We start from the raw sequence: 56,033 nt of genomic DNA on the forward strand, positions 1-56,033 counted from the left end.
CCAAGCTGCTGGCTGAGATCGAGGGCAACACCGACGAGCGGGTGACCGCCTTCCTGCGCCGCATCAGCCTCGACGCCAAGGAGCCGGCGGATTACGTGCTGGCCGCCAAGCTGGCCCGCGAGGTCGGGCGCCGCGATCTCGCCGTCGCTGCCGCGAAGGACGCTGCGCAGAACGACGTGTTCCTGGTGGAAGCCGGCTACCCGATGATCGAGAGCCGCCCGTCGGCTCCGGAAATCGCCCTGGTGCACGCCATCATCCGGCAGGAAAGCACCTTCAACACCCGCGTGGTGTCGTCGGCCGGTGCGCGCGGCCTGATGCAGCTCATGCCCGGAACGGCGCAGCTCGTCGCCAGCAAGCTGGGGGTCAAGCACGACACCGCCAAGCTGATCAGCGACCCGGACTACAACGTGCGGCTCGGTTCCACCTATCTGGCGGACATGATCGACCGCTTCAACGGCTCCTACATCATGGCGATCGCCGCCTACAACGCCGGCCCGACCCGCGTGCGCCAATGGATCGAGACCTATGGCGATCCGCGGGGCGAAGCCATCGACGCCGTGGACTGGCTGGAACTGATTCCGATCTACGAAACCCGCAACTACGTGCAACGGGTCATGGAGGCCATGCTGGTCTACCGGGCGCGCATCCAGGGCGCCAAGGCGGAGCTGAATCTGGACAAGGAAATCCGGCGATGAATTCCCGACGGTCCCTCGCCCATATCCGACGAGGGACCGTCGCACCGATCAAAGACGAATATTCGAAAGTCACAAAAGCCGGCTTATCTCTGTCACATACCGAAATCGAAATCGTCCAATTTTCGCCCTTTTCGTCTGAAGTGGTAACTCTTCTTCCTGTCCGGAAGATGAATTGCATTTAATGCTCTATTAACCACAACCCGACAGAATTCCCACGCACGGACGGACCGTGTTTCTCTTTATTCCGTGATTGGGAGCCTACCATGCCAGCACCGATGGTCGCCGATGAAGTCCGCCAGGCGTGCCGCATCCACGCGCGCCTTTTAGACGCCTTCATCTCCTTGACGGAACAGGAGCTGGCGCAGCTCGCCCCTGGCTTCGCCGAGGAAAGCCTCATGGAATCGCTGGAGAAGATGCGCGCCGCCCGCAAGAACTACGGCGCCCTGGGCGGTGTCGTCGCCCTGGAGGTGGTGGCCTCAAACGCCGCCTGACCAAAGGCGTTGCGTTCGGGTCGGCCTTCCGTTCGGGAACAGGGGACCGCTAGTCCTGCGGCGTGTCCCCGTTGCCCGCACCACCGGACTGCCGACGCTGCACCTCGCGCCATTTGGCGACGTTCCGATTGTGGTCCGGCAAGGTCTTCGCAAAGACATGCCCGCCGGTCCCATCGGCGACGAAATACAGGAAGTCGTGCTTTTCCGGATGCAAAGCCGCCTGGATGGACGCCCGCCCCGGGTTGGCGATCGGCCCCGGCGGAAGCCCTGCCGCGACGTAGGTGTTGTAAGGCGACTCGAACTTCCAGTCGTTGCGGGTCAAGGCCCGCCCCAACTCCCCGCTGCCGTCGGTCAGCGCGTAGATCACCGTCGGGTCCGACTGGAGCTTCATGCCAGTCTCCAGGCGGTTGACGAAGACGCCCGCCACCTTGGCGCGCTCCGCCGCGACGCCGGTCTCCTTCTCCACGATGGACGCCATGGTCAGCGCCTGCTGCGGAGTCTCGTAGGGCAGGTCCGGGCCACGGTTCTTCCAGGCGTCGTTCAGCGCCTGGGTCATGGCGTGCTGCATCCGCTCGACCAGGGCCGAGCGCGAGTCGCCGTAGGAATAGTGATAGGTTTCAGGGAGCACGGTGCCGTTCTTCGGAACCGTCTTCACCTCGCCGCTCAGCGCCGGCTCGGCGTCGAGCAGGGCAACCACCTGGGCGGAGGTCAGTCCCTCCGGCACCGTGAAGCGGCGGACCACGGTCTTGCCCTGACGCAGCATCTCCAGCACGCCGTCGACGCTGATTCCGGCCGGGAACGCGTACTCGCCGGCTTTCAGCGGCCCCTGGAGCTTGGCGGCGAACAGGAAAAGGATCGGGGACTCGACGACCCCCGCGTCTTCCAAGGTCAGCGCGATCGCTTCCAGCCCGCTCCCGCGCGGAATGACGACCGTCTCGGCGTGCTCGAGCGGTCCGGGGGCCATCACGCGGAGGGCACCCCAGAACACCAACCCGCTGCCCGCGGTGAGGACGGTCAACGCCCCCGCCGCGATTCGGAGGCCCCAACCCATCGGCGGTCTCCGCGATGCGTCGCCGCTCAGGCGAATTCCTTGAAGACCAGGGAGGCGTTGGTGCCGCCGAAGCCGAAGGAGTTCGACAGCGCGGCCCGCACGCGGCGCTCCTGCGCAACCTTCGGAACGAGGTTGACGCCGAGGCAGCTCTCCGACGGGTTCTCAAGGTTCAGCGTCGGCGGAACCAGGCTGTGGTTGATCGCCTTGATCGAGTAGATCGCCTCGACCGCGCCGGCGGCCCCCAGCAGATGGCCGATGGCCGACTTGGTGGAGGACATGGCGAGCTTGTCCATCGCCCCACCGAACAGACGCTTCACCGCGCCCAACTCGATCTCGTCGCCCAGCGGCGTCGAGGTGCCGTGCGCGTTGACGTAGTCGATGTCCGACGGCTCCATCCCGGCCCGCTTTAGCGCGTTGCGCATGGCGCGGAACCCGCCGTTGCCATCTTCCGCCGGGGCGGAGATGTGGTAGGCGTCGCCGGACATGCCGTAGCCGACCACTTCGGCGTAGATGTGGGCGCCGCGCTTCTTGGCGTGCTCCAGCTCCTCGAGGACGACGACACCGGCGCCCTCGCCGATCACGAAGCCGTCACGGTCCTTGTCGTAGGGACGCGACGCCTTTTCCGGCGTGTCGTTGAAATTCGTGGACAGGGCGCGCATGGCGGCGAAACCGCCGACGCCCAGGCGGCTGACCGCCGCTTCCGTGCCGCCGGCGACCATCACGTCCGCGTCACCCAGCATGATCAGGCGCGAGGCGTCGCCGATGGCGTGCGCGCCGGTCGAGCAGGCCGTGACCACCGCGTGGTTCGGACCCTTGAAGCCGTGCTGGATGGAGATGTGACCGGACGCCAGATTGATGAGGCAGGCCGGAATGAAGAAGGGGGAGATGCGGCGCGGGCCCTTTTCGGCCAGGGTGACCGCACCATCGGCGATGCCCGGCAGGCCGCCGATGCCCGAGCCCACCATGACGCCGGTGAGTTCGCGCTCTTCCTCGGTCTGGGGAACCCAGCCGGAATCCTTGATCGCTTCGTGGGCGGCGGCGATGGCGAAGATGATGAAATCATCCATCTTCCGCTGGTCCTTCGGCGGAACGAAGGCATCGGGGTTGAACAACCCCTCACCATCCCCGCGCGGAACCTGCCCGGCAACTTTCGAGGCCAGATCGGAGGCGTCAAAACCCGTGATGGCGCGGATGCCCGATTGGCTGGCGGTCAGACGCTCCCAGTTGAGCTTGTGGCCGACACCGAGCGGCGTGACCAGACCAAGGCCGGTAACGACGACACGTCTCATGGGGTATTCCTTGACCTTTCCTCGGAAAACTCAGCGACGGCCAGGCCACTTTGAAAAGCTGCCTGGCCTTCTTGCGCCACGCCTGATCAGGCGGCGGCGTTCGCCTTGATGAAGTCGATGGCGTCCTTCACCGTCAGAATCTTCTCGGCGGCGTCGTCCGGAATCTCGCAGCCGAACTCTTCCTCGAAAGCCATAACCAGCTCGACCGTGTCGAGGCTGTCGGCGCCGAGATCGTCGATGAAGGAGGCGTTCTCCGTCACCTTCGACTCCTCGACCCCGAGGTGGTCCACAACGATCTTCTTAACGCGCTCGGCGACATCGCTCATTTTTTTAGACCTTCCAATCCTTGAGACCGCTCGGGCGAATTCGGCCGGCTCAACACGCGGCTGCGTGCCTTCCTGCCACAAAAAGCCCCGTCCGATAACACATTTTTACAGCCTTGACCAGCGCCCGCGGGAGCCGGTCCGAACCTGTGGTTCAGGCAGCGAATCCGCCTCAGATCATGGCCATGCCGCCGTTGATGTGCAGCGTCTGGCCGGTGACATAGGCGGCCTCATCGCTCGCCAGGTACACGACTCCGGCGGCGATTTCCCCCGGCTCGCCCATGCGGCCGGAAGGAATGGCGGTGAGCAGCTTGTCCTTCTGCTCGGAATTCAGGGCGTCGGTCATCGCCGTGGTGATGAAACCCGGCGCGACGCAGTTCACGGTGATGCCGCGCGACGCGACCTCCGCCGCCAGCGACTTCGACATGCCGATCATGCCGGCCTTGGAGGCGGCGTAGTTGGCCTGCCCGGGGTTGCCGGTGACGCCGACGATCGAGGTGATGCCGATGATGCGGCCCCAGCGGCGCTTCATCATGCCGCGCAGCACGGCGCGCGACAGGCGGAAGGCAGCGGTCAGGTTGACGTCCAGCACCGACTGCCAGTCGTCGTCCTTCATGCGCATGGCGAGCTGGTCGCGGGTCAGGCCGGCGTTGTTCACCAGGATGTCGATCTGGCCGAGGGCGGCCTCCGCGTCCTTGGCGAGCTGCTCGGTTCCAGCGGCGTCGGCGAGGTTGCCGGGCACCACCAGGGCACGCTCGCCCAGTTCGGCGGCGAGCGCCTCCAGCGGGGCGACGCGGGTGCCGGACAGGGCGACGGTGGCGCCCTGCGCGTGCAGCGCGCGGGCGATCTGCGCCCCGATGCCACCCGAGGCGCCGGTGACCAGCGCCTTCTTTCCGGTCAGGTCGAACATGGAATGCCTCACAGGGTCTTCAGGAACGATTCGACGTCCGCCGGCCCCTGGACGGAGGTTCCGGCCAACTCCTTGTCGATGCGCTTGGCGAGACCCGACAGCACCTTGCCGGAGCCCAGCTCGATCAGCGTGTCGACGCCCTGCTCCTTCATATAGAGCACGCTCTCGCGCCAGCGAACCATGCCGGTCACCTGTTCCACCAGAAGGCGGCGGATCTGGTTGGGATCCGACACGGCCGACGCGGTCACGTTGGCGACCACCGGGACCGCCGGCGCGTTGATCGTCACGTTGGCCAGGGCCTCGGCCATGGCGTCGGCGGCGGGCTGCATCAGCGGGCAGTGGAAGGGCGCGCTGACCGGCAGGCGCACGGTGCGCTTGAGCCCGCGCTCCGCCGCGATCACGATGGCGCGGTCGATGGCCTCGGCGTGGCCGGAGATCACCACCTGCCCCGACGAATTGTCGTTGGCGACGGTGCAAACCTCGGTCTGGCCCGCGGGGGTCTTGGCGGCGTCGGCGGCGATGGCCTGGGCCTGCTCCAGCTCGGCGCCCAGCAGGGCGGCCATGGCGCCCTGCCCGACCGGCACGGCCTTCTGCATGGCCTGGCCACGCAGCTTCAGCAGGCGCGCGGTGTCGGCCAGCGTGAAGGCGCCGGCGGCGCACAGGGCCGAATACTCGCCAAGCGAATGGCCGGCGACGAAGGCCGCATGCTTGCCCAAATCGAGCCCGCCCTGGTCCTTCAGCACCCGCATAACCGCGACGCTGACGGCCATCAGGGCCGGCTGGGCGTTCTCGGTCAGCGTCAGGTCGGCCTCGGGGCCTTCGAACATCAGGCGGGACAGGCGCTGGTTCAGCGCGTCGTCGACCTCTTCAAAGGTGAGCCGCGCGACCTCGAACGCCTCGGCCAGCTCACGGCCCATGCCGACGGCTTGGCTGCCCTGGCCCGGAAAGACGAACGCCCTGGTCATGCTGTCTGGGAACCCTAGTAAAAAGGCGTGCCACCCGCGGCACCGCCGTTGAATTCGGCGACAGTCATACCCGGCCTTTCGGGCAAGTCAAGCGATGCTCAACGTTGATGGGCTGGAATTGGTGCCTTTCTGTTGCTTTTCCGGCATTTTTTCATTGCTGCGATGCAAAGGCGAACGGAGAAAAGGGCTATTCCAAGGCACGCCGAAGGCCCCGATGCCGGAATCGTCGGCCGGCTCGTGTTTCCGCTTGTCGGGATAGGGCTTTTGTGCATACTGCGCCGCTTCATAACTCCTTGCCGGTGGCCCGCGTGCCGTCGGCTAGGCCCGGGCGGCTGATCCTGTCCATAGGGGATGGGGCGCAGCGCCGGACCATGAACAGCCATGGGGAGTACAATGGCTCTTTACGAGTGCGTGCTGATCGCGCGCCAGGACATCTCGGCCGCCCAGGCCGAGCAGCTCGGCGAGCAGTTCGCCCAGATCATTCGCGACAACGGCGGCCAGGTCGCCAAGACCGAATACTGGGGTCTGAAGACGCTCACCTACAAGATCAAGAAGAACCGCAAGGGTCACTACACCCTGTTCAACCTTGACGCCCCCGCCGCCGCCGTCCTCGAGATGGAGCGCAACATGGGCATCAACGAGGACGTGCTGCGCTTCATGACCGTCCGCGTCGATGCGCTGGACGCCAACCCGTCGGTGATGATGCAGAGCCGCGGCGAGCGTGGTGACCGCGGCGATCGCGGCGACCGCGGCCCGCGCCGCTTCGAGGATCGTGGCCCGCGCCCGCCGCGCCGCCAGGAGCCCACCGTTGCCGAAGGGGAGAACGCCTAAATGTCCGACAAGCAGACCTCGGGCGCTCCGGCCCGCACCGGTGGCGGTCCCCGCCGTCCGTTCTTCCGCCGCCGCAAGACCTGCCCGTTCTCGGGCGCGAACGCCCCGGCGATCGACTACAAGGACGTCAAGCTCCTGTCCCGCTTCATCTCCGAGCGTGGCAAGATCGTGCCGAGCCGCATCACCGCGGTTTCCGCGAAGAAGCAGCGCGAACTCGCCCGCGCCATCAAGCGCGCCCGTTTCCTGGCCCTGCTTCCCTACGTGGTGAAGTAAGGATCAAAACGGACAACAGGCAAAGGTAATCCCATGGCCTCGCCCCTGGCCGCCCCTCTGGCGGCTGCCATCGGTGTCGGCGTGGTCAGCGCTTTCTTCTATCTCGCCGTCCTGTTCGGCGGGTTCGGGGCGCTGATCCTGGGCTATCTGGCGCCGCTGCCGCTGTTCCTCGCGGGACTGTGGCTCGGCTCCACCGCCTCCCTACTCGCCGGTGCGGCGGGGACGGTGGCGGTCCTGGCGGTGTCGTCCAGCGTCCTGGTGTCTCTCGCCTATCTGGTGACCGCGGCTGTCCCGGTCATCCTGGTGGTGCGGCAGGCGCTGCTGGCGCGGGCGGCTCCCGACGGGGGTGTGGAATGGTATCCTCCGGGCCGGCTCCTGATGGCGCTGACCGGAATGGGACTGGCGGGCCTTCTGGGCGCCGCGGTTCTGACGCTCGATCAGCCCGGCGGGCTGGAGGGCGCGGTGCGGGAAACGCTGGGCCGCATGGCGGACCAGATGTTCTCCGCGCAGGGCCATCAGGCCCCGGACCCGCAGGACATCTGGATGGCCGAGGTGTTGCCGGGCTTCGCGGTGATCTCATGGCTCGTCATGACGATCGTCAACGGAGCCCTGGCGCAGGGCGTGCTGATGCGGTTCGGCCGCAACAAGCGCCCCGCCATGCGGCTGGACGACCTGGAACTGCCCCGGTGGCTCGCCACCGCGTTCCTGCTGGCCATGGTGACGGCCTCGCTGGCGTCGGACCCGGTCGGGTTCCTCGCGGTCAACGCCGCGCTGATCCTGGCCTTGCCATTCGCCTTTGCCGGGCTTTCGGTGGTGCATGTGTTCGCCCGAAGCCGGTCGGCCAAGCTGCCGATCCTCATCGGGTTCTACATGTTCCTGTTTCTTTTCGGTTGGCCGATCGTGCTGATGGTCGGTCTTGGCATGATCGAGCAATGGATTGGGCTGCGTCGCCGTCTCCGGCCCGCCGGCCCCGATCAGGAGGACGAGTGATGGAAGTTATTCTGCTGGAGCGGGTCGAGAAGCTCGGCCAGATGGGCCAGGTCGTGAAGGTGCGTCCCGGCTTCGCCCGCAACTATCTGCTGCCGCAGAAGAAGGCCATGCGCGCCACCAAGGCGAACATGGCGTTCTTCGAGAAGCAGAAGGCCCACCTGGAGGCCGTCAACCTGGAGCGCCGCAAGGACGCCGAGCAGGTTGCCGCCAAGATGAACGACGTGACGGTCGTCGTGATCCGTCAGGCCGGCGAGACCGGCGTGCTGTACGGTTCGGTGACGCCGCGCGACGTCGCGGACGCCCTTGACGCCGCCGGCTACAAGGTCGACCGCAAGCAGGTGTCGATCGAGACCCCGATCAAGACGCTGGGCCTGTTCAAGCTGCGCGTCGTCCTGCACCCCGAGGTGAGCGTCTCCGTCACGGTGAACGTCGCCCGCTCGCAGGAAGAGGCCGAGCTGCAGCTGTCCCGTGGTGGCATGGTCACCGCGGCCGACCTGCGCGACGACGAGGACGAGATCGAGGAGGCCCCCGAGGCCGCCGAGGCCGAGGTTTCCGAGGAGGGCTGACCGCCCGCTCAACGAGACCAGTCCGCTCGTCCGGAAGCCGCCCGCCCCCGAAAGGGGCGAGGCGGCTTTTCCGCTTTTGGCGCCCCCAGTCATCCGCCCTCCCCCATCCGGATGCGCCGGACGCCCCGCCCCCTGCCTCGTCCGGCGGGTTGCCTCTCCCCGCTCCGAACTCCGACTCTCGTTCCTGGTGATTCGCTCGCGGCGAACGTCCAGACCGAGTCGTGTTCGACGGATGGGGAGATGCGCGATGCTGCTTGCCGGCCTGCTCAGCCCGGCCCTGACCGCCGGCGCCCTGGACATCGTCGGCGCCGATGGGCGGAGGCACCGGGTGGGGGTCGGCATCCCGTCCCTCACCCTGCGTCTGCACGACAAGGCGCTGCACCGCGACCTCGTGATGAATCCGCGGCTGCGATTCGGGGAGGCCTACATGGACGGCCGCCTGACCATTGAAGGCGGCTCCGTCTATGATTTCCTGGCGCTGCTGAGCGCGGGGACGGACAATGTCCAGGGCGTTCTGGGCAACCTGAGGGAAGCCCTCTCCCCCGCGCTGCGGCTCATCCAGCAGAGCAATCCCTTGCGGCGGTCGCGGCGCAACGTGGCCCATCACTACGACCTGTCACGGTCCTTCTTCGAGCTGTTCCTCGACCGCGACCTGCAATATTCCTGCGCCTACTTCCCCACCCCGGACACCGGGCTGGACGAGGCCCAGGACGCCAAGAAGCGGCACATCGCGGCGAAGCTGCTGCTTCAGCCGGGCATGCGCGTCCTGGACATCGGCTGCGGCTGGGGCGGCATGGCGCTCTATCTCGCCCGCATGACCGGCGCCCAGGTCACCGGAATCACCCTGTCCCGCGAACAGCTCGCGGTGGCGCGGGAGCGGGCGGCCCATGCCGGGCTGGCCGGTCAGGTCCGCTTCGAACTGCGCGACTACCGGCAAATGGAAGGGCGCTTCGACCGCATCGTCTCGGTCGGCATGTTCGAGCATGTCGGCGCGCCCCATTACCCGGCCTTCTTCGCCAAACTGCGCGACCTGCTGGCCGAGGACGGGGTGGCGTTGCTTCACTCCATCGGCCGGTCGGACGGGCCGGGTTCCACCAACCCTTGGTTCCGCAAGTACATCTTTCCCGGCGGCTATTCGCCCGCCCTGTCGGAGGTGATCCCGGCGGTGGAGAAGGCCGGGCTGTGGAACACCGACATCGAGATCCTGCGCCTCCATTACGCCGAGACGCTGCGCCACTGGCGGGAGCGCTTCGCGGCCCGGCGGGAGGAGGCCCGCGCAATGTACGACGAGCGCTTCTGCAGGATGTGGGAATTCTATCTGGCGGGGGCCGAAATCAGCTTCCGCTACCAGGGGCACATGGTTTTCCAGATGCAGCTGGCGCGCTCGCTGGGCGCCGTTCCGCTCGTCCGCGACTACATGCAGCGCACCGAAACGGCCTTGGCCGAGGCCGTGCCGCCGCCCTTGCGGACGGGGCGGAACGTCGGCGCGAACAACGTGTGACCAGAGGTGCCCGCGCCGCATCGACCCACAGCTTTGGCGAGTCATGAAGACATTGATACAATGCCCTGTTTCCGACTTACCCCCAGCTTTAACCGGCTGTGGGCAAAAGTTACTCACAGGAATGTGGGTAGATTTACCCCGATCGCACAGCTTTGCGCCCCGCCCTTTGCTAAAGTGCCGTCATGGATGACAAGACCACCCAGCTTTTCGAGCCGCGCCCCCTCGACGGCGGGCTGTCCCGTGCCGGTGCCGCGAAGCCGACGGCGGAATACCGCACGCCGCCGCACAACGAGGAGGCTGAACAGGCGCTCCTCGGCGCCATCCTGGTGAACAACAAGGCGTATGAGAAGGTCGGCGAGTTCCTGCGCGCCGAGCATTTCTACGACCCGGCGCACCAGCGCATCTTCTCGGCCATCGCCAAGATGGTGGAGCGCGGCCAGATCGCCAACCCGGTGACGCTGAAGGCCTATTTCGACAACGACGTCGAACTGGCCCCGGACGGTGGCGCCGGCTATCTGGCGCAGCTCGCCGCCAACGTGGTGACGGTGGTCAACGCCGGCGATTACGGCAAGACGATCCATGACCTGTTCCTGCGCCGGCAGCTGATCGAGGTCGGCACGGACATGGTGAACGAGGCGTATCAGCACGACCTCGACATCGACGCCATGGACCAGATCGAGACGGCGGAGAAGCAGCTCTTCGACCTCGCCTCGACCGGCGACGTGCGCGGCGGCTTCATCGCCTTCTCCGAGTCGCTGAAGGCAGCCATCGCCACCGCGGAGACGGCCTTCCGCCGGTCCAGCCACGTCACCGGCGTGACCACCGGCCTGCGCGACATGGACCGCAAGCTGGGCGGCCTGCACCCGTCGGACCTCATCATCCTGGCCGGGCGCCCCTCCATGGGCAAGACGGCGCTGGCCACCAACATCGCCTTCAACGCCGCCAAGGCGCACATGCGCACCAACGGCGGCGAGGGCGCGCCGGTCGGCTTCTTCTCGCTGGAAATGTCGGCGGAACAGCTCGCCACCCGTATCCTGGCCGGCGAGGCCGAGGTGTCGGGCGACAAGATCCGCCGCGGCGAGATCAAGGACAGCGACTTCCCGAAGTTCGTCGCGGCCAGCCAGGAGCTCAGCCGCGTCCCCTTCTTCGTGGACGACACGCCGGCCCTGACCATCGCCGCGGTGCGCACCCGCTGCCGCCGGCTGAAGCGCACGCACGGGCTGGGCATGGTGGTGGTCGACTATCTCCAGCTGCTGCGCGGCGGCTCGACCAAGGGCAACGAGAACCGCGTGCAGGAAATCTCGGAGATCACGCGCGGCCTGAAGGCCATCGCCAAGGAGCTGGAGGTGCCGGTGCTGGCCCTGTCCCAGCTCAGCCGCGCGGTGGAAATGCGCGAGGACAAACGGCCGCAGCTCGCCGACCTGCGCGAATCGGGCTCCATCGAGCAGGACGCCGACGTGGTGATGTTCGTTTACCGCGAACAGTACTATCTTGAGCGCGCCGAGCCGGCCCGCCGGCCGGAGGAGACGGAGGACAAGTACAACGACCGCTACGCCAACTGGCAGAAGCGCTACGCCGAGGTGCACAACACCGCGGAGGCGATCATCGCCAAACAGCGCCACGGCCCGATCGGCAGCGTCCGCATGTTCTTCGACGGACAGTTCACGAAATTCGGCGACCTCGACACGACCCATGACTTCGGCCCCACTGAGTAGTGATCCGCTGGCCCGCTCCGGCGCCGTCCTGACCATCGACCTCGGCGCCGTGGTCGCCAACTGGACGCAGCTCCGCGACCGGGTGGCCCCGGCGGAATGCGCCGCCGTGGTCAAGGCGAACGCCTATGGCCTGGGGGTGGAGCGCGTCGTTCCGGCGCTCGCCGCCGCCGGCTGCCGGACCTTCGTGGTCGCCCAGTTCGAGGAGGCGCTGGCCGTGCGCGCCGTGGCGCCGGCGGAGGCCCGCGTGCTGTCGCTGGGCGGCCTGCCCGCCGGCACCGCGCCGGACTTCACGGCCCGGCGCATCCTGCCGGTGCTGAACCATCTGGGCGACATCGCGGCGTGGCAGGCCCACGCCCGGGCGCAGGGAACGGCCCTGCCCGCCGTCGTCCACATTGACACCGGCATGAACCGACTCGGGCTCGGTCCGGACGAGCTGGACACGCTGGTCGGCGACCTCTCCCGGCTGGAGGGGGTGGACGTCCGGGTCTGGATGACCCACCTCGCCTGCGCCGACGAAGACTCGGTGATGAACAGCCAGCAGCTCGGGCGTTTCCGTTCGGCGATCGGGCGCCTGCCCGCGGCCGAGGCGAGTTTCGCCAATTCCTCCGGGATCTTCCACGGAACGGCCTTTCATTTCGACCTTGTGCGGCCCGGCTGCGCGCTCTACGGCGTCAATCCGACGCCCGCCGCGGCGAACCCGATGCGGGACACGATCCGGCTCGACGCCCGGCTGCTTCAGGTGCGCAACGTTGACAGCCCTATGACCGTTGGCTACGGTGCCACGCACCGCGTTGCGGCGAGAGGAAAAATCGCAACCATCGCAGTGGGTTATGCCGACGGATATCTGCGTTCGCTCAGCGGGCGCGGCCATGTCTTCGTCAATGGCGTGGCCGCTCCGGTGGTTGGGCGTGTTTCGATGGATCTGGTGACGGTGGATGTCAGCCACCTTCCCGACGAGGCGGTGACGCCCGGCGGGCTGGTGGAGCTGATCGGCCCGAACCGCCCGGTGGACACCGTGGCGAGCGAGGGCGGCACCATCGGTTACGAGATCCTGACCTCGCTGGGCGCGCGTTACCACAGGGTCTACCGCGACCCGCCGCCGCCTGAGGTCGCTTGATGGGTTTCCTTGCCGCCACCGGACGGGCCTTCCTGATCTTTCTGGAAGCCACCGGAAAGCTCGCCATGTTCACCGGCGCCGCCCTGTCGCACTGCGTGCGCCCGCCGTTCTACCCGCGGCAGATCCTGCGCCAGATGATCGACATCGGCTATTACTCGCTGCCGGTGGTCGGGCTGACCGCGCTGTTCACCGGCATGGTGCTGGCGCTGCAGAGCTATTCCGGCTTTTCCCGTTTCCAGGCGGAGGGCGCCATCGCCACGGTGGTCGCCCTGTCGGTGACGCGGGAACTGGGGCCGGTGCTGGGCGGCTTGATGGTCGCCGGGCGCATCGGCGCCGCCATGGCCGCCGAGATCGGCACCATGCGCGTGACCGAGCAGATCGACGCGCTGTCGACCCTGTCGACCAACCCCTTCAAGTATCTGGTGGCGCCGCGCCTGATCGCCGGGCTGGCCATGCTGCCGCTGCTGGTGCTGGTGGCGGACATCATCGGCGTGTTCGGCGGCTTCCTGGTCGGCGTCTACCGGCTGGACTTCAACCCGGCCTCCTACATCGGCCGGACCTGGGAGTTCCTGGAGCCGGTCGACGTGATCTCCGGCCTCGTCAAGGCGGCGGTGTTCGGGTTCATGGTCTCGCTGATGGGCTGCTACCACGGCTACCATTCGCGCGGCGGCGCCCAGGGTGTGGGTGCGGCGACGACCAACGCGGTGGTGTCGGCCTCCATCCTGATCCTGGTGTGGAACTACCTCATCACCGGCATCTTCTTCTCGACGAAGTGAGCGCAGAGCAATGAGCGAGTCCATGTCGCAGGTTCCCCCCGCTCATCCGCCGAAGATCGCGCTGAAGAACGTGCACAAGGCGTTCGGACCCAAGGTCGTGCTGAACGGCATCGACCTGGAGGTCGGGCGCGGCGAGTCGCTGGTGGTCATCGGCGGGTCGGGCACCGGCAAGTCGGTCATGCTGAAATGCATCCTCGGCCTGCTGTCGCCGGACAGCGGCTCCATCCGCGTCGACGGCGAGGAGACGACGAAGCTGCGCCCGCGCGAGCGCGAGAAGCTGCTGCACAAGTTCGGCATGCTGTTCCAGGGCGCCGCCCTGTTCGACAGCCTGAAGGTCTGGGAGAACGTCGCCTTCGGCCTGATCCAGGGCGAGCACATGCCGCGCGCCAAGGCCAAGGACATCGCCATCGCCAAGATGGGCGCGGTCGGCCTCGGTCCGGAGGTGGGCGAGCTGTTCCCGTCGGAGCTGTCGGGCGGCATGCAGAAGCGCGTCGGCCTCGCCCGCGCCATCGCCGACGAGCCGGAGATCATCTTCTTCGACGAGCCGACGACCGGTCTCGACCCGATCATGGCCGACGTGATCAACGAGCTGATCGTGAAGTGCGTGAAGGATCTCGGCGCCACCGCCGTGACCATCACCCACGACATGGCCTCGGCTCGCAAGATCGCCGATCGCGTGGCGATGATCTACCAGGGCCGGATCATCTGGACTGGCCACGCCAACGACATCGACCATTCCGGCAACCCCTATGTGGACCAGTTCGTCCATGGCCGGGGCGAAGGGCCGATCAAGATGCAGGTGCGGGCGCTGTAAAACGCCGCATCCCCGGTTCGTGCAAAATTAACCTGCCGCCCGGTAGGGTCGGCCACAAAGAACGCCGGCCGCCATTGGCCGGTATCCCATCGGAGAGACGAGCATGGCGGACATCACCACGAACGGACTGGCCTTCGCGAGCTTCATGCTGAGCGCCAAGATTCTGGAGACGCTCCAGGCCAAGGGGCTGCTGACCAACGAAGAAACGGTGCAGACCATCAAGAACGCCCACGAGCAGCTCCTCAAGAACGACAACCAGCTGTCGCTCGAAGCCGCCGACGCGCTCGCCCATTTCTTCGCCGGCCCGACCGACGGGAAGTGACGCTCAGGGCGCCGGACGCGCCGCCGACCGCGCGAGGCTGTCGCGCAGTTCCGGCAGCAGGACGGCGCCCAGTATGGCGATGACCGGCAGCAGGGCGTAATCGCCCTCTGCCGCCGCGGCGATCAGCTCCGCGCGGGTCAGCAATTCCAACCGCATCTCCTCCAGGTCTCCGGAGTCCGCCTCGGCCACTTTCCGGGCGTTGCGGGCGTGGAACATGTGGCAGACGCAGCCGCGCTGGTTGCCCTGCACCACGTAGGAACCGAGCGCGGTCCAGTCTTCCGCGGCGTAGCCGGTTTCCTCCAGCAACTCCCGCTTCGCCGCGGCCAGCGGTTCCTCACCGGGGTCCAGCGCCCCGGCGGGGAAGGTCTGGCTGACGCGGCGCGGGCCGTGCTTGTAGGTGCGCAGCATCAGCACGCGCCCGGCCTCGTCCTCGACGAACATCAGCACGAAATCGGTCTGCTCGACCTGATAGAAATTCTCCACCCGCCGGCCCTCCGGCGTCTCGACGGTCTCGGCGTGCACCTTCAGGAAAGGTCCGGCGTCGAGCAGGGTCCGGCGCTCCAGGACCGTCCAGGGCTTCAGGTCTCCGCTCATGCCGCGACGGCCCCGGCGACGGTTCCATAGGGCGGCTGGGTGAAGCCCGCCGGGGACAGGGTGAAGATCTCGCAGCCCGTCTCGGTGATCCCGACCTGATGCTCGAACTGGGCGGACAGGGAGCGGTCGCGGGTGACGGTGGTCCAGCCGTCCGACAGGATCTTCACGTCCGGCTTGCCGGCGTTGAGCATCGGCTCGATGGTGAAGACCATGCCCGGAACCAGCAGAACCCCGGTGCCGCGCTTGCCGAAATGGTCGACATGGGGCGCGTCGTGGAACACCCGCCCGATGCCGTGCCCGCCGAAGTCGCGCACCACGCCGTAGCGGTGGGATTCGGCCAGGGTCTGGATGGCGTGGCCGATGTCGCCCAGATGGTTGCCCGGCTTGGCCTGCGCAATGCCGGCCATCATCGCCTTGTAGGTGATGTCGACCAGCTTGCGCGCCTTCACCCCGATCTTGTCGCCGACGAAGAACATGCGGCTGGTGTCGCCGTACCAGCCGTCCAGGATCACCGTCACATCAACGTTCACGATGTCGCCGTCGACCAGCGTCTTGTCGTCGGACGGAATGCCGTGATTCACCACATGGTTCGGCGAGATGCAGCTCGCCGCCGGATAGCCGTGATAGCCGAGGGTCGCGGGGATGGCGCCGTTGTCCCGCATGAAGGTTTCGATCAGCCGGTTCAGATGGCCCGTGCTGACCCCCGGCACCACCTGGGGCGTGATGTGGTCGAGCGTCGCCGCGGCCAGCCGCCCGGCCTTGCGGATCGCCTCGAACTCCTCCGGGCCGTGCAGCGGGATCTTCCGCGCGTCCTTGTCCGCCACCGTGTCACCTCACATCCGTTGTTCATCATGAATTCCGGGACAGAACCTATCACCGGAACGGCCGAGAAAAGCCCCAGCTTTTTATCACCTCTGCCATAGGATTTAGAACGTCAGCTTGCTATATGTGGGGCGCTGCCGCTCCAACCAATCGCTAGACCTTTGGCAAAGCCAACCACCCGCTATGTCTGTCAGGCTTGCGGCGCGTCCTTCCCGAAATGGGCGGGCCGCTGCGACGCCTGCGGCGAATGGAACACCCTCGTCGAGGAAGCCGCCCCGGAAGCCGCCCCCAAGGGATTGGGCGTGGCGCGCGGGCGCCGGCTGGACTTCGTGGGACTGGCCGGGTCCAGCGAGGCGCCGCCGCGCCGCATGACCCGCATCGAGGAATTCGACCGCGTCTGCGGCGGCGGCCTCGTCCCCGGATCGGCGATCCTGATCGGCGGCGATCCCGGCATCGGCAAATCGACCCTTCTCCTCCAGGCCATGGCCCGGCTGTCGCAGGAACACCGCTGCGCCTACGTCTCCGGCGAAGAGGCGGTGGATCAGGTGCGGCTGCGCGCCGTCCGCCTGGGCTGTGCCGCCGCGCCGGTCCAGCTCGCCTCGGCGACCAGCGTGCGCGACATCGTCGCCTCGCTCGACGGCACCGACGGGCCGGAGGTGGTCGTGATCGACTCGATCCAGACCATGTATGTGGACAATCTGGACAGCGCCCCCGGCACTGTCGCCCAGGTCCGGGCGAGCGCGCAGGAGCTGATCCGCGTCGCCAAGCGGCGCGGCTGCGTCCTGCTGCTGGTCGGCCACGTCACCAAGGAAGGCACCATCGCCGGCCCCCGCGTGCTGGAGCACATGGTGGACACGGTGCTCTATTTTGAAGGCGAGCGCGGCCACCAGTTCCGCATCCTGCGCGCGGTGAAGAACCGCTTCGGCGCGACGGACGAGATCGGCGTGTTCGAGATGACCGACGGCGGGCTGGGCGAGGTCGCCAACCCCTCCGCCCTGTTCCTGGCGGAACGGCGCGGCGACGTGTCGGGCGCCGCGGTCTTCGCCGGCATGGAGGGCACCCGCCCGGTGCTGGTCGAGGTCCAGGCGCTGGTCGCCCCCTCCCCGCTCGGCACGCCGCGGCGGGCGGTGGTTGGCTGGGACTCGGCGCGGCTCGCCATGGTCCTGGCGGTGCTGGAGGCGCGCTGCGGCGTGCAGATCGGCGCAAACGACGTTTATCTGAACGTGGCCGGCGGGCTGCGCATCACCGAGCCGGCGGCGGACCTCGCGGTCGCCGCGGCGCTCGTCTCCTCCCTGACCGGGGAGCCGGTGCCCGCCGACGCCGTGGTCTTTGGCGAGATCGGCCTGTCGGGCGAGGTGCGCGCCGTGGGCCAAAGCGACGCCCGGCTGAAGGAAGCCGCGAAGCTGGGGTTTTCAACAGCGATCTTTCCGGCTAGACGGAACGGCAAGAAACCGGGGCGCGGCGACACCGGCCTGAAATCGGTCGAGCTGCAGCAGCTCAGCGAACTGCTGCCGCTGTTCCAGGCCGGATCGGGGTCCCGCCCGCCGCGCGGCCGGGATTGAAGCGTCTGATTTGACACGAGCATCTGAAGCGAAAGCGCACGAGGCGTAGCGGCGTTATGGACACCTTCCCGATCAACCCGGCGGATCTGGCCGTCATCGTGGTGCTTCTGCTGTCGGCCCTGCTGGCCTTCACCCGCGGCATGGTCGCCGAGGTGCTGTCGGTCGCCGCCTGGGTCGGTGCGGCGCTGATCACGCTGAACGCCCTGCCCCACGTCCTGCCCATCGCGCAGACCTACATCCACGTCGAGATGGCCGCCTACGCCGCGTCGGCGGTGGCGCTGTTCGTCGTCAGCCTTGTGGTTTTGACAATCCTGGGCCGCGTCGTGTCGCGCGGGGTGCAGAATTCCGGCCTTTCGGCGCTCGACCGCTCGCTGGGCTTCGTCTTCGGCCTCCTGAAGGGTGCAATCCTCGCCTCGGTGGCCTATCTCTTCTTCGCTTGGCTGGTGCCGAACCCGGCGGAGCATCCGGCCTGGCTGCAGAGCGCCAAGACCCGGCCGATGCTGGTGTCCGGCGCCTCCATGATCTACGAGGTGATGCCGGAGTCGCTGCGCAAGGACGGGCTGGGCCAGATGGACATGGCGCGGGAACGCGCGCGGCAGGCGGTGGAGGCCAAGGAGGCGCTGGACCGCCTGTCCACGCCGGTTCCCGGAGCGCCGAAGACCGGTGGTGCGTCGCAATCCGATACCGGTTATAAGGACCGGGACCGCGGCGACCTTGAGCGACTGATCCAGAACGCACGCTGAACGCCGCATGGTGCAGAGTGCCTGTGAGTAACGCCCCGCTGGCAAAGAGGCCGCCGGGGCAATGCCCTTTGGTGATGCTGTGTATGACGAGGATCTTCCGATGCTGACGACGCATCCGTTCGACGACGACAAGCTGCGCGAGGAGTGCGGCGTGTTCGGCATCCACAGCCATCCGCAGGCGGGGGCCATCACCGCGCTCGGCCTGCACGCGCTGCAGCATCGCGGCCAGGAAGCCTGCGGCATCGTCAGCCACGACGGCGACCGCTTCCATCTGGAGCACACGCTGGGCCTCGTCGGCGATCACTTCTCGTCGGAAGCGATCATCGGCAAGCTGAAGGGCCCGCAGGCCATCGGCCACGTCCGCTACGCCACCACCGGCGACACGACGATCCGCAACGTCCAGCCGCTCTACGCCGACTTCGAATTCGGCGGCTTCGCGCTGGCCCACAACGGCAACCTGACCAACGCTCACACGCTGCGCCGCCAGCTTGTCCGCCGCGGCTGCCTGTTCCAGTCCACCACCGACACCGAGACCATCGTCCATCTGATGGCCATCGCCCGCGGCGGTTCGCCGGTCGACCGGCTGATCGAGGCGGTGCGGCAGGTCGAAGGCGCCTTCTCCCTGGTGGCGCTGACCCCGAACGAGGTGATCGGCGTGCGTGACCCGCTGGGCGTCCGCCCGCTGGTTCTGGGCAAGCTGGGCGACACCTACATCGTGACCAGCGAGACCTGCGCCCTGGACATTGTCGGCGCCGACTATGTGCGCGACGTCGAGCCGGGCGAGATGGTTGTGCTGAACGACCAGGGCGTGCAGAGCCTGCGCCCCTTCCAGCCGCAGGGCCGCCGCTTCTGCATCTTCGAATACATCTACTTCGCACGGCCCGACAGCGTGATGGAGGGCTCCTCCGTCTACAACGCCCGCCAGCGGATCGGCGCCGAGCTGGCCCGCGAATCGGGGATCGAGGCCGACGTCGTGGTGCCGGTTCCGGACAGCGGCGTGCCGGCGGCCCTCGGCTACGCCACGCAGAGCGGCGTGCCCTTCGAGCTGGGCATCATCCGCAACCACTATGTCGGCCGCACCTTCATTGAGCCGACCGACCAGATCCGTCATCTGGGCGTGAAGCTGAAGCACAACGCCAACCGCGCCATGATCGAGGGCAAGCGGGTGGTGCTGGTGGACGACAGCATCGTGCGCGGCACGACCTCCAAGAAGATCGTCGAAATGGTGCGCGCCGCCGGGGCGAAGGAGGTGCACATGCGCATCTCCAGCCCGCCGACCTCGCACCCCTGCTTCTACGGCATCGACACGCCGGAGCAGAGCAAGCTGCTCGCCCACCGCATGTCGGTGGAGGAGATGCGCGACTTCATCCAGGCCGACAGCCTCGCCTTCATCTCCCTGGACGGCCTCTACCGGGCCATGGGCGCCGAGCGCCGCGACCCGCAGAAGCTGACCTTCTGTGACGCCTGTTTCACCGGCGACTACCCCATCGCGCTGACCGACGCGCTGGACCACCCGCCGGTCGAGGCGAACGTCCGCATCCGCGCCTGACCGCCTGACCACCGCCGCGACGGGCCGGCCGCAACCCAGCGGACCGGCCCGTTTGCCAATCCCGCTACCGAACATCGTCGAGTCGCCGCCATGTCCCGTCTTTCCGGCCGCACCGCCCTCATCACCGGCGCCTCGCGCGGCATCGGCGCCGCCGTCGCCAAGCGCTTCGCCGCCGAAGGCGCCCACGTCATCCTCGCTGCCCGCACCGTCGGCGGGCTGGAGGAGACCGACGACGCGATCGTCAAGGCCACCGGCCGGAACGCCACGCTGGTCCCGCTGGACCTGCGTCAGTTCGACAAGATCGACCAGCTCGGCTACTCGATCTTCGAGCGCTTCGGGAAGCTCGACATCCTGGTCAGCAACGCCGGCGTTCTGGAAGCGCTGGGGCCGGTCGCCCATTACGATCCGAAGCTGTGGCAGCGCGTGATGGACGTGAACGTCACGGCCAACTTCCGCCTGATCCGCTCCTTCGACCGCCTGCTGCGCGCGTCCGATGCGGGGCGCGCCATCTTCGTGACCTCGGGCGCCGCGAACGCGCCCTACCCCTACTGGAGCCCGTACGGAGCCAGCAAGGCGGCGCTGGAGATGATGGTGAAGACCTACGCGATGGAAATCGCCGCGTCGAACCTGCGCGTCAATCTGGTCGATCCCGGCATCGTGGCGACCAAGCTGCGCATGCAGGCCTTCCCCGGCGAGGACCAGACCAAGCTGGCCCAACCGGGCGACGTGACCGAAGCCTTCGTGGCTCTGGCCGAGGCGTCCTGCACCCGCCACGGCGAAGTGGTGTCGGCGCAAGGCTAAAAAGACAGGAGGGGGTGGTGGCACCGGGCCTCCACCTCCTCCTGTCGGATCAATCGTCCGCGTAGGGATTCTTCTGCTTGCGCAGGAGCAGCCGCACAGGCACGCCCGGCAGGTCGAACGTCTCGCGCAGATGCGCGATCAGATAGCGCTGGTAGCTTTCCGGCAGGTCCAGCGGCTTGTTGACGAACAGCGCCACGGTCGGCGGGCGCGTCTTCACCTGCGTGGCGTAGCGGATCTTCACGCGACGGCCCTCGACCAGGGGCGGCGGGTGGTGATCCAGCACGCCCTCGATCCAGCGGTTGAGCTGGGCCGTCGGGATGCGGCGGTTCCATTGCGCGTAGGTCGACAGGATCGAGTCGAGCAGCGTGTCCAGCTTCTTTCCCTGCAGCGCGGAGATGGTCACCACCTCCACGCCCTTGATCTGGGCCAGGGCGGCCTGGAGCTTGTCCTCGACCTGACGCAGGGCCATGGCGCGGTCGTCCACGGCGTCCCACTTGTTCAGGGCGATGACCAGGGCGCGGCCCTCCTCCACCACCGTGCGGGCGATGGTCAGGTCCTGCTTGTCGAGGATCTGGTTGGCATCGACCACGAGCAGGACGACCTGGGCCATGCGGACGACGCGCAGGGCGTCGGCGACGGCCAGCTTCTCCACCTTGGCGTCGACGCGGGCGCGACGGCGCATGCCGGCGGTGTCGACCAGCCGGAACTTGCGGCCCCGCCACTCCCAATCGACGCTGATGGCATCGCGCGTCATGCCGGCCTCGGGGCCGGTCAGCACGCGCTCTTCACCGATCAGGGCGTTGAGCAGGGTGGACTTGCCGACGTTCGGACGACCGACGATGGCGATCTGGATCGGGCGGGCACGCTCCTCGTCGGTTTCCGGCTGGTCGCCGACGGGCAGCTCCTCGCCATCCTCCCCCTTGATGGGGGCCGGCGCCGTCTCGACCGGCTCCGGTTCCGGCGGGGCATAGGGCAGCAGGGCCTGGACCAGGTCGGCCATGCCCTCGCCATGCTCCGCCGACAGCGCGAGCGGGTCACCCAGGCCAAGCTCGAACGCCTCGTAGAGTCCGGTCATCCCCACCTTGCCCTCGGCCTTGTTGGCAACGAGGATGACGGGGGTCTTGCTCTTGCGCAGCAGGGCCGCGAAATGGCGGTCCAGCGGCGTGATGCCGGTGCGTGCGTCCACGATGAACAGCGCCACGTCGGCGCGTTCCAGGGCGCGTTCGGTCTGGCGGCGCATGCGCGCCTCCAGGCTGTCGTCGGTGACGTCCTCCAGGCCCGCGGTGTCGACCACGGTGAAGGACAGCCCGCCCACGCGGGCGGGGGCCGAGCGCCAGTCGCGCGTCACGCCGGGCGTGTCGTCGACCAGCGCCAGCTTCTTGCCGGCCAAACGGTTGAACAGAGTCGATTTGCCGACATTCGGCCGACCGACAAGAGCGACGGTGAAGGACATCGGGCCGGGGGCCTTATAAAGAACCAGGGGTGGCGATCAGCGGTACGCCACCAGCGTACCGTTCTCGCCCAGGACATATAGGGTGTTGTTCGCCACGACCGGAGGCAAATAGGTGGAGGCCGGCAGCGAATAGCGGGTCAGCACCTGCCCGTCGGCGGGCGACAGGGCGAGCATCTGCCCGTTCGACCCGGTGACGTAGAGCTTGCCGCCCGCCAGGACAGGACCGGACCAGGTGATCGGCCCCTTCTTGTCCTCCGGATCGGTGAACTGGGCGAGTTGCGCGACCCAGCGGGCATGGCCGGCCTGACGGGTCAGGGCAACCAGCTCCGAATCGTTGGTGACGACGAACAGATAGTCGCCGGCGAGCCAGGGGGTCTGGGTGCCGCCGATCTCGGCTTCCCACAGGCGGATGCCGATGCGCTCGTCGATGGCGATCATGCGGCCGGAGTGGCCGATCCCGTAGACGACGCCGCGGTCCATCACCGGCAGGCCGCGGATGTCGGCGAGGCTGCTCAGGGCGCCGCTGCGACGGATGGCCGCCAGGCTCTCCTGCCACGCCACACGCCCGTTCTCCGGGCGCAAGCCGTACAGCTCGCCGGAGGAGTAAGGGGCGACGATCAGGGTCGGCGAGGCGGCCGGGCTGACGGCGCCCAGCAGGCCCGCCGTCTCCAGGATGCCCTGGTGCGACCATTGGACGGCACCGTCGGAAGCCGACAGGGCGGTGAGCTGGTTGTCCAGCGTCAGGACGAGGACACGCCCGCCCTCGACGGTCGGGGCGCCGCGCACCGGACCCGGAACCCGCTTGCGCCAGACGATCGAGCCGTTGGCGGGATCGAGCGCCACCACCTCGCCGAAACCGGTGGCCGCGAAGACGCGCCCGTCGGCGAAGGCGACGCCGCCGCCGCTGGCACCACCGCGCTCCTTCTCCGGCTTGGTGTCGACGCGCCAGAGCTGGCGCCCGGTGCGCTCGTCCAGGGCGGCGACGTGCGAGTCGGCGTCCATGGCGAAGATGCGGCCGTCGGCGATGACCGGCGTGGCCAGCAGCGAGCGGGAGCTGCTGGCCCCCGTGCCGACGTCGCCGCGCCACGCCTCGGCCGGCGTGGCCGACAAGGCGAGGTTGCCGCCGCTGTGCTCCGGCGTGCCGCCGGGCTGCGCCCAGGTCGGGTTGGCCACGGCGGGCGGCAGGGCGACCGGCGTGCCGACCAGCCGCTGGTCGACCTCGACCTTGCGCTCGCGGGTCAGGACGGACACCCGCTCGCCCGGCAGGGGCGGATCGGGGGTCTTGCCGAACCACCCGCTGACGGTGTCGCAGCCGCTGAGCAGCACGGCCAGCAGCGGGGCGGAGAGCAGAGCGGTGCGCAGGGAGCGGCGCTTCGCGGTGGGGTGCGCGGTCGGGGCGGCCATAGGAATGCGGGTCATCAGCTCTTGCCGTAGAGGGTGGCGAGATCGGCGGCGCGCGACCGGACGCCGGCCGGAGCCTGCGAGTCGTCGGCCAATTGCTGGAACAGGGTGCGCGCCCGCTCCTTGTCCCCGGCGCGGGCGGCCAGAACGGCGCTCATCTCGCGGGCGGAGAAGCGCCAGGGGTTGGCGTCTGCGGTCAGCGGCTGGAGCCGCGCCTGGAGCTGGGCCGAATCGCCGGAATCGAGCTGGTGCATCACCGACAGCAGGGCCGCCAGCTCGCGGTAGACCGCGGCGGCGCCGGCGGTGCCGGACAGCTTGTCGTAGACGGCCACGGCTTCCGCGGTCTTGCCCTCGCGGGCCAGCAGGGCGGCGGCGTTCAGCTGGGCCAGCGCGGCCATGCCGGGATCGGCCTTGCCGGCGAAGGCGGCCAGCGCCTCGACGCCCTTGTCCGGCCCCTGCCCGGCCTGGGACAGCGCCGCGGCCAGGGCCGTCGTCTCGCTCTCCTTCTGCGACTGCTGCCAGTTGCGCCAGGCGACCGTGCCGCCCGTCGCGGCGACGACCGCCAGCGCGGCCGCCAGCATGATGCCGCCGTAGCGCTTGAAGACGCGCTCCATGCGGTCGCGGCGCAGATCCTCGTCGACTTCGCGGAAAATATCGCTCATGGCTCTACAGCGGCATCCTACGGCACGAAAACCGTTACAGCGGGGATTGCGCCCGCGCGCGGCTGCGGCGGGCGGTTCTGATGGTTCAAAGGGCCGGATAGCATTGGGCGCCGCACGCGGTCAAGGCGCAACGGCGCCCGTTACGGCATTAAGGCCACGCTTCGGGCGGAATCAAGCGGGATTCCGCCATTTGATGGAGCAGCCCATGCTGGGGATCTGATCCGTCGGCCCCTGCCCCGTCTGGGCAATGCGCACCATCGCGTGGAACAGCTCGCGCGGGGCGTCGGGGATCGGCTCGCGCTTGGAGGCGTCCAGCCGCCCGCGGTACTGCAGGCAGAGGTCGGCGTTGAAGCCGAAGAAGTCGGGCGTGCAGACCGCGCCATAGGCCCGCGCCACCTCCTGCGTTTCGTCGAGCAGATAGGGGAAGGTGAAGCCGTGTTCCGCCGCGAAGCGCTTCATATTCTCGAAGCCGTCGTCGGGATAGGCGTCGGTGTCGTTCGACATGATGGCGACGGCGCCGATGCCGTGGGCCCGCAGCGCATCGACCTCCTCGACGATCCGGCCGATCACCGCCTTCACATAGGGGCAATGGTTGCAGATGAACATGACCAGCGTGCCGCTCGGTCCCTGGACGTCGGCCAGGCTGTAGGTCTTTCCATCGGTTCCCTTCAGGCTGAAATCCTCCGCCTTCCGGCCGAAGTCGCACACCGGGGTTTCCGCCGCCATCGCTGTCTGTCCTCCGTTTGGGCCCATGGGCGCGCCGCCGGCGCGGCGCGGGTTGGGGCGTGAGTATATGAGGTGAGGCGAAAGCCGGAATCGAAAAGGCCGCGGCGGCACCTTGTTCGTGCCTGCCCGCGGCCCTGCCGGTCTCCAACCCGTTTTCTTGTGTCCTGCCCTGCCCCGTAACCTTCGGACAGACCCTTACGAGGCCATGGCGGCGGCAGCGATCACCGCCTGGGTGCGGTTCTTGACGCCGAGCGACTTGAAGATCGCTGTGACGTGGATCTTCACCGTGCCCTCGGACAGTCCGAGTTCGTAGGCGATCTGCTTGTTCGACTTGCCGGCCCGCAGGCAGTCCAGGACTTCCCGCTGGCGCTGGGTCAGGCCGTAGGCGCTGCGGTCCGCACCATCCAGGCGGCCACGGCGCGGCGCGGCGTCGGAGGCCGCGGTCGCGGCGGTGAGCGCTCCGGGTGGCACGTAGATGCCGCCGGAGAAGACGAGGTTCAGCGCGCCCATCATCACCTTGACGCTGCTGGACTTCGGAATGTAGCCGGTGGCCCCGTGGTCGAGCGCGCCGCGGATGTCGCTCAGCGCCTCGGAGGCGGAGATCACCACCACCGGCACGCCCGGCTGGAGGCTCTGCACCTCGCGCAGGCCGTCGAAGCCCGGCCAGTTCGGCATGTGCAGGTCCATCAGCACCACGTCGAACCCGCCGCCGATGCGGCATTGCTGAACAACCTCGTCGAAGGTGCCCGCCTCGACGAAGATCGCGTCGCCGTGAAGCTGCTCCAGAAGACGGCGCAGGCCTTCACGAAAAAGGAGATGGTCGTCACCGATCAGAATTTTCATGGCCCCGTCCGCCTTCGTTTTACCCGTTGCTTCGGATCAGCCCTCCCCGGACCAACCGGGCCACCCTTTTGGCGATCCACCAACCCTTTCGCCCCGTGGCTTGAAGAACTGCTACCACATTCGGAAGAGGGGAAATATCCGGACAAGGGCCATAGGTCATTTGCGGCGCGGACAGACCCGCCTCTACAGCGAAGGCCGACTGAACAAAACAAGAACTATGAGGATCCGCCTATGCCTCGGCACGAAAGAAAGTGGGGCCGGGATTTTTTCCCTGTTTGGTTGTTCTGAATGACGGTGGCGGTGCTGCCCGCACAAGAACATCCAATGCGCGCAAAGGATTAGCGCTGATGCCCGAAAAGCGTGAAAACCTACCCAATTGGTGTGCTGCCCTTCACCAACGGCAGGATCTTTTCCTGCACGAATGCCCCGCTTTGCGGCACACGCCTGTCATGGCCTTTCAGTGCAGCTCGTCACGAAAGAGTTATCGCTTAGAGTGATCCGGTCGCCATTCAGATGCGCTTGACGATCTTGAGTGATCATCTATCGTTTGATTTACGTGTTACACGTCTAATTTATAAACTGTTTATCACAGTGTCAAGTTTTTTTCCAGGTTTGATGGATATATGCCAGAAATTCGATGCAGTCTTTATACGAAAACACTTAAGCGAAGTCACAGAGCGCCGACGGATAGAGAGCACGAGACAAGCCTAAAAACACAGGCGGCGATAACGCCCGACAAGGGCCTGCCGTGGATGCCTCCTCCAAACAGAGCTGACCCATGCACATGAACCATGAGTACGCCCAAGAGAAAGCATCGCACTCGACCCGCAACGCGGTGACCCCCATGCACGTCTGCCTGATTCTCGACAACAATTCCCTGACCGACACCGTGGTGCAGGCGCTCGACCGGGCCGGTCGCCATCGTGTGACCGTCTTCCACGACATATCGGAACTGACGCAGAGCACGCTGACGCCCGACGCGATCCTGATCGGCCTTCAGCAGTTCACCGCGCTGCGCGAGAACGAACCGATGGTCTATCTGCGGCTGTCACGCCGGTCGCGGATCGTCGTGGTGCTGTCGTCGCGGGAATTGCTGGACGCCGCACACATCCTGGCCTTCGCCGATGCGTGGGTGTTCGAGGACATCAACGTGGACCGCATCAACGAACTGCTGGACCTGGGGCTGGAAGGGCACTGTCTGATGCCCAAGCAGTTCCTGTCGCGGCTGGGCGTCGATGAGATCCGGCTGACCCTGCTGCCGCGGCTGTCGGAACCGGAGTTCGAAACCCTGCGCCTGCTCGGCCAGGGGCTGAACAACCGGACGATCGCCAACCAGCTCGATCTGTCCGAGGCGGTCATCAAGTCGATGGTGCGCAGCGTCCTGTCCAAGCTGCATTTCCGCAACAGAACGGAAGCCGGCGTCTTCGCCGCGCGACAGCAGGGCGCGTTGCAGTCCGCCCGCGAGGGAATGGTGCCGCCGCACATGCACGCGGCCCCGGCCCACCGGACCGGAACGTCCTGACGTTTCGTCGGACGCCCCTTCACCCCTGATCAACCAACCGAAAGAATCCCGGCCACCGTGCCGGGATATTTTCGTTTGTGCACCGTTTTCCCGTCGGCCGCCCCATGCGAAAAGGCCGGATGCGAAAACGCCGGACCGGCCGGCCACACCGAAAGGGTGATGGCCGGCCGGTCCGGCGCTTGTGCCGGTGGAGCGATCGCGGGAGAGCGGTTACTGGTGGGCCGCCGCCGCGGTCACCGCCCCGGCCCCGGCCAACTCCCCGCCGATGCCGTTGTTCAGCGCCCAGATGGCCGCCTGGGTGCGGTTGGAGGCGTTGATCTTGCGCAGAAGGCTCTTCAGGTGAACCTTGACCGTCGCCTCGGTGATGTTCAGGTGGTTGGCGATCATCTTGTTGCTGTCGCCGTTCAGCAGGCAGCGCAGGATCTGCACCTCCCGCTGCGACAGGCCCTTGCGCGACACCGGCATGTCGGTGCCGTTCCCGTTCACCCGGCCGGAGATCAGCAGAGCGGCGAGATGGGTCGGGAACACCTTCTCGCCCATCATCACCAGACGCAGCGACTGGGCCAGCGCGTCGGACGACAGGTCCTTCATCAGGTAGCCATCCGCCCCGGCCTCCAGCGCGTTGGCAAGGCGGCGGGTGCACAGGTCGCTGGTCAGGATGACCATGCGCGCCTCGGGAAGCTGGGCGCGCAGGCGCCGCATGCCGTCGGCCTCCTCCTCGCCCCCGTTCACCAGATCGAGCAGGATGAGCTGCGGACGCAAGCCGTTGTCGACGGAGTTCAACGCCTCGCGCAGGTTCCCCGCCTCGGCGGCGATCTGAAAGGGTGACTCGTCGAGAAGCCTCTTCAGGCCTTCGCGGAACAGCTTATTGGAGTCGATCAGAAAAGCACGCACTGGTTCCATTGGTCAGCTCCCGCGATTTTTGGAAAATTGCTCTGACTCCCTGGGCAATCTTGTAGGCTACCAATCACCCGAGGTTTCCCCACCCGTGCCCCACCGATGGCATTGACGTGCCGATATTTTGGATGACCTTACCCCTGTGTCGTGCAACACGGTACCACTCTGTGGGATTAAAAGAAGAACGCATTAGGCATATGCGCAAAGCTACTTTTAATCATGGATTACTGCTTCTCTTTTAAAGTACTGAGCATCCCCAATCGAATGGATACTTTTCTGTTTTCTTTACCACTTTCTTGCAGGACGCTGCACGGTTTGGATGCGAAGGGATGGCTCCCGATTCATGTGGGTTGCCGAATGTTCCCGACCCCAAACGGGGAGGAGGCACTCATGCTGAAGAAGCGCATCCACCCCTTGCCGTCCGCGTCCTATGATCGCGGCTGCCCCCTCACCGTAGGTCATAACACCATGCGGAGGGCGCGTTCCCGACAGAGACGGTGCACGGTTCAATGTGGACGATGATCGGTGCGGCAGCGGCCGGCTACCTGCTGCTTCTCGCCCGAAGCGCCTGGAAACAGGGGGAGATGCGCCAATTCCTGCGCAGCCTCGCCATCGTGGCGGCCCTGTGCGCGCTGGTCGCCGGCGCGGTCCTCGCCGCGGTGCTGCTCGATTCGCGTTGACCGCCCGGAGACCGGAGACCGGAGACCGTATGCCGGAACGCACGAAGGCCCCTCCCCGCCTGACGGCGGAAAGGGGCCTCCCCAAACCGGTCTGCCCGTGGATGGACGGTCAGATCTGGCCGCGCTCGTGGGCCTGCCGCATCAGCACATACTGGCGCATCATCTGATTGCGGAAGCGGTAGCGGGTCCAGCCCGGCTCGACGATCGGGGCCAGCACGCCGCCATACTCCTCGCGGCACAGCCGTTCCAGGATGCCGAGCGCCTCCTTGGTCGGCGGAACGCCGCCCGGTCCGGCCAGTTCCTTGGGATCGAAGGTCCCGTAGGAGTCCGCCGGGCACAGGGCGCAGGCCAGCAGCACATCCTCCAGCTCGGCGCGGCGTTCGGCGGCCAGCGCGCGGGCGTAGGAGTCGACGATGCCGCGCTCCGCCTCCTGAAGACAACGGGTGACCGCGTAGGCGAGGTCGTCCCGCTCCACCACCGTCGAACCGCGGCTGACCGCGCTGCGGGCGGCGTGCAGGCCGAGGAGCTGGGCGTAGTAAGGCAGACCGCGGACGAACTCGCAGATGCGGTCCACGGCTTCCGGCGCGAAGGCGATCCCGGCGTTCTCGGCCCCGGCGTTGATGAGGCGCCCGATCTCCACATCGGTCATCAGCGGCAGATGCACCGGCACCAGCGAGCGCTGGATCGACGGGTGCTTGCCCAGGAGCTGGTCGAGGTTCTCCGCCACGCCGACCACCAGCAGGGTTACCGGGATCGAGCTGTCGGTCAGGTTCTTGAACAGCTCGGCCAGCTTGTTGCGGAAGTCCTCGTCGGTGACGCGGTCATACTCGTCGAGGATCAACAGCACATGGGTGGCGTGGATGCCCGACAGGACCTCGTTCAGCTCCGTCACGCTGAACCCGCCTTCGGGCAGAAGCTCGTTGAAGCTGGTGAAGCTGCGGCGCGAGGCGAAGGGGTTGTCGATCCCCGACCGGTAATAGGTCGAGGGTATCTTCTTCAGGAAGTGGCGGAAGATGTCCTCGAAACTCAGCTCCGCGCTGCAGGTCAGCTTCAGCGAGAGGTAGCCGGCCTGACCGGCGATCTTCTCGATGGCGTTGGCGACGGAGGTCTTGCCGCGGCCGCGGTCTCCGAACAGGATGACGTGCGCCCGCTCCTCCTCGATGGCGGAGATGATGCGCTTCAGCGTGTCGGTCCGGCCGATGAACAGCGAGTTGAGCTGCTGCTTGGGCCGCGTCGGCGTGAAGGCCTCGCGCAGCAGGCCGTTCAGTTCGGGGGTGAGTCCCTTCAGCATGGCCGGCGCGCCGACCGCCCCCGGCCCGCGCAGGCCGCCGTTGACGGTCATGGTGAAGCGTGGAAGGTCCGTGTCGGCGGGAGCCTGTCCGCGCTGGCCGCCCAGCCCGCCACCGGCGCCGCCGCCAAGCGGGCTGTTCAGCGGATCGTGCCGCAGGCCCGACGGGCCGCGCATGGTCTCGCCCATCCCGCCGCCGAGCCCACTGCCTTGCCCGCCGCCGAGCCCGGTCCCCGCCGCACCGCCGACCGGTCGCAGATGCGGCGCCGGACGGCCCGCGAGGGGGCTCTGGGATTGCATCGGCGGATGACCATGAGCCGCATTGCCCGGGGTGGCGCCCGGTCCGGCCGCTCCACCACCCGTGATGCCGCCACCCATGGACATCCGGTCATCCGCATCGGCGGTCGCCCGCCGCTTCCGAAAGAAGTTTCGCATCCGTCCCGATCCCAGAATTCCGCGTTGTCGTCACCAGCCGGCCTTGACCGGTGGTCTGATCATCGCGTCGCCCGCCCCGGCTTTGGCTGGCCCCGGCTTGGCTGGAGTCGCCCGGCGGGTGCGGTGGACGCACTCCGGATGTAAGCGATGCGTCGCCAAGGGCTGCCTGGGATTTCGGATTATTATCCGGAGGAGGCCCAACCCTTATGGCGACTCCTTTCGGGCGGTCCGGCGCCTCAAAAGCCGGCGGCGTGTCCCAGCAGAGCCCAGACGAACAGGGTGCCGAACAGCGCCGTCAGTCCGGCAAGCTCGCGCAGGAAAACCAGGATCGACATGGCAATCTCCCTTGATCAATGGCGGGGACGCGACGGACAGCGCAGGAACACCCGACGTCGGCGTCGCTGGAGAAAACCTATCAGAACAAAGAATGAACGACAAGCGGGATGTTCGTATTTTGTTCCATGCCGGCCACTCGGCTCGAAGCAGGGGTAGGCCGATCGCGACGATCCCGGCTCCCCTTGCACGCTGCGGCTGGCGCCCCCGCAGCACCGGAACCATATGGTCTTGTGGGGAACGGTTGATGTAAGGAGAAGGTTCGCGGCCGAAGCGTTCCGCCCGCAAGGAGGGACTCCCGACACCGGACCGCGATCCGAACGAACGGACCATCATGGACAGCGCCAACCAGCACACCGGCGACGGACCGAACGGCGCCGCTCCGGCCACCGCCCCCGCTTCCACTCCCCCGGGCCACTCCCCTCACGCCAACCGCATGCCCGCCCTCGTCCTGGGGGCGCTGGGCGTCGTTTACGGCGACATCGGGACCAGCCCGCTCTACACCATGCGGGAGTCCTTCACCCACACCGGACTGCCGCTCGACGAGCCGACCATCCTCGGCATCCTGTCGCTGGCGACCTGGGCGCTCATCATCGTCGTGACTCTGAAGTACGTCCTGCTCGTGATGCGGGCGGACAACAAGGGCGAGGGCGGCGTCCTGGCGCTCGGCACGCTCGCCCACCGCGGCCTCAGTTCCAGAGCGGGCAACCGCGCCATCATGGCGCTGGCGATCCTGGGCATGGCCCTGTTCTACGGCGACAGCCTGATCACCCCGGCCATCTCGGTGCTGAGCGCGGTGGAAGGGCTGAAGGTCGTCACGCCGGCCCTGTCCCCCTACATCGTTCCGATCACGCTGGCGGTCCTCACCCTGCTCTTCCTGTTCCAACGGCAGGGCACCGGCCGGGTCGGCATCTTCTTCGGCCCGATCATGGGAGTGTGGTTCGCCACGCTGGCGGTGCTGGGCCTGATTCAGGTGCTGCACTGGCCGGACGTGCTGCGCGCGTTCAACCCGCTCTACGGGGCGGCGCTGTTCGTCGACCATGGCTGGGTGGCCTTCCTGACGCTGGGCGCCGTCGTCCTGGCGGTCACGGGGGCCGAGGCGCTCTACGCCGACATGGGCCATTTCGGACGGGCGCCGATCCGCATCGCCTGGCTCTACCTCGTCCTGCCGGCGCTGCTGCTGAATTACTTCGGGCAGGGTGCCATGCTGCTGCACGAGCCGGAGACGCTGGAGAACCCCTTCTTCCATCTGGCGCCGGACTGGGCGCAGCTTCCGCTGGTGCTGCTGTCGACGGCGGCCACGGTCATCGCCAGCCAGGCGGTGATTTCCGGGGCCTTCTCGCTGACCCGGCAGGCCGTGCAGCTCGGCTACCTGCCGCGGCGCGAGATCCGCCACACCTCGGAGCACGAGGTCGGTCAGGTCTACATCCCGCGCAACAACTGGCTGCTGCTGATCGGGGTGGTGATCCTGGTGATCGGCTTCGGGTCCAGCAGCAATCTGGCCGCCGCCTACGGCGTGTCGGTGACGGGGGCCATGGCCATCGACACGATCCTGGCCGCGGTGGTGGCGTGGCGGCTGTGGCGCTGGAATCCGCTGCTGGTCGTGGCCGCCTTCTCCATTCTTCTGGTGATCGACCTCGCGCTGTTCGGGGCGACCCTGCTGAAGGTGCCGGACGGCGGCTGGTTCCCACTGCTGATCGCGGCGGCGGTCTACACGCTGATGACCACGTGGCGCCGGGGCCGCCGCATCCTCGCCGAGCGGCTCTACGCCGACGCCCTGCCGATGGACCTGTTCCTGCAGCGCGTCTCGCCGCAGTCGCCGCAGCGCGTCGCCGGGACGGCCGTCTTCATGACCGGCAACCCCGACGTCGTCCCCCACGCTCTGCTCCACAACATCAAGCACAACCGCGTGTTGCACGAGCGGGTGGTTGTCATGACCGTGATCATGGAGGAGGTGCCCCGCGTCTCCCCGGACCGCGCGGTCCTGGTGGAGAAGCTGGGCAAGGGCTTCTTCCGGGTCGTCCTGCGCTTCGGCTATCTGGAACAGCCGCACATTCCCCGCGCGCTGGAGCGGTGCCGCCGCTTCGGCCTGCATCTGGACATGATGGAGACGTCCTTCTTCCTGGGCCGTGAGACGCTGATTCCGTCGCGGTCGACCGGCCTGCCCGGCTGGCGCGAGCCCGCCTTCATCCTGCTGTCGAAGACGGCCCTGTCGGCCACGGAATTCTTCTGCATTCCGCCGGGCCGCGTGGTGGAGCTGGGCACGCAGGTCGAGATCTGACGGTCAATCCCGTCCGCCCGTCAATCCTGTCCGGCCGTCAATCCTATCTGGCCGTCAATCCCGCGCCACGATGGGGGTCAGGCGGAAACGGGCGGCGGCGGCTTCCAGCCGCCCGTCACGCTTGACCGCATCGACGAACCGGTTGACCCGTTCCAGCCACAGCGGATCTCCCGGCATCACGGCATAGGCATAGGGCGTGGTGTGGACTGGCGTCTCCGGCGTGATCAGATGCGCCCACTGGTGGACGGCGAGCATCCGCTGGCCATACGGGTAGTCGGTCAGAAAGGCGTCGGCGCGCCCGGACTGCACCTCCTCCTCCCTTTCCTGGGGTCCGGAGACGATGCGGACGCTGGCCTTGCGGAAAGCCTGGCTGGCGTAGGCGTCCATGACGGTGCCCTTTTGGACCGCCACGACCATGCCGTCCTGGTCCAGATCGTTCCACCGCAGGATGCGCGGGTGCGTCTGGGAGGATACGGCGTAAATGCCGCTGCGCAGGTAGGGTTGGCTGAACGCGACCTTTCCGGCGCGCTCCGCAGTGACGCCGATGCCGAACATGCCGATGTCGCAGCGGTCGCTCAGCAGGTCGGCGGCGACGCTCTGGAATCCGCTTTCCACGAAGCTCACCCGCACACCCAGGTCCTGGGCGAAGGCACGCGCCATATCGATGTCCAGGCCCTGGAACTCTCCGCTGTAGGGATTGCGAAACGAGATGGCGTAATAGTCGGGCCAGATGCACACGCGCAGCAATCCGGTGCGCTGCACCCGGTCGAGCCGGCCTTCCGTCCGGCTCCCTTCCGCCCGATCTGCTTGCGCCCGATCCCCTTGCGCCCAAGCCGGCGCTGTACCGGCAACCATATGCACCGACTGGAGCGCAGCGTGAAACGCCAGCGCGGACAGTGCGATGGAAAGACGCCGCACGGTCTTGCCCCCCGGAAACCGCCTTTTCACTGCGACAGGATAGCACCGTGCCCCCCGTCTGCACAGCGCAGGCTTGCGATTCGTTCGCCCGCTGTTAAGATTCGCACCACATCAGCACACCGCACGGAGCCGCGCGTGATGGCCAAGTTTGCCCTGTTGCAGCATCGGGGCGCCCTTCTCGCTTTGGCCTTCTTGTCGGTGATGGCTCTTCTGTTCGAGTTCGCCTACGACATCCACTCCGACCGCGCCCTGACGTTGAGGAAGGCGGCGGAGAACATCGATAATTTGGCAAGCGCCCTGGAATCCTCGGTCAGCCGCACGGTCCAGACGGTGGCTGTCACGCTCGCCTCGGTAGGCGACGCGGTGACCGTCGGAAAGCCGCTGAACGACCACCCGCCCCAAGGGCTGGAGGAGGCGGCGCTGGCGCCTCTGCTCCAGGAACGGCTGCGCCGCTCCCCGCACATCCGCGGCTTTTTGGTCCTCGACCACCGGGGGGTCCTGGTGGCGACAACGGAGGACCCCCGGCTGCTTGGCACGTCCTTCGCTGAGCTGGATCTGTACCGCGCCCAACTGTCCGGCCGGAGCGCCGGTCTTCATATCGGGACCCCGATGCGCGGGCGTTTCCTGGCGCCGGCCGGGGCCGCGGATGACCGGTCGGGCAAATGGGTCCTGCCGATGAGCCGGGCCATCCGCGGCGCGGATGGGACGCTGTTGGGCGTCGCGATCGCCTCGGTCAATCCCGAGTATCTGCAAAGCGTCTTCCGGGCGGTGCGCAACGGGCTGCATGGGATGGTGTCGCTCTACCGCCGCGACGGCGTGCTGCTGACCCGGCTTCCCCAGGACGGGACGGAGGGCATCGGGACGCCGATGGCGGGGATGGACCTGTTCCGGGTCCACCTTCCCACGTCGGAAGGCGGGGTGTTCCAAGAGACGGCCCCGGACGGACAGGAGCGCATCACCGCCTATCGCGCCACACCGATCTGGCCGCTGGTCCTGGCGGTGAGCCGCAGCGAGGACGAGGAACTGGCGGGCTGGTGGAACAACCAGTTGGAAATCGCCGGTGTCGTTCTGGGCTCCGGGCTGATCATCCTGCTGTTCACGGCCGTGCTGACCCTGCTGCGCCGCAAGGACGTCCAGTTGGAGGACGGCAACGCCCGGTTCAACGCGCTTCTGGAAACCGCCGTGGAAGGCATCCTGACGGTGCGTGCGGACGGCGTCATCGAAACCGCCAACAGCGCGGCCCACCGCATTTTCAGCTACCCGCCCGGCGACCTGGTCGGGCGCCATGTGCAGGAGTTGATGGAGGCGCGGCATCACGCGCTCCATGGCCGCATCATGGAGGCCATCGCCTCGGGCGCCCGCTGGATCGGCCCGAACTTCTCGCGCGAGGTCAATGGTCTGCGGATGGATGGGGAGGTGTTTCCCCTCGACCTGTCCCTGGCCGAGGTCCAGACGCAGCAGGGCGTCCTCTTCGCTGCCTTCTTCCGCGATCTGACGGAACGCAAGCGGGTGGAGCGGGCGCTGACCGAGGCCAAGGAGAAGGCCGAGGCCGGGCAGCGCAGCAAAATGGAGTTCCTGGCGACCATGAGCCACGAGATCCGGACGCCCATGAACGGGGTGATCGGCATGGCCGGGCTTCTCCAGGAAACCAAGCTCGACGAGGAGCAGCGCGCCTATGCCGACACCATCCGGGACTCGGCGGAGTCGCTGCTGACCATCATCAACGACATTCTGGATTTCTCCAAGATCGACGCCGGCCGCCTCACGCTGGAGGTGAGCGATTTCGAGGCCGTGCCGCTGGTCGAGAGCGTGGTGGAACTGCTGGCGCCACGCGCTGCCGCGAAAGGGCTGGAACTGGCCAGCTATGTCCCGCCCTCCCTGCACGGCCCGCTGCGCGGCGATCCCGGCCGGCTGCGCCAGATCCTGATCAATCTCGCTGGGAACGCGGTCAAGTTCACCGATCATGGCAGCGTGACCATCGTGCTGTCGCTTGAGCCGGGCGCCCTCTCCTCCGATGAGGGGAGAGCGGAAGCGCGCGGCACGGCCGAGGCTCCGCAAGACACGCCGGTGACCGTGCGTTTTGAAGTGCGGGACACCGGGATCGGCATTGCCGCGACCGACCACAAACGCCTGTTCTCCATGTTCAGCCAAGTGGACGGTTCGTCAGCCCGGCGCCATGGCGGAACGGGTCTGGGCCTCGCTATCTGCAAGCGCCTCACCGAACTGATGGGCGGGCGGATCGGCGTGCACAGCACACCCGGAGAGGGCAGCGTCTTCTGGGCCGTCATTCCCCTGTGGCGCGGCGCGGCGGCGGAGCCGGCATCAACGGCGAGCGATTCGGGCGCCTGGGCCGGCCGGAGGATTCTGCTGGTGGACGATCTGGCGGTGAATCGCGACCTGTTGGCACGCCAGCTCGCCGCGCTGGGGCTGGAGACGGAATCGGCCGCCACGGGGGAGGATGCCCTGCGCCGGCTTCTGGACGCCAGCGCCGCGGGGCGGCCGTTCGACGCCGCCATCCTGGATCATTGCATGCCGGGTCTCACCGGGCCGGAACTGGCCGCCCGCATTCGCATGGAGCCGGCCCTGGCGACCCTGCCGCTGGCGTTGGCCACCTCCCACCGCCTGGGTGATCCGGAGGGCGACGACACCGGCGTGGCGCTGCGGATCGTCAAGCCGATCCGCGCGACGGCGCTCCGTGCCGCCATCGCTCGCCTGTTGGACTCGCCGCCGGCGAGGGTGCCGCCGCCGGCAGCGGCCGGTTCGGGGCTGCCCGGCTCGGCAACGTCCGGCCCGGCAACGTCCAGATCGACCACGTCCACCGCCCCTCGCCACCGCATCCTGGTGGCGGAGGACAACCCGGTGAACCTGCAGGTGACTCTCGCTCTGCTGCGCCGGGCCGGCCATGTGGTCGATTCCGTGTCGAACGGGCTGGAAGCGGTCAACGCCGTCGCCGCCCTGCCCTATGACCTCGTTCTGATGGATGTCCAGATGCCGGAAATGGATGGTCTCGCGGCGACGCGGGCGATCCGGCGGATGGGTGGGGCGGCGGCTCACGTTCCGATCGTCGCCATGACCGCGAACGCCATGGAAGGGGACCAGGCCATTTGCCTGGCCGCCGGAATGGACGATTATCTGGCCAAGCCCATCGTGGCGGACCAGCTGCTGCGGACCGTCACCCGGTGGATCGTACTCCCGAAAGCAAGCGAGCCGAACCCGCCGGAGCCGTGTCATGGGACGGAGCCCCCGCCGCGGATCGACCACGCCAAACTGCAGGATTTGCGCGACGCGATCGGCGATGACGGCTTTGCCCTGCTGATGGAAACCTTTCGCCGCGAGACGCCGCTCCATCTCGACCAGCTCCGGCAGGCCGCTCAGAACCGGGATTTTGCGGCCGTGGAACGCTCGGCCCACATCCTGAAGGGCTCGACCGGCAATGTGGGGTTTGCCGAGGCCTCCGCGATGGCCGGCGAACTGCTCGCCGCGGCCCGCGCCCGGGACCCCGCGGGCATCGGCGGCGACCGCATCCGGCGTCTGGACGACGCCCTGGCGGACGCCGAAAAGGACGCGGAGCGCACCGCCAATCCAAAAAGCGACGCCCGGGTGGTGCTGGAGACAGCCGAAGTTCCGACGGACGGTTCCGGGACGGCGTAGCGTTCCGGAACCGTCCGTGTGTGGTCTGGCCCTTCAGGCCACGGATTTCAATCCTTTGGAACGGCTCCTGGCGCGTGGGCGGCCTTAGGCGATGCTCAGCGCTTTCCGCCGCAGACACGGGCGACGAAGCTGTCGATGTCGCCGTTCAGCGTCACGGCGCGGCGCGCCAGCTCTCCGGCCGACGAGAGGACCTGACTGGCGGCGGCGCTGGCGTCCTGAGCGCCCGAGGACACGCTGGTCACCGCATCGGCCACCGTGCGCACACCGGCCGACGCCTCGCGGATGGACCGGCTGATCTCGTCGATGGCCGCGCTCTGCTGTTCGGCGGCACCGGCGATGCCGACCGCGATCTCGTCGATGTCGTGGATCATGCCGCCGACATGCTGGATCACCGCGGCCGTGTCGCGGGTCACCGACTGGAGCTGGGCGATCTGGAGGGTGATGTCCTCCGTGGCGTGGGCGGTCTGGTTGGCGAGATTCTTCACCTCGGTCGCCACCACGGCGAAGCCCTTGCCGGCCTCCCCGGCCCGCGCCGCCTCGATCGTCGCGTTGAGCGCCAGAAGGTTGGTCTGGCTGGCGATGTCGTTGATGAGCTGAACGACCGCGCCGATCTGGTCGGAGGCGGCGAGCAGGGAGCGGATGGTGGAGTCCGCCTCCCGCACCTTCTCCACCGAGCTGCGGGCGAGATCGGCGGTGCGGGACACGCCCTGGGCCACCTCGCCGATGGCGCCCGACACCTCGCCGGTCGCCGCGGCCACCCCGTCCACATTGGACGACACCTGCTCCGCCGCGGAGGCCGCGGAGAAGGACTGCTCGCTGGCCGTGGCGGCGGTCGCCGTCATGGCGGTGGAGGACGCTTCGAGCTGGGCGGCGCTGGCCGACAGGCTCTGCGCCACCTCCTTGATGTTGGCGCCGATGCGGGTGGCGCTCTCCACGAACTCGCGGCTCTTGCCGTCCATGGCCGCCAACCCGTCGTTGATCTGGCGCGCGTAGGCGCCGAACTCCCCGACCATGCCGGTCATCACGATGCGCCGGTAATACTGCCCCTCCGCCGCGTGCTGCATGGCGGCGTTGGCCTCCTTGCCGAAGGACTCCACGCGGTCCAGAAGGCGGTTGATGGTGCGCAGCATGTCCGCGATGGGGCTCCGGCCGTGGATGTTCAGGATGCGCGGCTGAAGGTCGCCCTTCTCCGCCGCGGCGATCACCGTCATGGCTTTCCGGATGGTCCGGTTGGTGAGCGTCAGCCAGCGGATCGCGGCAAGACAGGGGAGGACCGCCGCCAGACCCAGCCCGGCGGCGGCGGCGTTGCCCGTGGCGACACCATGCACCGCCTGCGCCGCCGACAGCAGGGCGACCAAGACGGCGGCGGCGAGCGATTTAGAGACTGAGGACAAACTCGTCATAGCTCGTGCCCTTGTCGCGCAGGAGTTTTTCCAGCATGGCGCCAGAGGCCGCCATGGCCGCGTTCCGGTCGGCGTGCCGCGCCTCTTCCGTCCGAAGCGCGGCGTAGAGGCCCGTCGCCGCATCCACCGCCGGCCGCGCCGGAACACGCCGGCTGGAGTGGTAGCCGGTGATCGTCCGCCCGTTCCCGCTGTCGGGATCGCCGAAAACCGGCGTGACGTGGGCGAACACCCAGTAATGGTCGCCGTTCTTCGCCCGATTGATCACATAGGCGAAGATTTCGTTTCCGGCCTCGATGCGGCTCCACAGCAGCTTGTAGACGCAGCGGGGCATGTCCGGATGGCGGACAATGTTGTGCGGCCGTCCCAGAAGTTCCGACTCGTCGTACCCGCTGATGCGCAGGAACACGTCGTTGGCGTAGGTGATGCAGCCTTTGAGATCGGTCTTGGAGACGATGATCTCGTCGCGGTGAAATGTCCGCTCCTGTCCGGTCAAGCCGCTGTGTGTGCCGCCGATGCTGACCGCCATGACCGTCCGCCTCTCAAACACGCGGTGAATTCAGAACAAATCACCAACCCGACCGTTGGTCATATCTTTTGTTGATTGACTCATAGCGTACGTAATAATCGGTTGGCTTTAAAAACGGACGGCGACAGGCTGCGGCAAATTGTATCACATGCATCACGCGCAAAGAGGGTTGAAGACGGACGCGCGACGCGGAGTCATGGGAGAAGAAATCGGCCGCCGTCAGGAGGGCTCGGCCGAATTTTTCCCTCTCAGGTGGCGGATCACATTCCCTGTTCGTACACCATGACCCGGTTGCGCCCCTCGCGCTTGGCCCGGTAGAGGGCAAGGTCGGCGCGGTGGATCGCCTTTTCCAGCGTGTCGTAGGCGCCATCGATCGCGGAAATGCCGATGCTGCAGGTCAGGTGGAAGCGGCCTTCGGGGCCTGGAATCGCCATGCGGGAAAGGTGGCGGCGCACCCGCTCGGCCACCACGCGGGATTCCTCCGCGGTGGCGCCCGGGAGGACCACCACGAACTCCTCGCCGCCAAGCCGGCCGAGGATGTCGTATTCGCGCAGGATGGCCTGACAGCCGGCGGCGACCATGCGCAGGGCATCGTCGCCGGTGGCATGGCCGTAACTGTCGTTGATGCGCTTGAAATGGTCGACGTCCAGCACGAAGACCGACATCGGCTCGCTGAATCGGTGGGCGCGGGCCAGTTGCGAGCGCGCCAGTTCCATGAAGGAACGCCGGTTGTAGATCCCGGTCAGCGGATCGCGGGACGCCATGTCCCGCAGCGCCTCCTCCATATTCCGGCGGTCGGTGTAGTCGTAGATCCAGGCCAGATTCACCTGGACGCCCTGGATCACCGCTTGGTTGACGGTGAACAGCGTCCAGAAGGACGACCCGTCGGCCCGGCGGAACTGCACCTCCATGTTGGTCACCGACCCGTAGGAGCGCAGCCGCTCGATCACCCGTTCCCGCTGGTGCCGGTCCAGATAATAGTCGCGGGCCTGCCGGCCGATCAGATCCTCGCGCTTCAGTCCGATCAGTTCCGCGAAGCGCGTGTTGACGAAGATGATCCTCCCGTCGTCACGGCGCGACACCGACACGCCGACCGGGCTCTGCTCCAGGATGGCCTGGAGCCGCTCCTCGCTGGGAAGCCCTTCGGTCAGGTCGTGGATCACGCCGACGATGCCGCCCAGCTTCCCGGTGCTGTCGCAGAACACCGCTTTGGTCAGGCTGGACAGCCGGGTGGTGCCGCCGACGAAGGGAACCGCCTCCTCGTAGCTGCGCTGCCCCCAGTTGACGGTCAGTTCGCGATCCTGGTCGGCGTGCGCCTTGGCGATGCGCGGGTCCATCACCGCGAAGGCGGTCTTGGTGACGATGCTCCGGCGCTCCAGACCGGTGTAGCGCTCGAAGGCGTCGTTGCAATCGGTGTATTCGCCCGCCGCGTTCTTCACGAAGACCGGAACCGGCAGCGTCTCGAACAGCACCTCCTTCATCAGAAGCTGGTCGCGCAGCGCGGCTTGCGCCTGCCGGTGGTGGGTGACGTCGGTGTAGACGCGCAACGACTGCCGCTCTCCCGGTGGCCCCGTCAGGGGACCGACCGACTCAGACACCCAGACCGTTCCGCCATCGCGGCAACGCAACGGCCGCTCGCCCGACGCGTCCGGCAGCGACGGGAGGAAAGCCTCCTCCGGCTCCAGCACCGCGAGGTCGAGGCCGGTCAGATGGTCGGGAGCGTACCCCAGCAGGCTGTGCAGGGCCGGGTTGGCATACAGGATGGTCCCCGTGTCCGTGGTGACGCAGACCCCCGTCGGCAGCGTGTCGAACGCACGCCACAGCGCAGCCCGGGTTTCCTCCGCATCCCCAGAAGGACTCATTGAACCAACCGAATCCAGCATGGCCCCCACAGCGTCATGGAAGATTCTTGCGCCACGATGGGGCAAACCAGGAGTACGTTAGCCGATGCGCCTTTTTGCCCCTGTGTGCCATCTTGTCGCGCTATGGTGGTGATCGCCTATTTTAAGCGCAAAATCCATCAATTTTTGAATGTTTCACACGCAACTGTCACGCGGTCCTCCGCCGCCTCGTCCACCGGCAGTCCCAGCCTCAACCAGTCCGGCCGATAGTCGAACCGGCGCACCAACACCCCGGCGGCGCCCAGGGCGTTGTAAAGCCCGGCGGCCTGGGGATCGTCTATCAGACGAAAGAGGGATGTCCCTCCGGCGACGCGCAATCCGGCCCCCGCCAAGCGCGCGTCGAAGCGGGCCGCGGCCTCGGCGAGACGGCGCCGGGTGGCGGTGATCCACGCCGAATCCGACAGCGCCGTGGTGGCGACGGCCAGCCCCGGACCCGACACCGCCCAGGGGCCCACGGCGGCGCGCGCATCCCGGACCAGCGCCGGTTCGCCGAGCAGGAAGCCGAGCCGGACCCCGGCCAGGCCGAAGAACTTTCCGAAGGAGCGCAGGACGACCAGCCCGGCCCGCCCGGCCTCCGGCGCCACGCTGCACTCCGGGGTGACCTCGGCGAAGGCCTCGTCCACCACCAGCCAGCCGCCCCGCGCCGCTTGCCGCTCCGCCAGGGCCAGCAGCGTTTCGGGTGGGACGACGCGGCCGTCCGGGTTGTTCGGATTCACAACAACCACAACGTCGGCGTCGCAGGCGCCCAGGGCGCCCGCCGCCGTCACGCGATGCCCGGCCTTGGCCCAGCCCGCGGCGTGCTCGGCGTAGGTCGGCCCAAGCACGGCGACCGTTCCCAAAGGCCGCATCCGCGGCAAAATCTGGATCAGCGCCTGAGAACCGCCCGCGGCGGCGACGCGGTCGGGCGACGGCACGCCGTAGCAGGCCGCCGCGGCCTCGCGCAGAGCCGTTTCGGCAGCGCGGCCCGGCAGGCGCGCCCAGGCTTCGGCCGGGATGGGCGGAAGCGGATAGGGCCAGGGGTTGATGCCGGTGGACAGGTCCACCCAGGGTTCCGGCGCCCCCGGAAAGGCCGCCCGCGCCGCGTCGAGGTCCCCGCCATGGATGATCTCACCCTGGACGATCCCCTGATGGACGATCCTCTTGGACCCCGCCGCCGATTCCGCCATCATCCCGCCCCTTCCCTTCCCCAGAGGATTCGATCCCGTGGAGCTTCATCCGTCCGTGCTCGCCGCCGCTCTCCTCATCGAGGCCGCCGCCGGCTATCCGGACGCACTCTACGCCCAAATCCGCCACCCGGTGGTGTGGATCGGGGCGCTTATCGCCCAGCTTGACCGCGCGCTCAACCGGGAGCGCGATTCTTTCGCCATCCGCAAGGCCGCGGGGGTGCTGGCTCTGCTCGTCCTGCTGCTGGTGGTGGGCGGTGCGGCGTCGGCGGTGGCCGGATTGTGCCGGCACCTGCCGCTCGGCGGCCTCCTCGAAGCGGCGCTGGCCTCCACCCTGCTGGCGCAGCGCAGCCTGCACGACCACGTCGCCGCGGTCGCCGCCGCCTTCCGCGACGGCGGGCTGGAGGCCGCGCGCGAGGCGGTGTCGCGCATCGTCGGCCGCAACCCGGCGAGCCTCGACGAGCATGGGGTGAGCCGCGCCGCCATCGAAAGCCTGTCGGAGAACTTCTCGGACGGGATCGTCGCCCCGGCCTTCTGGCTGCTGGTCGGCGGGCTGCCGGGGATCGCGCTGTACAAGGCGATCAACACGGCGGACAGCATGATCGGCCACCGCACCCCCCGTCACGAGGCGTTCGGCTGGGCCGCGGCGCGGCTGGACGATCTGGTCAACCTGCCCGGTTCCCGCCTGTCGGCGCTGCTGATCTGGGTGGCCGCCCGCTTCACCGAAGGGGCCGACGCCGCCGAATCCTGGCGGTCGGTGCGGCGCGACGCCCACCGCCACCGCTCCCCCAACGCCGGCTGGCCGGAGGCGGCGATGGCCGGGGCGCTCGACCTCCGGCTCGGCGGGCCGCGGGTCTATGGCGCGGTGCGGATCGAAGACGCCTGGATGGGGCCGGGCCGCACCGCCGCCACCGCGCAGGACATCACCCGCGCCCTTCACCTGTACCGGCGGGCCTGCATCGCCCTGGTGGCCAGCGCCCTGCTGTTGGCTCTGACGCTCTGAGCGCAAAGAAAAAGGGGCTCCGGAGAGCCCCTTTCCCGTTCCGGCCATTCGGCCTCAGGCGACCCGGAAGTTCTTGAACTGCCAGGGATCGTCGTGGTCGACGTCCTCGGGGAACAGGCGTTCGCGGTCCTGCAGCGGAGTCCAGTCGCCATAGGCGCCGACCAGTTCGCCCAGGTAAGGCTTGGCGATCTCCAGGATGCGCTGGAAGTCGATCTCGTCCGGCTCGACGATGCCGCGGTTGGGATTCTCCAGCGCCCACACGATGCCGGCCAGGACCGCCACCGTGACCTGCAGCGAGGTCGCGTTGTTGTAGGGCACCAGGGCGCGCGCCTCGTCGATGCCCAGGCGGGAACCGAACCAATAAATGCCCTTCTTGTGGCCCATCAGCAGCACGCCCAGCTCGTCGGTGCCGCTGACGATCTCGTGCATCATCAGGCGCTGGCTCGGCTGCATGTACCAGTTCTTGCCGGCCAGCTCGTGCACCGACTTCACCGCGTCGTCGCACGGGTGATAGGCGTAATGCACGGTCGGGCGGTAGGTGACGTGGTTGCCGTCGCGCTGGGTGTAGTAGTCGGCGATGGAGATCGCTTCGCTGTGGGTGATCAGGAAGCCGTGGAACGGCCCCTCCAGCGGGGTCCAGGTGCGCACGCGGGTGGAGGCGCCGGGCCGCATCAGATAGATGGCGGCGTCGCAGCCGAACTCGTGGCGGCGGCCATCGGCCGGAAAATGCTTCTCGTGGCTGCCCCAGCCGAGTTCGGTGGGCTGGCAGCCCTCGCCGACGAAGCCGTCGATCGACCAGGTGTTGACGAACTCGCCCACCTTCTTCGGCTCGTTGGAAACCTGGGTGTCGCGCTCGGCGATGTGAATCACCTTGACGCCCAGCTTGGCGGCCAGGGCGCCCCAGCCGGCGCGGTCCTTCGGGACCTCCGTCGATTCGCCGGTATCCGCGGCAACGTTGAGCAGCGCCTGCTTCACGAAATGCGAGACGAGGCCGGGGTTGGCGCCATGGGTCAGGACGGCCGTCGGGCCGCCCTCATAGGCGGCGCGATGCGACAACGCGGTCTCGCGCAGGGCATAGTTGGAGCGCAGCGACGGCGACAGGGACGGGTCGGTGTAGCCGCCGGCCCACGGCTCGACGCAGGTGTCGATGTAGAGCGCGCCAACCTTGTGGCAGAACTCGAACAGGGCGACGGACGACACGTCCACCGACAGGTTGACCAGGAAATCGCCCTTGCCCAGCATGGGCTCCAGCACCTGGACGTAATTCTCCTTCGTCAGCGGCAGGTTGATGAATTTGACGCCAAGCTCATCCGCCTCGGCATGACCGCGCTCCTCGGCGGTGACGATGGTGATCTGGTCCTTCGTGATTCCGATGTGGCGCAAAATCAGGGGCAAAACTCCCTGGCCAATCGATCCGAAGCCGACAATGACCATGCGGCCGGTGAAGGTGATGTGCTTGGTGTCCAGGGTCATCTAAGACGGTCCCCCGTGGTTGGCGTGACAGAAATACAGCCCGACACCCCCGCGCCTCTTGCAAAGGCGGAGGGTGTCGGACCAACGATGGTTTACGGTGATTTTTTAGGGATATCCACAGCTTTCCCGCGATGCGGGACTTATGCCACGCAGCTCTTCAGCACATAGCCGGGCGTTTCCAGCAGCGGCGCGTCCGAAACCTCGACCACGCGGGCCTGGTCGAACCCGTTGAAGGCGGTTCGCAGGCAGGAGCCGTAGGCCCCCAGCTGGCCAAGCTCGATCCAGTCGCCGGCGCGGATGTCCGCCGGCAGGTGGAACGGGCCGTTCATGCGGTCCGCGCTGTCGCAGGTCGGGCCGTAGAAGGCGAAGGCCTCCACCGGCTCGTCGCCCATCGGCGCGAAGGGACGGATCATGCGGGCCGGGAAGCGGAAGCCGGGAACACCGGCGTCCGACAGGGCGCCGTAGACGCCGTCGTTGATGAACAGCTCGTTGCCGCGGCGCTTGACCACCTGCACGACCAGCGACACGCCCGGCGCGACCAGCGCGCGGCCCGGCTCGCACCAGACGCGGCAATGGGCCGGCAGGTCGAGCTTCGCCACGCCGCGGGCGATGGCCTCCATGAAGTCGCCGAGCGGCGGCGGGGTGACGCCCGGGTAGGAGACGGGGAAGCCGCCGCCGACATCCAGGACGTCGATCACCACGCCCGACTCCGCGATGATGCGGCCGGCCAGCTCCAGCGCCCGCTCATAGGCGGACGGGTCGAGCATCTGCGAGCCGACATGGAAGGACACGCCGACCTTCGGGGCCACCATCCGCACCGCCTGGAGCAGCTCGACCGCCTCCGCCGCCGGGGCGCCGAACTTGCCCGACAGGTCGTAGACCGCGTTGCCCTTGGGCAGGGCCAGACGCACGACGAGGCCGAGATCCTGGGCGTCGCCCGTCTCCTCCAGGATCTTCTGCAGCTCCTCCATGCTGTCGAGCACGAAGTCGCGCACGCCGTACTGCTGGTAGGCGGTGCGGATCGCCTCGCGCCCCTTCACCGGGTGCATGTAATGCAGCACCGCGTCCGGAAACATCTGGCGGATCAGGCGGATTTCGCCAGGCGACGCCACGTCGAAGTGGCGCACGCCGCCGGCCCACAGGGCGCGCAGCACCGCCGGCTCCGGGTTGCACTTCACGGCGTAGAGCACGTCGCCGGACACGGCGGCGTCGAAGGCGGCCACGAAGCTGGACGCGGTGTCGGCCAGGACGCCCGGACGGATGCAGTGCATCGGCTCCTCGGGCCGGGCCAGCGCCACCGCCTGATGGACGGAGGTGCGGCGGTCCGACACCGGCGAGGCGCCGAAGGACGGGGCGGAAACGGAAACGCCGCGGCGCAGCGGGGCGACGGCGGAACGGGAACGGATGAAGCCCATGGCGCACTCCTTACCCTGGGCCACCCGGCGCGGGGCGGTCCAGCGAACAGACGGGAATCCGGCACGGCCGTCAAAGCCGATGATCGGAATTCGGGTTGTGGTGAAAGGCGACGGAGAAAAGCCGGGTCAAACGCTCACGAGCGGGCTAGCAGCTCCGCAGGTTCAAAGCGTCGATGTCCGGCTATGGGCTACCGTCTGAGAGCCCTGCCGTGGAGAGCCAACATGCCTACCTCCCTCTCGGGACCGGCCCACTGATGACCGGTTCTGCCAAAAAGGACGCGGTACGTCGTTGCATAACCACAGAGGGCCATTGGCACGTGCGAGTGCGTCGTGCCCGATGAATTACGCTTTTTCCCCGGCGATTCAAGTGATTTTTTGATGACAGGCCGGGATTGCCCCGGGGGGCGGCCCGGGACTGGAAGGACGGCGGCGATCAGCGGGGCGCCGCGTCCGCCGTCTCGGCGAAGGCCGGACGATCGGAGCCGAGCACATGGTCCATCAGCCAGAAGCGCAGGAACCCCCGGACCGCGACGCCGGGGTCGAGCCGCCCGCTCTCCACCTGCTGGCGGATGCGGGCGAACTGCCCCTCCAGCAGCCGGTGATGGTTGCGGTGGGCCACGAAGCGGCTGGGTGCCACACGGCGCAGCACCCCTTCCTCCATGGCGAAGTGTGCGTGCACATGATCGTGAAGCAGCCCCAGAAGGTCCAGCAGTTCGCCGGTCGGCGCCCCTTGGCGGCTCATCCTGTCCAGTTCGTTCATAAGCTCGGCGAGCTGACGATGCTGCGCGTCGAGCGGCCCCACCCCAACCTCGAACGCGCTGCTCCAGGCGATCAGGCTCCGCCCTTCCGGTGCCAGGGAGGCGTTGCGCACCAGCGCTGTGTAATCGCCGTCGTGCCGGATCTCGTGCCCGCGCAGGGCGGCGTCCAGCGTGCCCGCCACCGTGCACAGGAAATCGGAGGTGACGTCGCAGTCGCGCACATAGTCGATGAGACGGCCGAACTGCTGATCGAGCATCGCGTGATGGCTGGCGTGCTCTTCCCACTGCGCAAACCCGGCGGCGCGGATGATGACCTCCTCATGGTCGAAATGCGTGCGCATCTCGTCCGCGAAGCGGCTGAAGCGGGGAACCATGGAGTCGCGGGAGGCGCCGTCCGCGCAGGCGCGGCGGATGGCCTCGACATGGTCCATCAGCGAGCTGTGGGCCGCGTCGATGAAGCCGTTGCCCGTGCGCGGAACGGTGTGGCCGTCCGTGGTCATGGAGCCTCCGAAGCGGGTGATACGCCGCCATTGGATCGGCGCCGATACCGAAGGGCTTGTAACAGCGCCGCTTTTCGCCCGCAATCGGCTGCGGCGAAAGGTAACGGCGGCGGCGGGGTCATGGCGGGCGCGTCATGCGACGCAACCGGCTTCCGACTCGAACTTCGGGAAGCGGTCGGCGATCACGTCGCCGGTGAAGGACGCCACCCAGCCATCCGGACGCGTGAAGAAGCGGATGGCGGTGAACTCGGGGTCCGCCCCCATATCGAACCAATGCTTCGTCCGGGCCGGGATGCTCAGCAGGTCGCCGGCCCCGCAGACGACGCGGAACACCTTCTCGTCCATGTGCAGGTAGAAGGCGCCGCTCCCCTGCACGAAGAACCGGGCCTCGTCCTCGTCGTGGGTGTGCTCCGCGAGGAAAGCGGCACGGCGGGTCGCCGCGTCCGGCAGGCCGCGCGGCATCCGCACCACGTCGGCGGACTGGAAGCCGCGCGCCTCTTTCAGGGCCGCCACCGGCCCGGCGTAGGCGTCCAGAACCGCCTGGGCGTCGGCGGAATCGGGAATAGCCCGGGGCGCCGGCCAGCGCTCGAACAGCACGCCGGCCAGCGCCAGATGGGCGGTGACCAGCGCCGGGTCGGCGGACGAGAGTTCCGCAACGGTGGGATCGGTGTCGCTGTAGACGGACAAACGGGCCATGGTCGCCTCGTTGTGCAGGTGCGCTCAGAATGAGACGAAGCGGCGCCCGGTGCAACCGAAACGGTTGAAGTCATACCTCAGTATGCGCGCAATGAACGAATCAGCGGCGGATCGCCAGCCCCAGCGACACGATCAGCCCAACCGCGAGCAGAAGTCCGACGAATCCGCCGACTCCGGCCCAGCCGAAGCCGTGCCAGAAGACGCCGCCCAGCGTCCCGGCGATGGTGGAGCCCATGTAGTAGCAGAACAGATAGATCGCCGAGGCCTGCCCGCGGTTGACCGGCGCGCGCTGCCCGATCCAGCCGGAGGCGATGGTGTGGACCCCGAAGAAGGCGAAGGTGAACAGGGCGATGCCCGGCGTCATCGTCCACAGGCTGTCCGGCGTCATCAGCGCCAGACCGGCCGCCATCATCGCCGCGGCGACGGCCAGCACCCGGCCCCGCCCCAGCCGCACCGCCAGCCCACCGAACAGCGGCGAGCTGACGACGCCGCAGAGATAGACCGTGAACACGGCACCGACCGCCGCCGGGCGCAGGTCGAAGGGCGGCGCCAGCAGGCGGAAGCCGATGTAGTTGAAGACAGTGACGAAGGCCCCCATGGACAGGAATCCCATGGCGAACAGGGCGAGCAGCCCGCGGTCCATCAGGTGTCCACGCCACGCCTCGGCCAGTTCCCGCATGCCCGCCGGCCGGCGCTGGAAATGGCGCGAGGCGGGAAGCGCGAACCACACCGCCAGTGCGGCGGCGATCCCCAGCGCGCCGATCACCCCCATCGCCATGCGCCAGGAGGCGACGTCGGCGACCAGCGCGGTCAGCGCCCGCCCCGACATGCCGCCGAGCGCCGTTCCGCCGATGTACAGGCCCATCGTCACTCCGGCGGAGCGCGGGTCCACCTCCTCCGACACGTAGGCCATGGCGACGGCGGGCAGGCCGCTGAGCGCCATCCCCTCCAGCGCCCGCACCAGCAGCAGCGACGCCCAGTCCGGCGCCATCGCCCCGCTGATGCCCAGCGTGCCGGAGGCGAGCAGCGAGAGCGCCATGATCGCCTTGCGCCCGAACCGGTCGGACACCGCCCCGGCGACGAGCAGCGCGAAGGCCAGAACACCGGTGGACACCGACAGGGCAAGGCTGGACTGCGCCGGGGTGACGCCGAAGTCCCGCGTGAATTCCGGCATCAGCGGCTGCACGCAGTAGAGCGCGGCGAAGGTGGAGAAGCCGGCCACGAAGAGGATGCGGCTCGCCCGCTTGTAGGCCGGCGTGCCGGCGACGAGATACGCCGTCCCCGGTTCAGCCGCGCCCTGCCCCGCCGGTTCGATCTGAACCCTGCCGAAATCGCCGTCCGCCACGTCGGTCCGTCCCCATGATGCGCCGCAATATGCACGCAAGAGGGGAATGTGCGCCCGCGACGGCGTCCTGTCCAACGGATCGGACGCAGTGCAGCAATATGATTCCGTTATGACAACCGGTCGGCGGGTTTACGGGATCAGCGCGCCGAGGTCGAACTCCTTGGCGAAGGCCAGCATGGCGCCGCAAGCGCTGGCGGACGACACGCGCAACACGCCGTTGCCGACGACGGTCGGAAACTTGCTCTTCTGGAGCGCCTGCTGGGCGCGCTCCAGATCGGCCACCGTCAGCACCATGCCGGCCAGGAAGGGGCGCGGAACCGCCAGCGCCGGGTCGCCGGTCCATCCCCACTGCAGCGCGGCGGGATCGGCCACCACGATGGGGGCGCTGCCGGTCGGCACGACGCGCGCCGGCCCCCGCGTTTCCACCGCCGTGCCGAACAGCCGGGCGTAGGAGGCGGCGGTGGCGTCGGGATCGTCAGCGGCAACGACCAGGGCGGCGAGGCCGGTCACCGTGTTGTCGTGCTGGATCAGCTCCGGGCGCCAGACCACGTCGCGGGTGTGGTGCTGGCACAGGAAGACCCGTCCGCCCCATTCCGACACGCCGTCGATCGGGGTCGTCGTGAAGCGCGCCTGCTGCGCGCCGCCCGGCAGATCGACGGGACGGCCGAATTCCACCGGCTCACCCGCCGGATAGCCGGCCTCGACCAGGAGGCGCTGCGCCGCCCGCGCGTCGTCGGTCTTCAGCGCGGCCGCGGCGATGCCCTCGCGGGTCTTCAGCACGTCGCTGAAAAAGGCGGTGAAGGGGTGCGGCTGTTCGATGGCGAGCAGTTCCAGATAGTCGCCCGCCCCGAACATCATGGTGTGGTTGGCCGACTTCAGCTCGCCATGCCGGCCCTTCGGCGAGATGGTGAAGCCCATGCGGCGATAGGCGTCCTGCGCCGCCTCCAGATCGCGGACGACGATGACGAGATGGTCGATGCCGTTGATTCCGTGTGCGCCCATGACCCTTGCCCTTCCGCTTTGCCGGCTTTTCGCGTTCGGCCAGCCATAGTGCAAGGGGGCGGCGCGATGCAATAGTCAGGGCGCAAGGGTCAGGGCGCCAGCGGCCGCTCGCGCCACGCGGCGACGACGTCCGGCATGGGCGGCGATTCCCCATGCTCGCCGTGGATCGCCAGAATCTCCGCCGGGGCGACCACGGTGCCGCGCGCCACGAAGGCGCCCTGCACCACGGCCAGCGCCGCCGTGCCCGTGGCGGTCTCCACCCGGTGTTCGATGAAGAAATACTTGTCGTCCCAGCACAGCACGCGGGTCGCCAGCTCGAAGCGCTGGAAAGGCGCCAGCGGGCGGCGGAAGCGTACGTTGGCGGCGCCGATCACCGGTTGCCAGCGGTGACGCAGGATCGACCGCCCCATGCCGGAGCGCAGCATCAGATCGACCCGCCCCAGGTCCATGACGCTGAAATAGCGGGCGTTGGTCATGTGCAGGTTGAGGTCGAGGTCGGTCGGCCACACCCGGAAGCGCAGCCGCGCCGGTTCCAGGAACCCCACCGGCCGACCGGTCAGAGCGGCCACGATGACGCCGATCAGGCGGAACAGCAAATTCATACCCCATCCCCTCCGGCTTGGCCGGGCGGACGGGACCGCACCGGCTCAGGCGCTTTTGGACGCCAATCCGCGCTCGTCCAGCGCGGCCTGCACCTGGGCCTCGATCTCCCGCAGTTCGCCCACGGTCGCCTCCAGGTCCTGGCGCTGCTGCTCCAGGTCCTTCAGCCGCGCGTCGATGCGCTTCTGCAGGACCTTCAACTGCTCCACCCCGCCATCGACGTTGTAGAGGTCGAGATACTCGCGAATCTCCGCCAGCGAGAAGCCCAGCCGCTTGCCCCGCAGGATCAGCTTCAGCCGGGCGCGGTCGCGCTTGGTGTAGACCCGGTTGTTGCCCAGGCGGTTGGGCGAGAGCAGCCCCTTCACTTCGTAGAAGCGGAGGGCGCGCGGCGTGATGCCCAGTTCTTCCGCCAACTGATTGACCGTGTAGAGCTGTTCCATGGTGGGGGGCACGCCTTCCGTCACGTCGCGCCGCGGCGGCGTGTGGGAAGCGAAGGCCGCTCGCTCCACGCCGCCGGACGGCGTCTCCGTTCCTACCACACACGCCGCGATGTGACAAAGCCGCGCGCCTTTTCCCGGCTATCCCTCCGGCTGCTGCAGGGATTCGGCGATCAGCTCCTTCTTCGACAGCTTGCCGACCGCCGTCTTGGGCAGCTCGGCGCGGAACTCGATCCGCTTGGGCATCTCGATCCGCGAGATCTTGTCGCGCAGGAAATCCTTGAGCTGTTCCGCGGTCAGGCTGGCGCCGGGCTTGAGCTGGACGAAGGCCTTCGGGCTCTGGCCGCGGTAGTCGTCGGGGATGCCGATGACGCAGACCGCGACCACGTCGGGGTACTGGTAGATGGCCTCCTCGATCACGCGCGGATAGACGTTGTAGCCGCCGCAGAGGATCAGGTCCTTCAGCCGGTCGAGCAGGAAGACATAGCCGTCCTCGTCCATCACCCCGACGTCGCCGGTGAACAGCCAGCCACCGACGATGGTGCGCCGGCTCTCCTCGTCCTTGTTCCAATAGCCGGCCATGACGTTGGGGCCGGACAGCGCGACCTGCCCCTTCTCGCCGGGCGGCAAGACGCGGTCGGGATCGTCCAGCGCGCGGATCTGCACCATGATGCCGGGCAGCGGCAGGCCGATGGAGCCCTCCTTGTTCACCCCGGTCAGCGGGTTGCAGGCGCAGACCGGCGACGCCTCGCTGAGACCGTAACCCTCGACCAGCACGCAGCCGGTCGCCTCCTCGAACTGGCGCTTCAGCTCCATCGGCAGCGGCGCCCCGCCGGAGATGCAGTAGCGGATCGACCGCATCGGGTAACGCGCCACGTCCGGATGGCCCAGCAGTGCCTTGTACATGGTCGGCACGCCGGGCAGCAGGGTGGGCTTGCGCCGCGCGATGGTCTTCAGGACCTGCAGCGTGTCGAAGCGCGGCAGCATGACCAGCTCCGCCCCCGCCGCCAGCCCCATGTTCAGGATCACCGTCATGGCGAAGACGTGGAAGAAGGGCAGGACGGCGAGCATCCGCTCCTCCCCCAGCGCCATGCCGGGGAACCAGGCCTGCACCTGCCGGGCGTTGGCCACGAGGTTGGCGTGGGTCAGCATCGCCCCCTTGGGCACGCCGGTGGTTCCGCCGGTGTATTGCAGCACCGCCACGTCGCGCCGCGGGTCCACCCGCACCGGCGGCATCGCCCCGTCGTTGGCCAGCAGCGCGTCGAAATCCACATGCCGCCCGTCCTGCGGGATGCTCGCCAGCTCGCTGCGCTTCAGGACGCGGAACAGCACGCTCTTCACCGGGGACAGGATGGAGGCCATGCGGCAGACGACCACCGTCTTCAGCCGCGTGCGGTCCAGCATCGCCTCGATGCGCGGGTAGACCTGCTTCAGATCGAGCGTGACCATGATCTCGGTCCCGGAATCCTCGATCTGGTGCTCCAGCTCCCGCTCGACATAGAGCGGGTTGTAGTTCACCACCGTGCCGCCGGCCTTCAGAATCGCGAAATAGGCGATCACGTAGGTCGGCGTGTTCGGCAGGCACAGCCCCACCCGGACCCCCGGCTTCACCCCCAGCGCCGCGAAGCCCTTGGCCGCCCGGTTCACCAGCCCCAGCACCTCCGCGTAGCGGTAGCGGCGGCCGAGGAAGTCCAGGCACGGTCGGTCGGCGTAGCGGCGGGCGGCCTCCTCGAACAGCTCGGCCAGAGGCGTCACGGCGATCGGCTGGTCCCAGGCAATGCCCTCGGGGTAATGGGCCAGCCAGGGATGGGCCGGCGTGTCGTCGCCGATGCCGCCCCGGCGCGCAAGATTCTCGGTCATCTCCGATCCTCCCGGCTGCGCGGCGATCAGGACAAGCGACGGCGGAAGGCGGTGCAGGGCGACGGAATTCCGGGCGCGGCGGCGGTCTGCATGGTTTCACTCCCCTCGATTGATTTGATGGTTCCCGGATCGTTGAGGCGCCGGAAACCTTTTGGTTATGACGTTGACGTAAACGTAAACTCCGCCTACTGTCAAGATCCGACAAGCACGAATCCAGGGGAGACAGACTGATCCATGGTTGAGGACATCCTGCGCGAACTCCAGTCCCGCTCCACCAGCTTCCGCAGCCTGAAGGCCGACGTCCGCTTCGCGCTGGAGGACGGCGAGGCGGTGCGGGTCAACGCCCGCGAGACGCCCGTCGCCATCGCGCGGGAGGATGCCGGGGACGCCGATCCCGACTGCACCATCCGCATCTCCGCCGAGAATCTGAAGAAGCTGATGGACGGGCGGCTGAATCCGATGCTGGCCTTCACCATGGGCAAGCTGAAGGTGGACGGCTCGATGGGCGTCGCCATGAAACTGGCGCAACTCCTCGACGACTGAGCGAAGGCAACGGACGGCGGCACCATAAGCCGCCGCCGCACAATGAACACAGGGAGGGAACATCCATGACGCACGCCCTGCGCGCGGCGCTGGCGGCCGCCGGCCTGCTGCTCTCCGCGGCCGCAGCCCAGGCCGCCGAGCCGCGCACGCTGACCTACCGGATTTTGATGGGCGACGATCCGGTCGGCACGGAAACCGTCCGGCTGGAGCCCCAGGGCGACGTGACCAAGGTCGCCGTCACCGCCTCGACGCGGGTGAAGGTGCTGTTCATCAACTTCCGCTACGACCACAAGCGGGAGGAGGTCTGGAAGGGCCGGACGTTGGAATCCATGAGCGCCCAGACCGACGACGACGGCACGCCTCACGCCATCCGCATGACGCGGAGCGGCGTCGGCTACGCCGTCACCGTGGACGGCAAGACCGGACAGGCCGGCGCCGACGCCCTGCCCCTCACGCTGTGGACCCCGGAGGTGCTGAAGCGCCCCACCCTGCTGTCGGTCATCGACGGCAAGCCCTACAGCGTGCGCAGCGACCTCGTCAGCACCGAGACGCTGACCGTCGGCGGGCACGCGGTGCCGGCGCAGCATCACCGCATCTCCGGCGACGTGGAGCGCGACCTGTGGTTCGACGCGCAGGGCACGCTGCTGAAGACCCGCTTCAAGCGCAGCGGCTACGATGTTACCTACATCCTGGACTGAGATGTGTTCTGCGTGAGGGTGTGATGCCGCTGTTCGTGTTCCCCGACGACCCGTCCTGGAACGAGGAGGCCGACGCCGTGGAGTTCGCGGTGGAGGTCGGGGAGTATCACGGGCGGGTCTTCGTCCCGCGCCGCGCCCTGCAAACCCTCGCCGGCCATCTGCCGAAGCCGGACGAGGCGCTGCAGTATGTCTGCCTGAACCGCCCGGTCTTCGACAAGGCGGTGGAGGCCCGCATCATGGACCGCAAGCTGGACCCGGATGCGAACGTCCATCTGACGGCCAGGGATGTGCGGCGGGTGGCGCCGTAAGAGCTGCCGTAAGAGCTTGAGTGGTCGCGTCGCCCCCCCTCCCGGCCTCCCCCCGCTCCGCAGGGGGAGGAGAAAAAGCCCTCCCCTGCATAGCGGGGGAGGGTTGGGTGGGGGCCCGGTTCGACACCCTCAAATACTGTAATTGTCCGCGATCCCCGACCGCAGCTGCTCCACCTGCTCGCGGAAGCCGCCGCTCTCGCGGCCCGGCTCGTTGCGCACGTCCTGGACGATGCGCGCCGGGCTGCCGCCCAGCACGATGATCCGGTCGGCGAGATGCACCGCCTCTTCCAGGTCATGCGTGACGAACAGCACGGTCTTGCCCGTCTCCCGGTGGATGCGCAGAAGCTCGTCCTGAAGGCCGTGCCGGGTGATGGCGTCGAGCGCGCCGAACGGCTCGTCCATCAGCAGGATGTCGGGATCGACGGCCAGGGCGCGGGCGATGCCGACGCGCTGGCGCTGGCCGCCCGACAGCTCATAAGGCCAGCGCCGCCCGTAATCGTCCAGCCGGACGAGGCGCAGCGCGGCGGCCACCCGCTCCTCCCGCTCGGCGGTGGAGATCGGCAGCCCCTCCAGCCCGAAGCGGACGTTCTTGGCGACCCGCCGCCAGGGCAG

The 56,033-nt window shown here is 67.9% G+C and carries 53 protein-coding genes (2 of these 53 cut by a window edge); 24 read left to right on the plus strand and 29 right to left on the minus strand.

Annotated features, from left to right (window positions below):
• Both D3869_RS00880 and D3869_RS00885 read left to right on the plus strand, forming a co-directional pair.
• Window positions 1-695, plus strand: partial view of a lytic transglycosylase domain-containing protein gene (locus tag D3869_RS00880; RefSeq protein ID WP_137138568.1) — the end only. It extends 1,282 nt beyond the left edge of the window; only the last 695 of its 1,977 coding nucleotides appear in the window; its start codon lies off the left edge, out of view; the stop codon is at window positions 693-695.
• A 263-nt stretch (window positions 696-958) separates the two neighbouring features.
• Window positions 959-1,186: a hypothetical protein gene (locus D3869_RS00885; protein WP_137138569.1), complete on the plus strand. Its 228-nt coding sequence runs from the start codon at window positions 959-961 to the stop codon at window positions 1,184-1,186.
• Between the two features lie 49 nt (window positions 1,187-1,235).
• Here D3869_RS00885 and mltG read toward each other — a convergent pair whose 3' ends face one another.
• From mltG to fabD, 5 genes are all read right to left on the minus strand, one after another.
• Window positions 1,236-2,237 carry an endolytic transglycosylase MltG gene (gene mltG / locus D3869_RS00890; RefSeq protein ID WP_137138570.1) on the minus strand — a complete coding sequence of 334 codons (1,002 nt, stop codon included), beginning with the start codon at window positions 2,235-2,237 and terminating at the stop codon, window positions 1,236-1,238.
• A 26-nt stretch (window positions 2,238-2,263) separates the two neighbouring features.
• Complete coding sequence (gene fabF / locus D3869_RS00895) at window positions 2,264-3,526, minus strand: beta-ketoacyl-ACP synthase II (RefSeq protein ID WP_137138571.1); 1,263 nt, start codon at window positions 3,524-3,526, stop codon at window positions 2,264-2,266.
• Between the two features lie 86 nt (window positions 3,527-3,612).
• A complete protein-coding gene (locus D3869_RS00900; RefSeq protein ID WP_014240383.1) occupies window positions 3,613-3,852 on the minus strand; it encodes an acyl carrier protein in 240 nt (79 codons plus the stop codon).
• A gap of 169 nt (window positions 3,853-4,021) precedes the next feature.
• Entirely contained in the window at window positions 4,022-4,759 is a 738-nt protein-coding gene (gene fabG, locus D3869_RS00905) for a 3-oxoacyl-[acyl-carrier-protein] reductase (RefSeq protein ID WP_014240382.1), read from the minus strand.
• Window positions 4,760-4,767: 8 nt separating this feature from the next.
• Window positions 4,768-5,724: an ACP S-malonyltransferase gene (gene fabD / locus D3869_RS00910; RefSeq protein WP_137138572.1), complete on the minus strand. Its 957-nt coding sequence runs from the start codon at window positions 5,722-5,724 to the stop codon at window positions 4,768-4,770.
• Between the two features lie 393 nt (window positions 5,725-6,117).
• On the opposite strand from fabD, the gene rpsF reads away from it, so the two are divergent.
• From rpsF to D3869_RS00960, 10 genes are all read left to right on the plus strand, one after another.
• Entirely contained in the window at window positions 6,118-6,555 is a 438-nt protein-coding gene (rpsF, locus tag D3869_RS00915) for a 30S ribosomal protein S6 (RefSeq protein ID WP_014240380.1), read from the plus strand.
• Window positions 6,556-6,828 carry a 30S ribosomal protein S18 gene (rpsR, locus tag D3869_RS00920; protein ID WP_014240379.1) on the plus strand — a complete coding sequence of 91 codons (273 nt, stop codon included), beginning with the start codon at window positions 6,556-6,558 and terminating at the stop codon, window positions 6,826-6,828.
• A gap of 33 nt (window positions 6,829-6,861) precedes the next feature.
• Window positions 6,862-7,818, plus strand: a complete 957-nt coding sequence (locus D3869_RS00925) for a DUF2232 domain-containing protein (RefSeq protein ID WP_137138573.1) — start codon at window positions 6,862-6,864, stop codon at window positions 7,816-7,818.
• On the plus strand, window positions 7,818-8,384 hold the full coding sequence (gene rplI, locus D3869_RS00930; protein ID WP_137138574.1) for a 50S ribosomal protein L9: 567 nt from the start codon (window positions 7,818-7,820) through the stop codon (window positions 8,382-8,384). The genes D3869_RS00925 and rplI overlap by 1 nt, the downstream gene beginning before the upstream one ends.
• 247 nt (window positions 8,385-8,631) lie before the next feature.
• Complete coding sequence (locus D3869_RS00935) at window positions 8,632-9,885, plus strand: SAM-dependent methyltransferase (RefSeq protein ID WP_137138575.1); 1,254 nt, start codon at window positions 8,632-8,634, stop codon at window positions 9,883-9,885.
• Window positions 9,886-10,067: 182 nt separating this feature from the next.
• Window positions 10,068-11,600 (plus strand): replicative DNA helicase, encoded by a 1,533-nt coding sequence (locus D3869_RS00940; protein ID WP_137138576.1) that lies wholly within the window; start codon window positions 10,068-10,070, stop codon window positions 11,598-11,600.
• Window positions 11,578-12,717 (plus strand): alanine racemase, encoded by a 1,140-nt coding sequence (alr, locus tag D3869_RS00945; RefSeq protein ID WP_137138577.1) that lies wholly within the window; start codon window positions 11,578-11,580, stop codon window positions 12,715-12,717. The genes D3869_RS00940 and alr overlap by 23 nt, the downstream gene beginning before the upstream one ends.
• Window positions 12,717-13,493 (plus strand): MlaE family ABC transporter permease, encoded by a 777-nt coding sequence (locus tag D3869_RS00950; protein WP_014240372.1) that lies wholly within the window; start codon window positions 12,717-12,719, stop codon window positions 13,491-13,493. Before alr ends, D3869_RS00950 begins: the two co-directional genes overlap by 1 nt.
• A gap of 22 nt (window positions 13,494-13,515) precedes the next feature.
• Window positions 13,516-14,307, plus strand: a complete 792-nt coding sequence (locus D3869_RS00955) for an ABC transporter ATP-binding protein (protein WP_247895673.1) — start codon at window positions 13,516-13,518, stop codon at window positions 14,305-14,307.
• 103 nt (window positions 14,308-14,410) lie between these two features.
• Window positions 14,411-14,629, plus strand: coding sequence for a hypothetical protein (locus tag D3869_RS00960; RefSeq protein WP_035673594.1), 219 nt, complete (start codon window positions 14,411-14,413; stop codon window positions 14,627-14,629).
• Window positions 14,630-14,632: 3 nt separating this feature from the next.
• Here the strand turns inward: D3869_RS00960 and D3869_RS00965 are convergent, their stop codons facing one another.
• Together D3869_RS00965 and map are read right to left on the minus strand one after the other, a co-directional pair.
• Window positions 14,633-15,223 (minus strand): NUDIX hydrolase, encoded by a 591-nt coding sequence (locus D3869_RS00965; RefSeq protein WP_137138579.1) that lies wholly within the window; start codon window positions 15,221-15,223, stop codon window positions 14,633-14,635.
• Entirely contained in the window at window positions 15,220-16,047 is an 828-nt protein-coding gene (gene map / locus D3869_RS00970) for a type I methionyl aminopeptidase (RefSeq protein WP_038527707.1), read from the minus strand. The genes D3869_RS00965 and map overlap by 4 nt, the downstream gene beginning before the upstream one ends.
• 159 nt (window positions 16,048-16,206) lie before the next feature.
• Here map and radA point away from each other — a divergent pair, with 159 nt between their 5' ends.
• From radA to D3869_RS00990, 4 genes are all read left to right on the plus strand, one after another.
• Entirely contained in the window at window positions 16,207-17,607 is a 1,401-nt protein-coding gene (gene radA, locus D3869_RS00975; protein WP_035673586.1) for a DNA repair protein RadA, read from the plus strand.
• Between the two features lie 56 nt (window positions 17,608-17,663).
• The gene (locus D3869_RS00980; RefSeq protein WP_014240366.1) at window positions 17,664-18,350 is read left to right on the plus strand and encodes a CvpA family protein; all 687 of its coding nucleotides are present in this window, start codon (window positions 17,664-17,666) and stop codon (window positions 18,348-18,350) included.
• A 100-nt stretch (window positions 18,351-18,450) separates the two neighbouring features.
• Window positions 18,451-19,899: an amidophosphoribosyltransferase gene (purF, locus tag D3869_RS00985; RefSeq protein ID WP_114856971.1), complete on the plus strand. Its 1,449-nt coding sequence runs from the start codon at window positions 18,451-18,453 to the stop codon at window positions 19,897-19,899.
• Between the two features lie 90 nt (window positions 19,900-19,989).
• Window positions 19,990-20,700 carry an SDR family NAD(P)-dependent oxidoreductase gene (locus D3869_RS00990; RefSeq protein WP_137138580.1) on the plus strand — a complete coding sequence of 237 codons (711 nt, stop codon included), beginning with the start codon at window positions 19,990-19,992 and terminating at the stop codon, window positions 20,698-20,700.
• 49 nt (window positions 20,701-20,749) lie between these two features.
• Here D3869_RS00990 and der read toward each other — a convergent pair whose 3' ends face one another.
• The 5 genes from der to D3869_RS01015 form a co-directional block, all read right to left on the minus strand.
• The gene (gene der, locus D3869_RS00995; protein WP_137138581.1) at window positions 20,750-22,153 is read right to left on the minus strand and encodes a ribosome biogenesis GTPase Der; all 1,404 of its coding nucleotides are present in this window, start codon (window positions 22,151-22,153) and stop codon (window positions 20,750-20,752) included.
• Window positions 22,154-22,189: 36 nt separating this feature from the next.
• Entirely contained in the window at window positions 22,190-23,572 is a 1,383-nt protein-coding gene (locus D3869_RS01000; RefSeq protein ID WP_247895674.1) for a PQQ-binding-like beta-propeller repeat protein, read from the minus strand.
• Window positions 23,572-24,216, minus strand: coding sequence for a hypothetical protein (locus D3869_RS01005; RefSeq protein WP_137138582.1), 645 nt, complete (start codon window positions 24,214-24,216; stop codon window positions 23,572-23,574). The genes D3869_RS01000 and D3869_RS01005 overlap by 1 nt, the downstream gene beginning before the upstream one ends.
• Before the next feature lie 171 nt (window positions 24,217-24,387).
• Complete coding sequence (locus D3869_RS01010) at window positions 24,388-24,942, minus strand: thioredoxin family protein (RefSeq protein WP_137138583.1); 555 nt, start codon at window positions 24,940-24,942, stop codon at window positions 24,388-24,390.
• Between the two features lie 195 nt (window positions 24,943-25,137).
• Window positions 25,138-25,785 (minus strand): response regulator transcription factor, encoded by a 648-nt coding sequence (locus D3869_RS01015; RefSeq protein WP_137138584.1) that lies wholly within the window; start codon window positions 25,783-25,785, stop codon window positions 25,138-25,140.
• Between the two features lie 778 nt (window positions 25,786-26,563).
• Here D3869_RS01015 and D3869_RS01020 point away from each other — a divergent pair.
• Entirely contained in the window at window positions 26,564-27,307 is a 744-nt protein-coding gene (locus D3869_RS01020) for a response regulator transcription factor (RefSeq protein ID WP_247874139.1), read from the plus strand.
• Window positions 27,308-27,517: 210 nt separating this feature from the next.
• Here D3869_RS01020 and D3869_RS01025 read toward each other — a convergent pair whose 3' ends face one another.
• Window positions 27,518-28,210 carry a LuxR C-terminal-related transcriptional regulator gene (locus D3869_RS01025; protein WP_137138585.1) on the minus strand — a complete coding sequence of 231 codons (693 nt, stop codon included), beginning with the start codon at window positions 28,208-28,210 and terminating at the stop codon, window positions 27,518-27,520.
• A 503-nt stretch (window positions 28,211-28,713) separates the two neighbouring features.
• Between D3869_RS01025 and D3869_RS32935 the strand changes: the two genes are divergently transcribed.
• Complete coding sequence (locus D3869_RS32935; RefSeq protein WP_175426370.1) at window positions 28,714-28,884, plus strand: hypothetical protein; 171 nt, start codon at window positions 28,714-28,716, stop codon at window positions 28,882-28,884.
• Window positions 28,885-28,993: 109 nt separating this feature from the next.
• On the opposite strand, the gene D3869_RS01030 is transcribed toward D3869_RS32935, so the two are convergent.
• Window positions 28,994-30,472, minus strand: a complete 1,479-nt coding sequence (locus D3869_RS01030) for an ATP-binding protein (RefSeq protein ID WP_247895675.1) — start codon at window positions 30,470-30,472, stop codon at window positions 28,994-28,996.
• Between the two features lie 802 nt (window positions 30,473-31,274).
• Here D3869_RS01030 and D3869_RS01035 point away from each other — a divergent pair.
• The gene (locus tag D3869_RS01035) at window positions 31,275-33,221 is read left to right on the plus strand and encodes a potassium transporter Kup (RefSeq protein ID WP_175426371.1); all 1,947 of its coding nucleotides are present in this window, start codon (window positions 31,275-31,277) and stop codon (window positions 33,219-33,221) included.
• Between the two features lie 54 nt (window positions 33,222-33,275).
• Here D3869_RS01035 and D3869_RS01040 read toward each other — a convergent pair whose 3' ends face one another.
• A complete protein-coding gene (locus tag D3869_RS01040; protein WP_247895676.1) occupies window positions 33,276-34,139 on the minus strand; it encodes an ABC transporter substrate-binding protein in 864 nt (287 codons plus the stop codon).
• 138 nt (window positions 34,140-34,277) lie between these two features.
• On the opposite strand from D3869_RS01040, the gene D3869_RS01045 reads away from it, so the two are divergent.
• Entirely contained in the window at window positions 34,278-37,790 is a 3,513-nt protein-coding gene (locus tag D3869_RS01045; RefSeq protein WP_175426372.1) for a response regulator, read from the plus strand.
• A gap of 95 nt (window positions 37,791-37,885) precedes the next feature.
• Here D3869_RS01045 and D3869_RS01050 read toward each other — a convergent pair whose 3' ends face one another.
• From D3869_RS01050 to cobD, 4 genes are all read right to left on the minus strand, one after another.
• Window positions 37,886-39,193 (minus strand): methyl-accepting chemotaxis protein, encoded by a 1,308-nt coding sequence (locus D3869_RS01050; RefSeq protein WP_137138589.1) that lies wholly within the window; start codon window positions 39,191-39,193, stop codon window positions 37,886-37,888.
• Entirely contained in the window at window positions 39,168-39,719 is a 552-nt protein-coding gene (locus D3869_RS01055) for a PAS domain-containing protein (protein ID WP_137138590.1), read from the minus strand. The genes D3869_RS01050 and D3869_RS01055 overlap by 26 nt, the downstream gene beginning before the upstream one ends.
• A gap of 260 nt (window positions 39,720-39,979) precedes the next feature.
• Complete coding sequence (locus tag D3869_RS01060; protein ID WP_247895677.1) at window positions 39,980-41,581, minus strand: sensor domain-containing diguanylate cyclase; 1,602 nt, start codon at window positions 41,579-41,581, stop codon at window positions 39,980-39,982.
• 158 nt (window positions 41,582-41,739) lie between these two features.
• A complete protein-coding gene (gene cobD, locus D3869_RS01065) occupies window positions 41,740-42,789 on the minus strand; it encodes a threonine-phosphate decarboxylase CobD (RefSeq protein WP_137138592.1) in 1,050 nt (349 codons plus the stop codon).
• Window positions 42,790-42,823: 34 nt separating this feature from the next.
• On the opposite strand from cobD, the gene cbiB reads away from it, so the two are divergent.
• Complete coding sequence (gene cbiB / locus D3869_RS01070) at window positions 42,824-43,786, plus strand: adenosylcobinamide-phosphate synthase CbiB (protein WP_137138593.1); 963 nt, start codon at window positions 42,824-42,826, stop codon at window positions 43,784-43,786.
• A gap of 54 nt (window positions 43,787-43,840) precedes the next feature.
• On the opposite strand, the gene D3869_RS01075 is transcribed toward cbiB, so the two are convergent.
• The 9 genes from D3869_RS01075 to D3869_RS01115 all read right to left on the minus strand — a co-directional run bounded on the left by D3869_RS01075 (window position 43,841) and on the right by D3869_RS01115 (window position 53,872).
• The gene (locus D3869_RS01075) at window positions 43,841-45,259 is read right to left on the minus strand and encodes a homospermidine synthase (RefSeq protein ID WP_137138594.1); all 1,419 of its coding nucleotides are present in this window, start codon (window positions 45,257-45,259) and stop codon (window positions 43,841-43,843) included.
• Window positions 45,260-45,399: 140 nt separating this feature from the next.
• Window positions 45,400-46,674, minus strand: coding sequence for a type III PLP-dependent enzyme (locus D3869_RS01080; protein WP_137114556.1), 1,275 nt, complete (start codon window positions 46,672-46,674; stop codon window positions 45,400-45,402).
• A 433-nt stretch (window positions 46,675-47,107) separates the two neighbouring features.
• Window positions 47,108-47,932: a hemerythrin domain-containing protein gene (locus D3869_RS01085; RefSeq protein WP_137138595.1), complete on the minus strand. Its 825-nt coding sequence runs from the start codon at window positions 47,930-47,932 to the stop codon at window positions 47,108-47,110.
• 132 nt (window positions 47,933-48,064) lie between these two features.
• Window positions 48,065-48,628, minus strand: a complete 564-nt coding sequence (locus D3869_RS01090) for a 1,2-dihydroxy-3-keto-5-methylthiopentene dioxygenase (protein ID WP_137138596.1) — start codon at window positions 48,626-48,628, stop codon at window positions 48,065-48,067.
• Between the two features lie 100 nt (window positions 48,629-48,728).
• Complete coding sequence (locus D3869_RS01095; protein WP_137138597.1) at window positions 48,729-49,973, minus strand: MFS transporter; 1,245 nt, start codon at window positions 49,971-49,973, stop codon at window positions 48,729-48,731.
• A 129-nt stretch (window positions 49,974-50,102) separates the two neighbouring features.
• A complete protein-coding gene (locus D3869_RS01100; RefSeq protein ID WP_137138598.1) occupies window positions 50,103-50,975 on the minus strand; it encodes a VOC family protein in 873 nt (290 codons plus the stop codon).
• A gap of 89 nt (window positions 50,976-51,064) precedes the next feature.
• Complete coding sequence (locus tag D3869_RS01105; protein WP_137138599.1) at window positions 51,065-51,577, minus strand: thioesterase family protein; 513 nt, start codon at window positions 51,575-51,577, stop codon at window positions 51,065-51,067.
• 45 nt (window positions 51,578-51,622) lie between these two features.
• Window positions 51,623-52,015: a MerR family transcriptional regulator gene (locus tag D3869_RS01110; RefSeq protein ID WP_094302185.1), complete on the minus strand. Its 393-nt coding sequence runs from the start codon at window positions 52,013-52,015 to the stop codon at window positions 51,623-51,625.
• 138 nt (window positions 52,016-52,153) lie between these two features.
• Window positions 52,154-53,872, minus strand: a complete 1,719-nt coding sequence (locus D3869_RS01115; RefSeq protein ID WP_137138600.1) for a long-chain-fatty-acid--CoA ligase — start codon at window positions 53,870-53,872, stop codon at window positions 52,154-52,156.
• Between the two features lie 234 nt (window positions 53,873-54,106).
• On the opposite strand from D3869_RS01115, the gene D3869_RS01120 reads away from it, so the two are divergent.
• The 3 genes from D3869_RS01120 (at window position 54,107) to D3869_RS01130 (ending at window position 55,421) form a co-directional block, all read left to right on the plus strand.
• Window positions 54,107-54,415, plus strand: a complete 309-nt coding sequence (locus D3869_RS01120; protein ID WP_014240763.1) for an SCP2 sterol-binding domain-containing protein — start codon at window positions 54,107-54,109, stop codon at window positions 54,413-54,415.
• A gap of 65 nt (window positions 54,416-54,480) precedes the next feature.
• Window positions 54,481-55,113: a DUF6134 family protein gene (locus D3869_RS01125; RefSeq protein ID WP_137138601.1), complete on the plus strand. Its 633-nt coding sequence runs from the start codon at window positions 54,481-54,483 to the stop codon at window positions 55,111-55,113.
• A 23-nt stretch (window positions 55,114-55,136) separates the two neighbouring features.
• Complete coding sequence (locus D3869_RS01130; protein WP_038527656.1) at window positions 55,137-55,421, plus strand: DUF1488 family protein; 285 nt, start codon at window positions 55,137-55,139, stop codon at window positions 55,419-55,421.
• Window positions 55,422-55,550: 129 nt separating this feature from the next.
• On the opposite strand, the gene D3869_RS01135 is transcribed toward D3869_RS01130, so the two are convergent.
• On the minus strand, window positions 55,551-56,033 hold the 3' portion of the coding sequence (locus D3869_RS01135; RefSeq protein ID WP_432613403.1) for an ABC transporter ATP-binding protein. Its footprint extends 291 nt past the window's final position; the window shows 483 of its 774 coding nt (coding positions 292-774); its start codon lies off the right edge, out of view — the gene reads right to left on this strand; its stop codon occupies window positions 55,551-55,553.

Source organism: Azospirillum brasilense (assembly GCF_005222205.1).
Taxonomy (GTDB): domain Bacteria; phylum Pseudomonadota; class Alphaproteobacteria; order Azospirillales; family Azospirillaceae; genus Azospirillum; species Azospirillum brasilense_G.

Coding starts and splice junctions, on each gene's coding strand:
- D3869_RS00885 (WP_137138569.1), top strand. CDS start 959: ATGCCAGCACCGATGGTCGCCGATGAAGTCCGCCAGGCGTGCCGCATC.
- mltG (WP_137138570.1), bottom strand. CDS start 2,237: ATGGGTTGGGGCCTCCGAATCGCGGCGGGGGCGTTGACCGTCCTCACC.
- fabF (WP_137138571.1), bottom strand. CDS start 3,526: ATGAGACGTGTCGTCGTTACCGGCCTTGGTCTGGTCACGCCGCTCGGT.
- D3869_RS00900 (WP_014240383.1), bottom strand. CDS start 3,852: ATGAGCGATGTCGCCGAGCGCGTTAAGAAGATCGTTGTGGACCACCTC.
- fabG (WP_014240382.1), bottom strand. CDS start 4,759: ATGTTCGACCTGACCGGAAAGAAGGCGCTGGTCACCGGCGCCTCGGGT.
- fabD (WP_137138572.1), bottom strand. CDS start 5,724: ATGACCAGGGCGTTCGTCTTTCCGGGCCAGGGCAGCCAAGCCGTCGGC.
- rpsF (WP_014240380.1), top strand. CDS start 6,118: ATGGCTCTTTACGAGTGCGTGCTGATCGCGCGCCAGGACATCTCGGCC.
- rpsR (WP_014240379.1), top strand. CDS start 6,556: ATGTCCGACAAGCAGACCTCGGGCGCTCCGGCCCGCACCGGTGGCGGT.
- D3869_RS00925 (WP_137138573.1), top strand. CDS start 6,862: ATGGCCTCGCCCCTGGCCGCCCCTCTGGCGGCTGCCATCGGTGTCGGC.
- rplI (WP_137138574.1), top strand. CDS start 7,818: ATGGAAGTTATTCTGCTGGAGCGGGTCGAGAAGCTCGGCCAGATGGGC.
- D3869_RS00935 (WP_137138575.1), top strand. CDS start 8,632: ATGCTGCTTGCCGGCCTGCTCAGCCCGGCCCTGACCGCCGGCGCCCTG.
- D3869_RS00940 (WP_137138576.1), top strand. CDS start 10,068: ATGGATGACAAGACCACCCAGCTTTTCGAGCCGCGCCCCCTCGACGGC.
- alr (WP_137138577.1), top strand. CDS start 11,578: ATGACTTCGGCCCCACTGAGTAGTGATCCGCTGGCCCGCTCCGGCGCC.
- D3869_RS00950 (WP_014240372.1), top strand. CDS start 12,717: ATGGGTTTCCTTGCCGCCACCGGACGGGCCTTCCTGATCTTTCTGGAA.
- D3869_RS00955 (WP_247895673.1), top strand. CDS start 13,516: ATGTCGCAGGTTCCCCCCGCTCATCCGCCGAAGATCGCGCTGAAGAAC.
- D3869_RS00960 (WP_035673594.1), top strand. CDS start 14,411: ATGGCGGACATCACCACGAACGGACTGGCCTTCGCGAGCTTCATGCTG.
- D3869_RS00965 (WP_137138579.1), bottom strand. CDS start 15,223: ATGAGCGGAGACCTGAAGCCCTGGACGGTCCTGGAGCGCCGGACCCTG.
- D3869_RS00980 (WP_014240366.1), top strand. CDS start 17,664: ATGGACACCTTCCCGATCAACCCGGCGGATCTGGCCGTCATCGTGGTG.
- purF (WP_114856971.1), top strand. CDS start 18,451: ATGCTGACGACGCATCCGTTCGACGACGACAAGCTGCGCGAGGAGTGC.
- D3869_RS00990 (WP_137138580.1), top strand. CDS start 19,990: ATGTCCCGTCTTTCCGGCCGCACCGCCCTCATCACCGGCGCCTCGCGC.
- der (WP_137138581.1), bottom strand. CDS start 22,153: ATGTCCTTCACCGTCGCTCTTGTCGGTCGGCCGAATGTCGGCAAATCG.
- D3869_RS01000 (WP_247895674.1), bottom strand. CDS start 23,572: ATGACCCGCATTCCTATGGCCGCCCCGACCGCGCACCCCACCGCGAAG.
- D3869_RS01005 (WP_137138582.1), bottom strand. CDS start 24,216: ATGAGCGATATTTTCCGCGAAGTCGACGAGGATCTGCGCCGCGACCGC.
- D3869_RS01010 (WP_137138583.1), bottom strand. CDS start 24,942: ATGGCGGCGGAAACCCCGGTGTGCGACTTCGGCCGGAAGGCGGAGGAT.
- D3869_RS01015 (WP_137138584.1), bottom strand. CDS start 25,785: ATGAAAATTCTGATCGGTGACGACCATCTCCTTTTTCGTGAAGGCCTG.
- D3869_RS01020 (WP_247874139.1), top strand. CDS start 26,564: ATGCACATGAACCATGAGTACGCCCAAGAGAAAGCATCGCACTCGACC.
- D3869_RS01025 (WP_137138585.1), bottom strand. CDS start 28,210: ATGGAACCAGTGCGTGCTTTTCTGATCGACTCCAATAAGCTGTTCCGC.
- D3869_RS32935 (WP_175426370.1), top strand. CDS start 28,714: ATGTGGACGATGATCGGTGCGGCAGCGGCCGGCTACCTGCTGCTTCTC.
- D3869_RS01030 (WP_247895675.1), bottom strand. CDS start 30,472: ATGCAATCCCAGAGCCCCCTCGCGGGCCGTCCGGCGCCGCATCTGCGA.
- D3869_RS01035 (WP_175426371.1), top strand. CDS start 31,275: ATGGACAGCGCCAACCAGCACACCGGCGACGGACCGAACGGCGCCGCT.
- D3869_RS01045 (WP_175426372.1), top strand. CDS start 34,278: ATGGCCAAGTTTGCCCTGTTGCAGCATCGGGGCGCCCTTCTCGCTTTG.
- D3869_RS01050 (WP_137138589.1), bottom strand. CDS start 39,193: ATGACGAGTTTGTCCTCAGTCTCTAAATCGCTCGCCGCCGCCGTCTTG.
- D3869_RS01055 (WP_137138590.1), bottom strand. CDS start 39,719: ATGGCGGTCAGCATCGGCGGCACACACAGCGGCTTGACCGGACAGGAG.
- D3869_RS01060 (WP_247895677.1), bottom strand. CDS start 41,581: ATGAGTCCTTCTGGGGATGCGGAGGAAACCCGGGCTGCGCTGTGGCGT.
- cobD (WP_137138592.1), bottom strand. CDS start 42,789: ATGATGGCGGAATCGGCGGCGGGGTCCAAGAGGATCGTCCATCAGGGG.
- D3869_RS01075 (WP_137138594.1), bottom strand. CDS start 45,259: ATGACCCTGGACACCAAGCACATCACCTTCACCGGCCGCATGGTCATT.
- D3869_RS01080 (WP_137114556.1), bottom strand. CDS start 46,674: ATGGGCTTCATCCGTTCCCGTTCCGCCGTCGCCCCGCTGCGCCGCGGC.
- D3869_RS01085 (WP_137138595.1), bottom strand. CDS start 47,932: ATGACCACGGACGGCCACACCGTTCCGCGCACGGGCAACGGCTTCATC.
- D3869_RS01090 (WP_137138596.1), bottom strand. CDS start 48,628: ATGGCCCGTTTGTCCGTCTACAGCGACACCGATCCCACCGTTGCGGAA.
- D3869_RS01100 (WP_137138598.1), bottom strand. CDS start 50,975: ATGGGCGCACACGGAATCAACGGCATCGACCATCTCGTCATCGTCGTC.
- D3869_RS01105 (WP_137138599.1), bottom strand. CDS start 51,577: ATGAATTTGCTGTTCCGCCTGATCGGCGTCATCGTGGCCGCTCTGACC.
- D3869_RS01110 (WP_094302185.1), bottom strand. CDS start 52,015: ATGGAACAGCTCTACACGGTCAATCAGTTGGCGGAAGAACTGGGCATC.
- D3869_RS01115 (WP_137138600.1), bottom strand. CDS start 53,872: ATGACCGAGAATCTTGCGCGCCGGGGCGGCATCGGCGACGACACGCCG.
- D3869_RS01120 (WP_014240763.1), top strand. CDS start 54,107: ATGGTTGAGGACATCCTGCGCGAACTCCAGTCCCGCTCCACCAGCTTC.
- D3869_RS01125 (WP_137138601.1), top strand. CDS start 54,481: ATGACGCACGCCCTGCGCGCGGCGCTGGCGGCCGCCGGCCTGCTGCTC.
- D3869_RS01130 (WP_038527656.1), top strand. CDS start 55,137: ATGCCGCTGTTCGTGTTCCCCGACGACCCGTCCTGGAACGAGGAGGCC.